This window comes from Campylobacter sp. MIT 12-5580, from assembly GCF_005406235.1.
GTDB lineage: Bacteria > Campylobacterota > Campylobacteria > Campylobacterales > Campylobacteraceae > Campylobacter_D.
This window is the reverse complement of sequence record NZ_NXLK01000003.1, coordinates 1-57,671: the sequence shown is the minus strand read 5'-3', so window position 1 is coordinate 57,671 and position 57,671 is coordinate 1. Positions and strand designations below refer to the sequence as shown.

Here is a 57,671-nt window from a genome sequence, read left to right as displayed (position 1 = left end):
CGCAGCTGAAATTTTAGCCTGATCAGCCTTGCCATCTGTTTGATACTCAGCCTTAGCACCTAAAAGCTCTCTAAGGTTTTTAATATCCATGATAAGACTTACTGTTGCATACTCAGCACTTCTTAAATCATACGCTACTGATTTTTGAATATCTAAAATTTGAGCTTTTAGATAATCCTCGCTTTGAGTATGGCAAGTCTTGCACGCTGCGTTGATATCTTGTAAAGGCGAAGTTACATTGTGTTGAGTAAGTTTTTTCGCACCTTTTCTGATATAAGGCATATGACAATCCGCGCATGAAACGCCATTTGCTGCATGCACGCCACCGCTGTAAAGCTCGCTTTCTGGGTGTTGAATTTTAATCATAGGCGCACCACTAAGTTTGTGAGCCCAATCTTTATCAAAGTTTGCACGCACTTTGTCATAATAATCATCAAACATTTCTATCCTAAATGGCTGTCCTTTTTTCCATTCACTCCAAGGAAATGCTAGTTCTATACCCGCAACTTCAATTTCTGTGAATTGATTGCCATCTCTTAAAGAATCAAACTCATCATAAGTTTTTTGAGTGCCATCAAACCATTTTTTGCTTGGATCTTGTGCTATGGTTTCGCCTATAGTTTTTACCTTTGTGCCGGTTGGTTTGAAGTAGTATTCAACATGGCATTGTGAACAAACAAGGGTTCTCATCTCTTCGCGAGTAGCCTTAATGCCAGCTACTGGGTCTTTTTCATAACCTCTTGAAACAAGAGCATTAATCGCTGCTGGACGAGTAAGTCTTAAGCTCATATCATTTGGATTGTGACAATCCGCACAAGTTACGCCCATTCTTTTGCCTCCATGTGGTCCTGAGTGCTCGGCTGAGTTTTCAGCATAGCCATTTACTGCTGGAACGGTTTTGATCATAGTCCAGTATTTTGCTGAGTTAAACGCTACCCAATCACCTTTTGCAGTATTGTTTAAGAGCCAAGGAGTCCAACCACTGTGACAATTCATACAGGCAGCTGGTTGTCCGCCAAAAGCTTTAAAGCCGTGAGCATTTAAGAAGTCTTTGTTGTTTCTTGCTGTATCCATTTGATCAACTTGTATCCAGAAGTGCCCTCTTTCTTCATTTGCATCAAGAGAGAAAGGATAACCTGCCCAAAGCACAGTAAGCTGTGGATAGCGGATAAGCTTTGAATACGCCAAATTTCCACCAAATTCAGTAGCTATAGGCTTTTCTGTCTCAACGGTAAGATACATATCCAAATAATCAGGGAAGTTTTTACCCCAATGATCAAAAGTTGGATTATCATCACTTAACTCGACTAAATCTTTAGAGAGTATCCCTCCAACCCCTTCGTTTTGTTTTTTGGTGATATCACTATTAAGATAAAGCACCCCAGCGATCAAAACGATAACAATTACAATCGCACTTAATAACTTTTTATTCATTCATTCCTCCTTGTAAGTTTAAAATCCTCTTTTGTGACCAACACCTGCGTGACAGGATACACATTTAAGAGTATTGTCTTTATGTGGATTGGTCGTAGCGTTAATCACAACGCCAACATAATCAGCATGACACCTTACGCAATTGTCCTGCACCATAGCCTTGCTCTTTTCATTTGCACTTAAATTTGTTGGCAAATCATTAAGCTTAAAGGTAAAAGCATAAGCATGTCCTACACCACTTTCAGCCTTAGCGATCCATTTATCAACAAAACTATGTGGCAAATGGCAATCATTACAGCTTGCTCTTGGCTCTCCTGCGATTTTCTTTGAGTGTGGAGCTTTTAAGTAATCAGCATACACATCATTCATAATGTGGCAGTTATTACAAGCTTCGCTTGCGTTTGAAAAATACGAGATTCCTTTTGCATTATAAAAGGTATAAAATCCCAACGCAAAAAGCACAAAAAGCAAAACAAGAAAAATGCTAAAAATGCTACTAGAGCTTTCATTTTTATCTAATTTTTCCAAGCACCCTCCTTTTTTGATAAGATTTTTGTTAATCATACATTAACTTTATTTAAAGTTTTCTTAAGGATTAATTTACTCTTGATTAGCTTTTTATTACATATAAAAATTGTTTTATTTTGATAATAAGCCTATTTTAAAAGGTTTTGAAGGAAAATATAAAAATTTAGATTTTGATAAAGTAAATACTTAAGTAAAAAAATCCAGCCTTTTCAAAGTCTTTCAATGCTTAAATTTCAAAACTTTTGCTGGATTTTAGGATAAAAATTAAAATTTATAAAAAACGCACCACTTCATCAAAATCAAAACGCGTTTTTTCTGGAATTTGTGTGCTGGCTTTTTTGCCAAGTGCGATCATAAGGCTAGCTTGTTCTTTATTTGTGTCAAGTTTAAGATAATCATTTAAAGCCTTTTTATCAAAACCGCCTATAGTGCAAGTGCCTATATCCAAAGCATTTGCCGCATAAAGTATGCTTGCAAGTGCGATGTGAGCTTGCTCTCTAGCATAAGCAAGCTTTTGATCCTCATTCATACCTTCTAAGAAAGGTTGATAGGTTTTTAAACGCATATTTAACTCAGCTTCACTCATCTTTCTTTTTCTTAATTTACTTTCAAAATACTGAGGAAAATCAAGCCTTGAAACGATGATGATAACAGCTGCTGCTTGGGCTACATGAATTTGCTTATTTGCAATTTGTGCAAGTTCTTGCAACTTTACTTTATCCTCAGTCAAGATAAATTTCCAAGGCTCAAGCCCAAGACTGCTAGGGCTTAACCTGGTGATCTCTAAAATTTGCCTTAAATCCTCACTTGAAAGCTTAGTATCTAAAAATTCGCGGCACGAATACCTTGTGCTTAAAATTTCAAGTTCTTTTTTCATACTTTCTCCTTTATTTGTTTGCATTTATTTTATGATACACAAAAATAGTAAAAATTTTTACTTTCATATTTGCTTAAAAAGATTTATAATTACACATATTTTTTTAAGGACGAGTTGTGAAAAAGACGATTTTGAATTTTTTCAAACAAAAAGAGCAAAACGATAAAATCACTATGGTAAGCGCGTATGATTACCCTAGTGCAAAGGCTTTAGATGAGGCTGGTGTTGATATTATCCTTGTTGGGGATTCTTTAGCGATGGTGATCTTAGGACATGAGAGCACCTTAAGTGTGGGTATGGAAGAAATGCTTCTTTTTACAAAAGCTGTAAGTAAGGGAGCAAAAGACGCTTTTATCTTAGCTGATATGCCTTTTATGTCTTATCAAAGCTCAAGTTATGATGCTTTAATCAACGCGGCAAGATTTATGAAAGAAGCAGGAGCAAACGGCGTAAAAATAGAAGGTGGAAGAGAAATTTCAAGCGTGATTAAGGCTTTAAGCGAAGCTGGGATTGTAACTTGCGTCCATCTTGGCTTAACCCCACAAGCCATTAATGCTTTGGGTGGATATAAGGTGCAAGGAAAAAGCTTGCAAAGTGCTCAAAAACTTCTTGATGATGCAAGATTGGCTCAAGAATTAGGAGCAAGTATGGTGCTTTTAGAGTGTGTGCCAAGCAAACTTGCAGCAAAAATCACGCAAAGTTTGAAAATTCCTGTCATTGGCATAGGAGCTGGGGCGCATTGTGATGGACAAGTTTTGGTTTATCATGATCTTTTAGGTATAAATACTGGCTTTAAGCCTAAATTTGTCAAACAATTTGCTAATTTAAATCCAAAAGAAGGCATACAAGCATATATCAAAGAAGTCAAGCAAGGCACCTTTCCAAGTGCTGAGTTTAGTTTTAGTGGCGATGATGATATGTTTGAAAAATTGTATTAAAAAGGAAAAATCATGCAAGTTATCACTTCCATAAAAGAGATGAAAGAACTTAGCAAAATGTGGCAAAAAGAGAACTTAAGCATAGGCTTTGTGCCAACAATGGGCTATTTGCATGAAGGGCATTTAAGCCTTGTAAAAGCTGCAAAAGCAAATGATAAAGTCGTGTTAAGTATCTTTGTCAATCCTATGCAATTTGGGGTAAATGAAGACTTAAGCACTTATCCAAGGGATTTGCAAAAAGATACAAAGCTTTGCGAGCAAAACGGCGTTGATGTACTTTTTTGCCCGAGCGTTGATGAAATGTATCCAAAAGGCTTTAGCACTTTTGTGGATATGAATTCCTTAAACGACAAGCTTTGCGGGGCAAAACGAGAGGGGCATTTTAGAGGGGTTTGCACGGTTTTGATGAAATTTTTTCATATTATTATGCCAAGTAAAGCGTATTTTGGACAAAAAGACGCCCAGCAATGCCTTATCGTAGCTCATATGATAGAGGATTTAAATATGAATGTTAAGCTTGAAATTTGTCCTATTATCAGAGAAAGCGATGGCTTAGCAAAAAGTTCAAGAAATGTGTATTTAAATGAGACTGAAAGAAAAGCTGCTCTTGTGCTTTCAAGGGCGATTTTCTTAGGTGAAAAGCTCATCTTGCAAGGAGAAAAAAATGCCCAAAAAGTGCAAAAAGCTATGCAAGAAGAGCTTGAAAAAGAAGCTTTGGCAAGGATTGATTATATTCATTTAGTAGATTGTAAAAGCTTGCAAGACTTAACGCAGATAAAAGATGGAGTTTTAGGAGCTATCGCTGTTTTTATAGGTAAAACTCGTTTGATCGATAATTTCTTATTAAAGGATTTAGCATGCAAATAACACTACTTAAGGCTAAAATTCATCGCGCAGTGGTTAGTGAAGCAAGACTTGATTATGTAGGAAGCATTAGCATAGATGAGACTTTGCTTAAAGCAAGCGGGATCGTTGAGTATGAAAAAGTGCAAGTTGTCAATATCAACAACGGCGAAAGGTTTGAAACTTACGCAATTGCAAGCAAAGAAAAAGGAGCAATTTGTCTTAATGGAGCAGCTGCTCGTTTGGTGCAACTTCACGATAAAATCATCATTATGGCGTATGCAAATCTTGATGAAAAAGAAGCGGCTGAATTTAAGCCAAAAGTCGTTTTTGTTGATGAGAATAATGAGCTTACAAAAGTTACACACTATGAAAAACACGGCGAGCTTTTCTAGTAGCTAATTTAAACGCTCAAGCAAGGCTTTAACAAAGCTTTTATATGAGTTTTCACAAAAATCAAAATACAAGCTTGGCTCTATAAGCTCAAGTTCATTAATAAGAAAGTTTTTGCCATCATAAAACAAATCAACCCTTGCATAAAGACTGCTTTTAGCAAGGCTTTGCACGGCTTTTAAAGCTAGATTTAAAGCTTCTTTTGGCACATTTTCACAAGGCTTGATGATGACCCTATAAGCTGAGTTTGCTCTAAACTCGCCCTTTGGCACCTCTCTTTTAATCGCGTAGCAAAACTCAGCCTTAAAAAAGATGAGGCACAATTCGCCAAATTCGCTGATACCAGAGATAAACTCTTGCACCAAAGCCCCATTTTCATACTCTTTATCAAGCTCTTTAAGCTCAGTTAAGCGTTTGACTTTATAGCCACTTTGTCCGATTAAAGGTTTGATGATGAGTTCTTTTAGTCCGGTGTTTTGCTTAAAGGCTTGAATTTGTTCTTGCCAAAAGAGCTTTTCATCTTCAAGTAAAAATAAGCTTTTTGGTAAAGACAAAGCATTATCTTGCAAGCTTTTAAGGTAAATTTTGTTTAAATTTGTCTTGATGAGTGAAAGTTCATTTTGCATATAAATTTTCTTTTGCTCGCAAGTCTTTAAAAAGCTTAAAAAAGCTTTAAAATCAAGACTATAATCCCACACCGCCAAAGGTAAAAGCACACTTTTTTCATCTAATCTTGCAAAGTCAAGCTTCTGCCAAGCTTCAAGCCTAGCCTTAAAGCCTAAATTTACAAGATAAGCTTGCAAGCCTTGCAAGGCAGCATTACCCTGCTCATAGGCTTTGCAAGTTAGTATTACAAAATCATTCTTTGATTTGCTTAGCATACTTTTCAAGTCTGCCTTTATTTTCGCTGGCTCTTTTTTCAAGTTTTGGGATAGCAAGTCTTACTTTTTCTAAATTTGTAGCTTTTCCAACTTGAATTATACCCATCATATTCATGATCTTGTGCGGTGGGCATTCATAGATATATACGCCTTCCTTGTCAAAGCTAAAAGTTGCTTTTTCATCAAGCTTACTTTCAAATTTGCTTGCTCCTTCAGGGATCACTACACTTTTTGCCCAATGGGTTTTATGTGTTGGCACGAAAGTTACACTATCGCCTGGCTCAATCTGTAAAAAACCAGGCTCAAAAACCATAGTTCCTTCACTATTAACATCAAGCATTTTTACCTCATGATTTTTAGCATTTGCACCAAGACAAAGCACCGCTACTGCTGATAAAGCAAGTAAGTATTTTTTCATTTTTTCTCCTTTTAAAATGTGTTTAAATCGCTGCTTTAGCAAGCACTATAGGCTTACCATCATCATCTTTAAAAATATCAGCTCTTACGCGATAAATAGGCTCTATAATATCGCGTTTAAGCACCTCTTTTGCCTCGCCTTTTGCCCTAATCTTTGCATCATGCAAGATTAAAATTTCATCAGCAAACTGCGCAGCTAGGGAAAGATCATGCAAAATCATAATAGTTAAAAGCCCCTTTTCATAAGTGCTTTTTCTCACACTTTCAAGCAAAACACATTGATGATGCATATCAAGCGCAGATACAGGCTCATCTAAAAGCAAAATTTCAGGACTTTTAATCAAAACAGAAGCAAACATCACCATTTGTCTTTGTCCCCCACTTAAATTTAAAATATCCTTATCAGCAAGGTGCAAAATCCCAAGACCATCCATGATCTCAAGAGCTTTTCTTATCTGCTCGTCACTCAAAACCATACCCAAACTATCAAGCAAGCCCAAAAGCACCACCTCTAAAGCACTCAAACTTGCATCAACACTACTATCTTGAGGCATATAAGCGATTTTTTTCTTCCAAGCAAAATGATTTGAAAAACTTAAAATTTCATCTTTAAATGAAATTTTACCCTTAAAAGAAAGCTCAGCAAAAAGTGTTGATAAAAGCGAGCTTTTACCAGCTCCATTTGGTCCAAGTATGGCATAAACCTTACCCCTTTGAAACTCAGCACAAAGCTTATCAGCTACGCATAGTGTTCCTCTGTGAATACTTAAATCTTCAAGCCTTAACATAAACCCTTCCTTTTTGAAAGTATGATCCAAAAGAAAAATGGCACGCCCACAAAAGAAGTAACTATACCCACAGGAAATAAAGCCCCCGGGATAATCACCTTAGAAAGCACCGAAGCTATACTTAAAAAAGCTGCCCCACAAAACATAGAAACAGGCAAGAAAAAGCGTTGATCTTCCCCAACTAAAGTGCGCGCTATATGAGGTGCAACAAGCCCTATAAAGCCAATAACCCCAACAAAAGAAATGGCAGTAGCTGTCATCACAGAGACAAAAAAGAGGGTGCGAAGTCTAAGAGTGTTTAAATTTACACCCATAGCCTTAGCCCTTTGCTCGCCTAGTCTAAGAGCAGTTAGCTTCCAGCTATCAAGAAGTAAAAAGCTTATGCAAAAAGCTGATATGATAGCTACCACAGGTAAATTTGTCCAATTTGACTTTTGCAAAGAGCCAAAGAGCCAAAAAAGTATGAGCTGAGAAATTTCAGGGCTTGAGAGAAACTGCACCAAAGAAAGCATGGATTGAAACAAAAACAAAAGTGCAATACCTACAAGCACAAGGGTTGATGAATCAAACCTTCTTAAACTTGCAAAACCAAAAAGCACACAAGCACTCAGCATAGTCATGATAAAAGCTCCCACAGGCACAGCCCAAAGCAAAGATATATCAGCTGTTCCAAAAGCGATCACCAAAGAAGCTCCAAAGCCAGCAGCTGCTGCTAGTCCTAAGGTATAAGGACTTGCCATGGGATTGTTAAGCAAGGTTTGAATTTCAGCCCCGCCAACCCCAAGTGCAGCTCCAACAACCAAAGCCATCAAAGCAATAGGAAGCCTTAAATCCCACACTATAGCCATAGTCGTGCTATCAATTTCTTCTTGAGTAAATTGAGCAAATATAGCCTCTACAACCTCGCCTGGCTTTAGCCAAGCTGGACCAGTAGCTATATCAAACACCATAGAAATAAAGGCTATGATTAAAAAGCCAAGTATAATATAAAATCTTTTAAGCTCTCTTTTTCGGTGAGCTTTTAGGCTTTTTGCTATGTGTTCATCTTTACTAGTTTTCATTTAGCAATGCCTCCTATATAATAAGTTCCTTCTGGCATAAAAGGCATAAAAAGTGTATGAAAGTCTTCATAAGTTTTGTTTGGATCTATATCCTTAAAAAGCTGTGGATAAAGCATTTTAGCGATAAACTCAACTGAGGCTATATCAGCCATAGTCGTTGAGGCTCTGTGATAAGCTGCAAACAATCTTTCATTTTTCACCGCCTTTAAATCCGCCCAGCCAATGCGCTCTTTAAAATGAAGCAAACGTCTTAAAGCCTCACTTTCTTCTATATGAACGCCCATAACCATAGCTTCTTTATTAGTGTGAAGCTCTCTTTCTCTTCCGGTAATGATGATTACATCAGGATTTGAAGCGATGATTTGCTCGTTATTAATCACTGCCCATTTTTGCACTAAATTACGAGCTATATTATCCCCTCCAGCTAAGTTTATCAAAGCACCCCACATATCATTTCCAAAAGTAAAGCTAAGCTCACTTGCTCCTTTGTTGCCAAATTCTATATAAATTTTAGGCTTTTTAAGTCCAGCTTTAGCAATGCGACTTTGCACCTCATCAAGCCTTGTTTTATAAAAGGCATTGATCTGCTTTGCTCTTTGTTCTTGATCTAAAATCAAGCCTAAAATTTCAGTGCTTTTAGCGTGCTGATCGTAACTTTCTTTATTATAAGAAAGCACGATTACAGGGATATTTTGCTTTTCAAGTAAGGGTAAATGCTCCTTGATAAGCTCATATTGCCAATCAGCTATGATAAAAAGATCAGGCTTTAAGGCTAGAAGCTTTTCTATGCTAAAAGTGCCAAATTGAGGATCGCCTACATCTGCAAGCTTTTCAAGGCGAGGGATAATGCTTTTATAAGCCTCATAATTTTCGCTCATATACACCGCCCAAGCATCTTTTACAAAGCCAACAACCCTATCAAAAGCTTCTTTTTTACCAACAGCTAAAAAATCAGTATAATAAAAGCCTAAAACCATGCGTTTAGCAGGCAAGTTAATACGCACTTGCCTGTCTAAAATATCCTCAATCACAAGCTCTTTAGCCTGCAAAGAAAAAGCTAAAGCTAAAAAGCAAAGAAAAAACTTCATTCTTACTCGCTTGCTTTAAGTATGAAAGTTCCTTCAGGTACTATAGGTAAGTATTTTTTATGAAAATCAACATAGGTTTTAAGTGGATCTATGTCTTTAAAAAGCTCTGGATACATAACCTTTGCAAGATATTGTATCATACTTGCATCAGCTAAGGTTCTGCTTGCTCCCATGTAAAGTCCATATAAGCGGTGATTTTTTATAGCTGGTAAAGCACTCCAACCTGGACGCTTTTTATACGCATCAAGTCTTTTTAAGGCTTCTTTTTCATCAATATGAATTCCCATAACCATAGCTTCTTTATTTTTCTTAAGCTCTGTTTCACGTCCTGCGATCATGATAACATCAGGTTTTGCAACTAAAATTTGTTCTGGATTGATAGGTGCCCACTGAGCCACAAAAGGTGCAGCTATGTTTTCTCCACCAGCTAAGTCAATGAGTGAGCCCCACATATCCTTACCATAAGTAATACCAGCCTCACCTGGTCCTTTGTTACCAAACTCAATATAAATCTTTTGTTTTTTTGGCTTTGCTTTAGCTATACGATCGCTTACATCTTTAGCTATACCTTCATACCATTTTACAAGCTCTTCAGCTCTTTTTTCCTCGCCTGTAATTTGTCCTAATATCCTTGTGCTTTGTGCGTGAAGCTCAACTTTTTCGCGGTTATAATCAAGCACAACGATAGGAATACCAGCTTCAATAACAGGCTCTAGATCAAATTCCAAAATCTGCCATTGCCACGCACCCAAGATAAGCAAGTCTGGCTTTAAAGAAAGCACCTTTTCAACGCTAAAAGTGCCAACCTCAGCTTCACCAAAATCCTCAAGTTTAGTAAGTTTTGGCACAGCCTTGCTATACACTTCCCAGCTTGACGGCGTCCAATCCGTCCAAACAGCTTTTGAAAAACCTACAACATTGTCAAGTGCCTTAACCCCACCAACGGCTAAAAAGTCAGTATAATAAAAGCCTAAAGCTATACGTTTTGCAGGTAAATTAACCTTCACTTCTCTGCCTAAAACATCTTTAATCACCACTTCTTTTGCATGTGCGCCTAAGGCAAAAATGCCTAGAAACACGAAAAGAAACGCTAAGAAAGATTTTTTCATTGTTGCTCCTTGTGAGAAAATTAAAATGGCGATTATAGTAAATTTTTCTTTAATGCAAGCTGAATAAGAATTATTATCAAAATATATAATTTTTGATAATCAAAAAATTAAGAAAAATAGGATTTGAAACTTGTATTAAATTCACCCTTAATTCACTTTTTAAGATTAAAATTATATTTTTGAATTTTGATAAAAGGTTTTTAGTTTGAATTTTTTGTTGCAATTGAAATCAAGATTATTTACCCATAAAATGCTTATTTTAGCAAGCGTTGCGTTGATATTTATCGTTTTGATTGTGTATTATTTCTTTTTCTATAATACAAATACAAACTCTTATATCACTCAAGCTGTGAGCAGAACCAACATAGAACAAAGCATAGAAGCAGTAGGCGAGGTATATGCTAAAGAACAAGTTGATGTGGGCGCTCAAGTAAGCGGGCAGATTATCAAACTTTATGTAGATATTGGCGATAGGGTTAAAGTTGGGGATTTGATCGCTCAAATTGATAAGGACAAGCAGCAAAATGAGCTTGATATTACTAAAGCTCAACTTGAAAGCGCAAAAGCAAATTTAGAAAGCAAAAAAGTTGCCCTTGAAATTGCTGATAATCAATACAAAAGAGAGCAAAAGCTTTATGAAAGCAAAGCAACCTCTCTTGAAAGCCTAGAAAGCCTAAAAAATAATTTTTATACTCTAAAAGCAAATGTTGCAGAGCTTGAGGCTCAAGTTGTCCAGCTTGAAATCAGCCTTAAAAACGCCCAAAAAGATTTAGGCTACACCACTATAACAGCCCCAATAAGTGGCATTATCATCAATGTTGCTGTTGATGAAGGACAAACGGTTAATGCTAATCAAAACACCCCAACCATAGTAAAAATCGCAAATTTAGATGAAATGGAAGTACGTATGGAAATCGCTGAAGCTGATGTAAGTAAGATCAAAGTCGGCACAGCTGTAAAATTTGCCACCCTAAACGATCCAGATACCAAATACGACGCAAAGATAGCCAGCATAGATCCAGCAAATACCACGCAAAGTGATGCTACAAGTGGGGCAAGCTCAAGTTCTAGCTCAACAAGCTCAAGTTCAGCAATTTATTATTATGCTCGTTTTTTTGTGAAAAATAAAGATAATTTTTTACGCATAGGGATGAGCTTAGAAAATGAAATCATCGTCGCAAGTGCTTCAAATGTCGTTGCCATACCAACTTATGCTATACAAAGCGATCAAAAGGGGTATTATGCCTTAGTGCTTGAAAATAAAAATCCTACAAAACGCTATATAAAACTTGGCATTAAAGATAGTTTAAATACCCAAATCACAGAAGGTTTAAGCGAAAATGATATCTTAATCGTAGGGGATTTAAATGCTAAAAGCAACTCAAGCATAAGAATGGGTCCTCGCTAAGATGATCAGTCTTGAAAATATCTATAAGCAAATCGGACAAACATCGATTTTACAAGGCATAAATCTACACATTGAAAAAGGCGAATTTGTCGCTATTATAGGACAAAGTGGAAGTGGTAAAACTTCGCTTTTAAATATCATTGGCACGCTTGATGAGCCAAGTTCTGGTTTTTATCGTTTTCAAGATTATGAAGTAACGATGATGAGTAAAGATGAAAAAGCAAGATTAAGACGCGAAAAGATAGGCTTTATCTTTCAACGTTACAATCTTTTAAGTCTGCTTAGCGCCAAAGAAAATGTTGCTTTACCGGCTGTATATGCAGGCAAAAGCACAGAATCAAGAAATACAAGAGCAAAAGAGCTTTTAAAAGAACTTGAGCTTGATCACAAACTTGATTCTAAGCCAAATGAACTAAGCGGCGGACAGCAACAAAGAGTAAGTATAGCAAGAGCGTTGATGAATGGAGGAGAACTTATCTTAGCTGATGAACCAACCGGGGCGCTAGATAGCAAAAGTGGCGTGATGGTGCTTGAAATTTTAAAAGAGCTTAATGCCAAAGGACACACCATAATCCTTGTAACACACGATCCAAGTATAGCCGCACAAGCAAAAAGAATCATAGAAATCAAAGATGGACAAATCATCAAAGACAGCCAAAATAGCGCTCAAATAGTCCAAAATAAAGATTTAAATTCATCAAAAACCATCTCAAAAGTAAGCATAAAAGCAATGCCTAGTGAAAGAAAAACTTATAATTTGCTTAAAAATCAGCTTTTTGAATGCTTTAAAATCGCTTATTCATCAATCATCGCTCACAAACTCCGCTCGCTTTTAACCATGCTTGGTATCATCATAGGTATAGCCTCAGTTGTTTGCGTTGTTGCACTTGGGCTTGGCTCTCAAGAGCAAGTTTTAGCTTCCATTTCAAGACTTGGGACAAATACTATAGAAATCAGAGCTGGTAGGGGTTTTGGCGATATTCGTTCGGGTAAAACAAGACTCAATTTAAGCGATGTAAGCACATTAAGAAGCCTTCCTTATCTTGAAGCTGTTGAGCCTCAAGATGATACGAGCGGAACTATAGTATATAAAAATATAATGCTTAATGCTAGAGCTGAGGGCGTGGGGATAAATGAATTTAGCATAAAAGGCTATGAGCTTGAGCTTGGGCGGATTTTAAATGAGCATGATATAGCCACAAGTGCGAATGTTGCTGTGATCGATCATAATGGACGCAATGCTTTGTTTAAGGATATGGCTGTAGATGAAATTCTAGGCAAGGTGTTTATCTTTGCTAATAAAGCTTTTAAGGTTATTGGGGTGTTGAAAAAGGACCCTAACCGAAGGGCTGAGGATACAACTATACGAATTTATATGCCTTTTTCAACGCTGATGAATAAGCTTACTGGAGATAAATTGCTTGATGAAATCGTGGCTAAAGTCAAAGATGATGCTTCCCCAAGCGTGGCTGAACAAGCTATCATCAGGGCTTTAGAGATTAAAAGAGGGCAAAAAGACTTTTTTACTATCAATTCAGATGCCATTCGTCAAAGCATAGAAGAAAATACAAGAACAATGACGATTTTAATCACTTCAATTGCTCTTATTGCTCTAATCGTTGGTGGCATAGGAGTGATGAATATCATGCTTGTTTCAGTAAGTGAGCGCACAAGAGAGATTGGTATAAGAATGGCAATAGGAGCTCGAAAAGAAGATATTTTGATGCAATTTTTAATCGAAGCGATTATGATATGCTGCTTAGGAGCTGTGCTTGGAATTTTACTTTCTTTTGCTGTGGTGCAAGCTTTTAATATACTAAGTCCTGATTTTAAGATGATTGTTTCAATTTCTTCAGTATTTTTAGGACTTTTAAGCTCGGTATTTATAGGCGTTGTTTTTGGCTTTTTTCCAGCTAAAAATGCAGCGAATTTAAATCCTATCAATGCCTTATCAAAGGAATAAAATGAAAATTTTATATGCTTTTATCTTAAGCTTTTTTTTCTTAGCCTGCTCTCACACAAAAGAGTTAAATCTCAAGCAACACGAGCTTAGCCAAAGCGAGCAAAGAACACTAAAAATCAATGAAAATTGGTGGCAAGAGTATGAAAATCAAAAGCTAAATGCTCTTATGCAAGCTATGCTTGAAAACAACAGCGAGCTTAATGTCGCAAGGATAAATCTACTCAGTGCTATTGCAAGATATGATTTGATTAATTTTGATCTTTATCCTACTTTAAGTGGAAATTTAGGAGCAAGCGTAGCAAGGGACTTAAACTTAGGCACAAATTCGCAAAATTTTTCAAATGCTTTGAATTTAAGTTATGAGCTTGATATTTATGGCAAAATTTATGATGAGCGAAAGTCAAGCGAGTTTAGTGTAAAAGCAAGCGAGTTTGATCTTGAAAGTTTAAAATTAAGCCTTATTAACTCAAGCATCGATAATATCTTTGATTTGGCATATTTTAACGATGTGGAAAGCCTTTTAAGCGAGCATTTAAGCAACCTAGAACAGATGAAAGAAATTTATACCTTAAAATACGAACTTGGAAAGATAGAAGAGCTTGACTTACTCAATATCGAGCAAAGCTTGCTTAATGCAAAGCAAAATTTACTTAGCAACGCCCAAAATAAAGAACTTACGATTAAAAATCTTAAAGACTTACTTGGGGCAAAGCAAAATTTTACGCTTATAAGTTCTTTTGATACGCTTAAATTGGCTGATTTTAAGGATTTGAGTTTAAATTTTGATCTGCCTTTAGCTCTTTTTGCACACAGACCGGATATAAAATCAAAAGCAAGCTCACTTCAAGGGGCTTTTTTAGACATTAGCGTGGCTGAAAAATCAATGTTTCCAAGCATAAACTTAGGCTCAAGTCTAAGTGGGGGCAATGAAAACTTAAGCCAAAGCTTTAAACTGCTTACTTTAGGTGGAAATTTACAGATTAGCTTACCTTTTTTAGACTACGGGCGAGTAAAGCAAAATATCAAAATTTCAAGCCTTGCGTATGAAGCTTTAAGACTTGAATACGAGCAAAGCTTACAAACTGCTATCAATGAGTTTTATTTATGTTATAAAGACTATGAATTTTATAACAAACTCTTAGCAAATATCAAACTCATCAATAAAAAACAAGAACAAATCACCCTTGCATACGCACAAAAATACGATCTTGGCAAAAGCGAACTTAAAGACTATCTTGATGCTAAAAATAGCCTTATCAGCTCGGCTCAAGAGCTTTTACGATCAAGGCTAAATGTCTTAAAAACAACAAATTTGTATTATAAAATCACCACTGCAAAGTTAGAAAATTAAAATTTTGCATTTATAAAAAACTTTAAAGAAAATATAAGAAAAAGAAGCTCTAAAATTACAAAATCCCATAAAACCTGCCTGTTTATCTTATAAGACAGTGCAAATAATAAAAAAATTGAAAAATTTATTCTAAAAAATAGTATAATCCTTTCTGTTTTAAAAGGATAAACTGTGCTAATTTTTAATCCATTATTTACTATACTTGCGTTACTTATGGGTGGCTATGTCGCTAAACGCTTGGGTGTGCTTAAAGCAAAGCAATCTCGGGCTTTTTTGGATTTTACCATTACTTTTGCTTTGCCTTGTTTAATATTTGATAGAGCTTACCATTTGAATTTCGTTCTTTCTTTGATCTTTTATATAGGCTTGGGACTTTTTTCTTGTATCTTAGCTGGTTTATTATGTGTTGTGCTAGGTTTTTGGTGCAAATTTTCAAAAGCAACTTTAGTAAGTATGTTTTTACTTGCTTCTTTTGGAAATACTTTATTTATAGGAATTCCTATCATTTCAACCTTTTATAAAGAAGAACAATTTATAGGCGAGATTATACTTTATGATGCCTTAGCTACTGCTTTACCTATGGCACTTTTTGCACCTTTTATCATTGCACTAGCAAGTGATGAAAAAGTGAGTTTTACACAAAATTTAAAAAAAGTCTTTCTTTTTCCGCCTTTTATCGCTTTAGCACTTGGCTTTTGCCTCAAAATTATGCCTTTGCCAAGTTTTATTTTTGAGCCTATTAGGGTTTTTGGTAATGCTGCTACGCCTGTAGCTTTATTTGCCATAGGTTTGGGGCTGGGTTTTAACTCGATTAAATCAAGTATCAAAAGCACACTTTTAGTTTTGAGCGCGAAAATGCTTTTTGCTCCATTGATTTTTATATGCTTAGCTCTTGTGTTTGATTTGGAATTTAAGCCTTCTTTAATCGTTGCGATCTTTGAATCAGCTATGCCGACAATGACTTTAGCTGGTATTTTGATCATTAAAGCCAAGCTTGATAGCAATCTAGCTATTAGCACGCTTGCTTTTGGTGTGATTTTTGCTTTTCTTTCTATGCCATTTTTACTTTTTATTTTTGCATATTTGGGTGTAAAAATATAGTTCGAAAACTAAATTGAAAGATTTTTATGAGCCTTTGTCCTATTTTATAAGACTTTGTTTGCGTTTCTTTTAAGCCTTGTTCAAAGTCTTCATATTCACTTAGTTTAGGCAGCTTTGCATTTGCATTTTGTTGAAGCTCTTGCTCGTAAATTTTTCGCTCTTTTTTATGTTGAAAAAGTATGTATAAAAGCACAAAAGACACAAAAGGCATTTGAAGCCAGCCAAAAAAGCTTCTGTGAAGCCTTATAACTGCGTAACCAAGCTTATAAGAAAGATGGAAACGAAATCTTTCTTTACTTTGGGTATTCAAAGCGACAATACCGCCAGTATAAGCACTTCCGCCAAGTTTAAGCCATTTCTCATAATACTGCCACCATAAAGTCCAAGTTTTTTTACATAAGGCATTATTCCAAAAGCGGTTTTTACTCCCATAAGCATGAATGATAGATGAGTTTCTGCTTGCTCTGTAAAAAATTTGCCCTGAATATTTGTTTTTATTTAGCATTTTAACCTTAAGCTTGTTTTTGTATATAAGCATAGAAAAGGCAACTTGATCGTTAAAATCCTCTGTTTCATGATGTTTGGCGATGATTTTATAAAAATGTTCGTAGAGTTTTTTAGGATTTTTAAGCCCATCATTAAAGCTTAAAATAGGGGTGCGAAAGATAAAATACTCTTTTAAATTTTCATCTTTAAAGGTATTTAATCCTCTATCTGCTGCAAGTGGCAATCTAAGCTTAAAAAGCTCACTAATATCTTTAAGTATTAAACAATCAAAGTCAAGATAGACTATGTTTTTACATTCATCAAGTAAATTTAAGGCTTCAAATCTAGCAAAAGCCATATGAGTCCAACGTTTGATAAAAAATTGTTTAAAGCTAAAAGAAAGTGTTGGGGTATAAAGACGAAGTTTTGCTAAAAAATCTTGTTGAGTAAATGATATAAACTTAACGCAAAGCCCCCCCCCCAGTAGCTAAATTTAGCATAATTTGCTTATCCTTAGGGCTTAAATCATCACAAAGTATATAAAAAATATCAATCTTTCTTGGCATAATTTCTAAAAGATTAATCATCATCGTTCCAAGCGTAAAAGCACTATTTGCAGTTGCAGCAAGCAAAATACCTCTTTTGAATTTCATCTTTTTTCCTCCTTTTTTATCTTTGTTTGATGAGCTGGTAAATCAAAGCCTTGTCATTAGCAAAATACACACGAAAACGCAAGGGGATAAATTTAAGATAAGTTGTGCTTTGTGCTTGCAAGAGTTGCGTTTTTGTGGTGTGGCTTACTCTTACTTCAGCTTTTGAAAAGCACTCAAAAAGTCTTTCTTTGTGATTGTTTAAGAAACGAAGTTTTAGAGCTTTTGGCATCTCATCATCAATGACACCTAATGCTGTTTTTTGTAAAAAACTCAAATCATCTTCACTATAGCTAAGCTCGCATGCAAAGTCTTCATCTACAGCCTCACTTTGAGTCATGGCTGAAGATATGCTTTGGCTTTGATGATACAAGATAAGATCTTTGTTGCTTAGCTCAGCCCAAAAGATAAACTCATCTTGGGCGCTAAGACTAAGCAAAGCAAAGATTAATACGCAAATAATTCTTTCCACTTATCAGCGTCTATTTTCAGTTCCATATTTACTCTGTAAAGCCCTTGATTAAAGCTTTCATCGATAATGCTTGCATTTTTAATCAAGCCATTTACTTGAGCTGTGATGGTTGAGCTTCCAAGCATAGCATCTTTTACGGTATCTTTGCCATTGATTTTCACACCATAAAGTTTGCTTGCAAGCTGACGATATGCATCAGTTACAGCTGCTCTTTTAGCCAGCGCAAGAGCTTGGGCTGATGAAACGGTATTTAAAGGAGCTATACCCTCACCTACCGAGCTAAAGCTAAGTTCATTTTCTGAGTTATCCAAAGCCAGCATTTTTTCTTGCTGAATAATAGATCTGACATCATCTTTATCAACTTTTTGCACGATAATATCTTTTGAGCTCGTGCTTGTTGTTTGATTTGTCGCAGGGCTTGATCCTATAGGATTTGCCAAATTTGCTGGAGCAAGTGGATTGCTACTATTGGTGGATCTAGGAGCCACAACACAAGCCGTAATCATTAAAGCTACAAAGAGCGTTAAAGCGGTATTCTTCATTTTTCAACCTTCAAAATATTTTTGCACTAAAGCTAAAGCAAAAAGCGTTCCAATTTTATTCAAGCAAGTCAGTATTTTCACTTTCACCCTCATCATTACCTTCTTCTTTAGGGCATTTAGCTATGCTTAAAACCTCATCATTTTCAACATTTACAACTATAACACCACTTGTATTGCGTCCAGCTTTGCGTATGCTTTGCATATCAACCCTTATCATCTTACCAGAGCTTGTAAGAGCCATTAAATCCATACTTTCATCAACGATAACAACGCTGATTAAATCCTTGGTTTTATCAGTAAGCTTCATACAAATCACGCCTTTTCCACCGCGATTTATAAGGCGGTATTCACCAGCATTAGTCCTTTTACCTATACCTTTAGCACTTAAGCTTAAAATTTCTTGCTCGTCATTTTCTATGAAAACAGCTCCGACAAGCTCATCATCTTTTTCTTTAAATTTAATCGCTGTTACGCCTCTAGCAACGCGTCCAATTTCACGCACCTTAGCAAGTTTAAATTTGATACACATACCCTTTTTAGTAACTGCAAAGAGCATTTTGCCCGGTTTTTCATCATTTGTTTCGCTTGTTTCTTCACTTAAGCTTTCATCTGTAATTTCAGCTAAATTTTCCTCACTTGTTTCGCCTAAATCAGTCTTGAAAAGTTCATTTTCATCGCGTTCTACGATGATAGCAGTTACTAATTCATCATTTTCATCAAGATTTATCGCTCTTACTCCAACACTTCTTATATTTTGATATTCGCTTAAGTTTGTGCGTTTAACAAGTCCGTTTTTAGTAAAGAAACATAAGGATTTATTCACATCAAAATCACTTGTTGGTATAATGGCTTTGATCTTCTCATCAGCTTGTAAGTTGATAAGATTTACCACAGCCTTACCTTTTGCAGTGCGGCTGCCTTCTGGAATTTTATACACTTTTAGCCAGTAAAGCTGTCCGCGATCTGTTACAAACATCAAGGTATCGTGAGTGTTTGCAGTAAAAAAGCTTTCTATAAAATCATCATCATAAGTTGTTACTGCGACTTTACCTTTGCCACCTCTTTTTTGCTTTTCATAAGCTTTGCTTGGCACGCGTTTGATATAACCTCTATGCGTGATGGTTACGACCATATTTTCATTTGGGATCAAATCCTCTATATCTATATCATCATAATCTTCTACAATTTCAGTTATACGAGGCACATTAAATTTAGCCTTGATCTCCTTAAGCTCTTCTTTGATAAGCTCTTCAAGCTTTTCTTCGCTCTTAAGCAAGCCTTCAAGCTTAGCGATCTCAGCCATAAGTTCTTTAAGCTCATTTTCAAGTTTTTCTCTTTCAAGCCCAGTTAAACGACCTAATTTCATATCTAAAATGGCATTAGCTTGCAATTCACTCAAGCCAAACTCATTCATAAGTCCTGCTTTAGCCACAGCATTATCAGCACTTGCTTTGATTAAAGCAATGACTCTATCTATATCATCAAGAGCGATTTTAAGCCCTTCTAAGATATGAGCCCTTGCTCTTGCTTTTTGAAGCTCAAAGATAGTTCTGCGTATGATAACTGTTTTTCGGTGATTTAAAAATAAATTCAAAAGCTCAATGAGTGAAAAAATCTTTGGTTCTTTATTGTGTATGGCAAGCATAATGATACCAAAAGTGCTTTCCATAGTGGTGGATTTAAAAAGATTATTGAGCACTATCTCACTCATCGCATCTCTTTTAAGCTCGATGACTACACGAATGCCTTCTCTATCGCTTTCATCTCTTACCTCAGCTATGCCCTCGATTTGCTTTTCTTTCACAAGTTCATCGATTTGTTCTATAAGGCGAGCTTTGTTCGTTTGATAAGGCAGTTCATCAATGACGATAACATCTTTATTTGCTTTTTTTTCTATATGCGTTTTTGCACGCACCTTTACCCTGCCCCGCCCTGTTTTATAAGCTTCTATAATGCCTTTTTTACCATAAATAATACCAGCAGTTGGAAAATCTGGTCCTTTGATAAAAGTCATGATTTCTTCAAGGCCTGCTTCTTTGTTTTCAATCAAATATAAAAGCCCATCGATAAGCTCATTTAAGCTGTGAGGTGGTATATTTGTTGCCATACCTACAGCTATACCGCTTGAACCATTTAAAAGTAAATTTGGCACACGAGAAGGTAGGACATCTGGTTCTTTTTCTGAATCATCATAATTTGGCACAAAATCAACCGTATCTTTATCAATATCTTGTAAAAGCTCGTGTGCAAGATTACTCATCTTTGCTTCTGTATAACGCATAGCCGCAGCCCCATCACCATCAATAGAGCCAAAATTACCCTGCCCTGTGATACTTGGATAACGCATAGAAAAGCTTTGAGCCATACGCACAAGCGCGTCATACACAGCCGTATCACCATGCGGATGATAGCGTCCTATAACAGCACCAACTATACGAGCAGATTTTACAAAGGTAGTGCGACTTTTGCTTTCATCATTATTCATCGCATATAATATACGTCTATGCACAGGCTTAAGTCCGTCCCTTGCATCTGGCAAAGCACGTCCTATAATAACGCTCATAGAATAATCTAAATAGCTCGATTTTATGGAGTTTTCAATATCCACAACCTGAATGTCATTGTCAAAAATGTTCTTCATCTTGTTTTTCCCTTGAAATAAAAGCTAAATTATAGCAAATTATTCTTTTGCATTAGCTAAAACTAAAGCAAAAAGCACTCGAATTTTATGATTTTGCAAAACTTTTTTAGCCTCAAGCAAGCTTGATCCTGAAGTAATAATATCATCGATTAAGATAACACTTGAATTTATAGGCTTTAAAAGCTTGTAATTTCTTTTATTTTTTTGACGAAAACTCAAACTTTTTCCTGAATATTTTAAAGTGTTTTGAGCGTGCAAGGTATGAAATTGAACGTTGATATTTTTACTTTTTACATATCTTGCAAGCAAAGCAGAATGCGAATATAAAGAGTTTTCAACCCTATCATCAAGAGGAATGGCTGTGATTTTTTCCCCACTTTGAAAGTTAAAAAAATCTTTAAATTTAGCAAAAGAAAGCTTAGCTAAAGTATTTAATATAAAATAACCATAAAATTTATGCTTGGAGTGCAAAAGATGCTTGATCTCGCTGTATTTGTAAAAATAATACACCTTAAAATCCTCATCAAGCTTTCTCACCCCAAGGCTAAGCTCACTTAGCTCTTCTAAGCAATGCTCACAAAAGCCAAGCAAGCAAAAACTGCCGCAGTTATAGCATTTCAAAATGCAGAGATAAGCTCGGCAGTTTTGTTTGCCATCTGCTTAATCAGCAAAAAGGTATAAAATGAAATTTCTCTTGCGTCGCTAAAGCCCATTACATCTTGCTTTGTGCGAACTACAAACTGCTTATTCATATTGATATTTTTTAAGGTTAGCCTTCCTGATATATTTGAGTGAAGCCCTGTAGCATCAAGCTTTGAATTAAAGTCGATAAAAGAAAGATCAAGCCTTAACACATAAGGCGAATTATTAATCCCCTCAACAACGATAATGCCTCTTGCTTCAAGCTCTTGCTTTAAGAAAACATAAAAAGCGACATTAAACTGCTCGTTGATAAAATATCTATCATTGCCAGCAAAAAAAAGCTTTTTTTCTTCACTTAGATCATCGATTCTATGAAAATATACCTTTTTTAAAGCTGAGCTTGGATCAAGGGTGCGTTTGTCCGCACAACACTGAAGCCCTATATCGCTGATATAAAGCAAACCTTTAATCTTTGCTTCAAAACCTTGAGCAGTATCACAACGATAGCAAGGCTGTTGTTTTGATAAATCACTTGCCTTTTGAAGCGTAGTTTGAGCTGGAGCACACGCTATGAAAAATAAGGCTAATGCTGAAAATACAAACACTTTAAACATTTATTCTCCTTTTTTTAAATCATTAAATAATTTGAGTATTTTATTCAAAATTGGGCTAAAATTCAAGCTTTTTTATCAAAGTTGTTTGCAAAAATGTGAAATTTACATTTTTTCTTACACTTTTTTAAGCCAAAAAGAACAACAAAGCTTATTCTTAAGCTATAATAAAAACAGAATTTAAAAATAGGAGAAAAAAATGTCTAAACAAATGAAAATTGCTATTTTTGTAATTGATGTTATTTTATTTGCATGTTTGCTCGCCTTTTTGCCCTTTGATGAAAAGGTAAATAAAGGCTTAGCCATACTTGTTTTTGTTGCTATTTTATGGCTTAGTGAGATTATCCATGTAACCGTAACAGCGATTTTAATCCCCATTTTAGCCGTTTTAACAGGACTTATGAGCGTGGAAAAGTCTTTAGTAAGCTTTGCTGATTCAAATATTTTTTTATTTTTTGGTGGCTTTGCTTTGGCTGCGACTATGCACTATCAAGAACTTGATAAGGTTATCGCTCAACGCGTTTTAAGACTTGCAAATGGCAAATTTGCACTTTCTATTTTTTATATATTTTCTACCACTGCCTTTTTATCAATGTGGATGAGTAATACCGCTACAGCAGCGATGATGCTTCCTCTTGCTATTGGTATGCTTTCACAAATTGACGCAACAAAAGAAAGAAATACTTATGTGTTTGTGCTTTTAGGAGTAGCGTATAGTGCAAGTATTGGTGGTATAGGCACGCTTGTTGGCACACCACCAAATGCGATAGTTGCTACTCAGCTTAATATTACTTTTGCCCAGTGGTTGCAATATGGTATTCCTATGGTTGTTATTTTAATGCCTTTGATGATTTTTGTGCTTTATATGACTTTTAAACCAAAGCTTGATCAACGTTTTAGCGTAGATGAAGAACTTATCCCTATGGATAAAAACAAATACATTACTCTAGCTATTTTTATCTTTATCGCTTTGTGCTGGGTATTTAGCTCATATATCTCGCCGCTTTTTGCTGCTCTTTTTGATGCAAAGAGTATTAAAAACTTTGATAGCATTATCGCTATACTTGCTGCTGTTTTAGTGTGTGCAAGTGGGGTGATTGATTGGAAGAGAGTGCAAAAAAACACTGATTGGGGTGTGCTTTTGCTCTTTGGAGGTGGTATAACTTTAAGCATTATCTTAAAAGATAGTGGAGCAAGTAAAGTAATGGCTGATGGCATAGTCTTGCTTATCAATGGGAAAAATATCTTTTTAATCGCCTTAATCGTTGGTGTATTTATCGTATTTTTAACCGAATTTACCTCAAACACAGCTTCAGCAGCCTTGCTTGTGCCGCTTTTCATCTCTATAGCTGATTCTTTGGGTGTGCCTGCACTTGGACTTGCGCTCATTATCGCCATAGGAGCAAGTTGTGCATTTATGCTTCCTGTTGCCACTCCGCCAAATGCCATAGTATATGGCACCGGACATATCAAACAACAAGAAATGGTAAAAGCTGGTATGCGCTTAAATGTGCTTTGCTCCATTATCATCGCCATAGCAGCATATTTGTTCTGGCTTTGAACTTTACTAACCTAGCTAAAGTAAAAACTTTGGCTAGGTAAAAACTTAAACCTTTAACTCCCTTTAAACAATGATTTAACAAAATAAAGTATCATTATAATAAAATTCAAACATAAGGAAAAAAGATGAAAAAATTCAAAGCTCTTTTACTTGTGGCATTTATGGCACTAAATGCTTTTGCTTTAAGTGAAGGTAAAGAATATGAAGTGTTAAAAACCCCCATTGCCAATGAACAAAACTCTGTCATAGAAGTGTTTAGCTTCTCTTGTATAGCCTGCTACACACACCACAAATTCAACACTCTAGCTAAGATAAAAGAAAAATTACCAAATTTAAACACCAAGCTTTATCCTGTAAAAGGCGGTCAGTTTAGCGAGGAATTTGCCCAACTTTACGCCTATGCACTTGCTAAAGATACTACAAATAAAAAAAATATTCTTGCTCATGACAGCCTCACCCACAAACTTAGCGATGCGTATTATACTGCTCTTTTTGAAAGAAAGCAAAACTACGCAAACTCAGCGAGTTTTAGCGAGCTTGGACTTAAAACACTTGGTATTTCAAAGGCTGAATTAGAGCGATTCTTAGCAAGCGCTGAAGGACAAAAAGTCTATAATGAATTTGATAAAAGTTATGGAGCATTAAGTCAATACGGCGGCACACCAACCTTTATCGTTGGTGGCAAGTATATCATCAAAATGGCGGAGATTAAAGGTTTAGATGAACTGATCAAGGTTGTTGATGAACTTATCAAACAAAAATAAATCAAGCCAAGCCTTATGGCTCTGGCTTTTTAGCATTAGTTTGCTTTCTTTGCTTTATTCTCACTTTTTTTTACAGCATTATCTTTTTATGCAACCTTGCGAGCAATGTGTGTATGTGCGTTTTGCTTTTAGCGTAATTTTATGCGCGAGTATTGTGGGGTATTTTAAGCTTGGCTGGCTTAAAAGCGTGGCGTATGCTTTTGTATTTTGGGCGATTTTTCTAGGATTTAAGGCATGCTTGATGCTTTTGCATAGCTATGAAGCCATAAAAGCGAATAATCCTTTTGGTATAAATGCTTGTTCTAATACACCTCATTTTCCCTTTAAGCTTGCCTTGCATGAGCTTTTGCCTAGTCTTTTTGCTATTAGTGGAAGTTGTGGTTTTGATGCTCCAAGAGTGAGTCAAGACGCTCAGCTTAGCTTGGTGCAAGAGTTTTTTATCGGCACTTTAGAACATGGTTTTAGTGATGGCTTATATAGCAAAGGCTGGTATTTATTGCCCTCATTTGAGTTTGTCAATATGGCTACAGCTTGCATGCTTATCTTTGGCTTTTTTTTACTTCTTAGTTTGTATAGTTTTGTGCGTTTTGCACTCAAAGAATACAAATTTGGCTTGCTTACATTTTGTTTGACTATAAGCTTGATCTTTTTAGCATAGGATTCTTGGGATTAAAGGAGAAAGTTTGACAAGAATTTCATACTCTATAGTATGAAAAAAACTCGCCCACACTCTAGCATCATTAAATACACAAACTTCATCGCCCAAATCTTTGCACGAGAAACTATCCATTGACATACGTCCTAAAAGCTTTTCTCCATTTGCTAACTTTAACTCTCCTGTGCCATCAAAGCGAAAAAGCCCATCTGCATACCCCAAATCATAGGTGCTTATAGCGATATCTTTACTCGCACTAAAACGTCCGCCATAACCTACACTCTGTCCTTTTTGAAGCACTCTTGAGCTAAGTTTTTGTGCGTAAAGGCTTAATACTTTTTGTAAATTTGCGTTGTATTCACTATAGCCAAACTGAGCCAAACCAACACGGCATAACTCATCTTCATCAAGACTTTTACAACGAAGCAAAGCAGCAGAATTATGCGAATGAAAAAGCAAATTTGGGTTAAGTTTTTGCGCCTTTTCTTTAGCGAGTTGAAATTTTTGTTTTTGCACAAAAAAGCTTGAATCATATTCATCAGCCCCTGCAAAATGTGTAAAAATGCCCTCTACTTTCAAGCCCAAATCACACGCATTTTGATACACTTCTTCAAGCTCATCAAGACTAATGCCGTTTCTATGCATACCCGTATCAATCACAAGATGTAAGCTCGTGCCTTTTTTAAATTTATGCAAATCTTCTTTATCATTCAAAGCATAGATAAAATCAGTTCTTTCATCGCCGTTTGGACGATGAGAAAGTATAAGTATATGAGGAAAAAGCCCTTGAAGCTCAAGAGCTTCTTGTTGATTTTTAAGAGCGATAAAATTCACTCCCAAAGACTTTGCAATAGGAGCTAAAAGCTTCACTCCATGCCCATAAGCATTATTTTTAAAGACACAAATCAACCTATGAAAGCCACCTGCCTTTTTAGCAAGCAAAGCAAGATTATGTTCGTAAGCTTTTTGATCAAGCCTAATAAAAGCCATTATTGCTCTGCGATGATTTGCATTTTTCCGTTTTTAAGCTTTACATATAAAAGCTTATTGCCACGAAATTGATAACTTGGAGCGTAATAATCCTCATAAAAAGATATCCTAAAAAGCTTTTCGTTTTTGATATTTGGATATGGACTTATGCTAATCTTTGAAAATTTAATCGTTTTTCTTTCATTTTTAGAAAAAATAGCCCTTTTCATCGCTGCAAATTCGTTGAATTTTTTCTTATCAAAACGTCTAAAATCTTCCTCGTCATAAAAGCTAAGATAAGTTTTTGTATCACTAATCGTCCAGCTGTGCTTCCAAGCAAAAAGCGAAGCAAGCAAAGCAGCGATTTCATCAGTATTTGCTCTTACAACCTCTTTTTCTTCTGTCATAGCAAATACTTCTTTACGATTTTCAATGAGCTTTGTAAATTCTTTTAAAACATCATTATATAAAGCTATACAACCTCTTGTTTTATACTCATCAAGCCTTGATCCATCAAGCGGATAGCCATGTATCCATATACCCCCGCCTGTTTTTCCTTGCACTCTATCAAGTAAATTTGGATAAGTTGTTGCAAAGGCATAATGTCCATAATAAGTCGTTGGTGGTGTAAATTTCTTACCAAGCTCATAAAATCCTATAGGAGTTTTTAAATCCCCTTCGATTTCTTTATCGCCCATCAATCCGGTTAGGGTGTTTTTTTGATCAAATTCTTGAGTGAGTTTGCCGTCTTGATAGCGAAACACTTTAAAAGTTTTTTCTGTTTTGTTTGTAACAATGATAGTTGATTCTTCATCATAATAACCCAAAGACACATCTTTACCTTTAAGCTCTTCAGCCCAAAAATCCTTATTTGCAAGCTCCTTTTCAAGCTCTCTTCCAACAGCTTCTAAGCCTTCATTAAGATAAATTTTAGCCAAATTTGACGCCTCGCTTAAAGAAAACAAGCACAACATTATAGTGATAAATCTCAGCTTTAACACAAATCACCCTTTCGATAAGTTTTTGATGAATTTTCTAAAAGCAAAATTATACTATAAAATACTTAATTTTACTTATATTTTTGTATTTATTGCATTTATTATGCTAGAATTAAGGCTTTAGGATATATTTTTAAAGGATTAATGATGAAAAGGATTATTTTGGCTTTTTTAAGCTGTGTTATTTTAGGTTTTGCACACGAGCATATACATAGTAAAGATCAGGGCTTGATAAGTGATTTTGCGCTTAATAATGGCTCTATAATCATTGAGAACGCCTATATCTTGCAAACTCCGCCAAATAGAAAAAATACAGCTATTTTTTTAAGCATTTACAACAATACAGATAAAGATATCGCTTTGATCAAAGCCACAAGCAATCTCACACAAAAAGTTGAACTTCATACGCACGCGCATTCACATATGCAAGCTGTGGATAAGATCGTTATCAAAGCACATTCAAAAGCCACACTTCAAAGTGGAGGCGATCATATCATGCTTTTTGATACAAATGTTAATGAAAACACACAAACACATCTTGAGCTATATTTTGACAATAAAGAAAAAATAATACTTGAAAACCTACCAAGCAAAAGCCTTGTAACAAAGTGATGTATAAAAAAATTTTCTTTTTTGCCCTTATTTTGCTTGGCATTTTGGCATTTTTTGTCGTTTTAAACACCACTAAAACACAAGGTAAAAGAGAGCTTATTAGCGAGCTAAAACCTTTGGAATGTGATCTTAATGTCAAAGATTGTATGTTTGATTTTAAAGGTAAAAAAGTGCTGGTAAAAACAAGTCTTAAACCTCTTGTTTCTTTGCAAGAATTTGAACTTATACTTGAAAACTTGGGCGATTATAAAAAGCTTAATGCCCGAATTTATGGGCTAAATATGTATATGGGTGACATAGTGCCAAGCTTTGAAAAAATACACTCAAATTCTTATAAAGCAAATATAGTCTTAAGTGCTTGTGTGATCGATATTATGCGTTTTAGAATGGAATTTTTTGAGGGTGAAGAAAAGCTTGATTTTTATTTTGATTTTGATGTAAAAAGATGAGTTATGTTATGAAAAAGATAGGTTTTTTGATACTTTGTGTTGTGATTGTAAGTATTATTGGGTGTTTTGAGACTGAAAAAAAATACGATTTTTTACTTAATTCAGAGCAAGGTAAGGTAAGCTTAAAGGATTTTGAAGGTAAAAAACTTATCGTGTATTTTGGCTTTAGTTATTGTCCTGATGTGTGTCCAGCGACTCTAGCCCTTATATCAAATGAACTTAAAAAATTTAAAAACAATGAAATTTTCTTGCTTTTTATCTCGCTTGATCCGCAAAGAGACAAGGATATAAAAGCGACAAATGAATGGCTAAGATATTTTTATACGAATTCAACCACCTTGCTTGCACAAGATGAAAATGAGCTTGCAACACTTGCTCAAAACTACGGCGTGATTTATAAAAAAGTGCCACTTAAAGACTCTGCTTTAGAGTATTCTATAGCACATAGCAACGAATTATTTTTATTTGATAGCAAGGGTAAGCTTTTTCAAAGAATTTCAGATCTTAGTCAAAAAAGCCTACACAATGCTTTTGAGCGTTTTCTTATGCTAGATCAGCAAACAAATCAGTAGAAAGATACCTTTCTGCTGTATCATTAAGCATAGTTACGATAATCTTATCTGGGTGTGCTTGAGCGATTTTGCTCGCCACAAATACATTTGCCCCACTTGAAATTCCAACCATTAAGCCATTTTTTCTAGCCAAAGCTTTAGCTGTATTAATCGCATCTTCATTGCTGATAGTTTGTATCTCATCAATGACTTTTTGATTTAAAATTTCTGGGATAAAATTTGCTCCTATACCTTGAATTTTATGTCCGCCAGCCTGTCCTTTACTTAGAAGTGGTGAACTTTGAGGCTCTATGGCTACAATTTTTACTTTATCACCAAGCTTTTCTTTAAGCACTTCGCCCACGCCACTAATCGTGCCTGCAGTGCCAAAACCAGCGACAAAAAAGTCGATTTTTCCATCAAGATCGTTTAAAATTTCAAGAGCCGTGTTTTCTCTATGTGTGTTTTTATTAGCCAAATTTTCAAATTGACTTGGTATAAAAGAGTTTTTTATTTGCTCTTTTAAAGCCAAAGCTTTATTATATGCTCCTTTCATACCTTCACTAGCTGGTGTTAGCTCAAGTTTTGCACCAAAGAAAAGCATCATTTTTCTTCGTTCTATACTCATGGATTCTGGCATAGCAATGATGATTTTAAGCCCCAAATCAGCACAAATCATCGCCAAAGAAATTCCCATATTTCCGCTCGTGCATTCAATGATAGTTGTGTCTTTGTTGATCTTCCCTGTATCAAGAGCATTTTTAATCATCGCAAACGCAGCTCTATCTTTGATTGAATGACTCGGGTTTAAAAACTCACATTTGCCATATAAGTTTTCTCCAAAGCCCTTTAAGGCTATGAGTGGCGTCCTACCGATAAGTTCGGTAACATTTTGATATACTTTCAATACCAACTCCTTTTAATAAGATAAAATACCTTTGCATTTTACATACTAAAAGTTTAAAAAGAAATAAAACGAGATAAAAAAAGAGTGAAAAAAAGAAAATCAATACAAAAGGCTAGAAAAGCTCTAGCCTTTTTGGGCTAAAATTAAAAATTATTTTTTCTTTTTAGCTTTACCGCCAGCAACAGCTTCTTTAAGGTTTTTACCTACTTTGAATTTAGCTACATTTGTTGCAGGAACTTGGATAGTTTTTCCTGTGCTTGGAACTCTAGCTGTTCTTGCAGCTCTTTTTGCAGTTGAGAAAGTTCCAAAGCCGATAAAGCTGATAGTATCACCTTTTGTTAAAAGTTCGGTAATAGTAGCGATAACTGCATCAGTAGCAGCTGTAGCGTCTTTTTTTGTAAGCCCAGAAGTTTGAGCAACTTTTGAAATGAAATCTGCTTTAGTCATAAAAGCTCCTTTGTTAAGATAAAAAGTGCCTAATTCTAGCATATTTTAAATGCTTTTGCAAGAGTTTTTATATAATTTTCATTATAATTTGTAAAATTTTAGGCTTTTAAAGTTTGTGTTTCAGGCTTTTTGCTTTATAATATTCAAATTCGCCACTTTTATCAAGCTCATTGCCTATTTCTTCATATCGTTTATAATAATATAGCACAAATTCCCTACACTCCTTATCTAAAGGCAAAAATACCTCATCTTTAAGCACGCAAAAACAAGATAAAAACTCACTTGCATCTTTTCTTTGCATATAATGTTTAGCTAGCATTGTATAAGTGTGTAAAAACTCTTCTTTAAAGCGCTCATAGCCTCCTAAAGTAAAGTCAATACTCAGCTTTTCTTCATTAAAATGCAATACTTTTGTTTTAAAAAGCAAGCTTAAATGGATCAAGCCTTCAGTGTAATAAGGCTTTACCTCCTCAACTTTTTGCCAAGCGATAAGTCCAACCGCTCTTTTGATGAGTTCGTGAAAAACAGGTAACTTTAAGCTCTCTTGTTCGTGCAAGAAAAAGCTTACTAATCCGCCAGCTGTAGCTTTAAACTCTTCTATGTTTTTAAATACGCCACTTTGATTCATCAAATTTTCGCTTTCCTTGCTAATGAAAAAAATATGCCCAAACTCATGCCCTATAGTTGAAATTTCATAGACTTTTTTCCATAATTTCTCATTAAAAAATAAAATTTCTCTACCATAACGCAAAAATTCTTTTTCAAAAATTTCACTTGCAAGTTTCATAAAAGGCTTACTTTTGGTATTTTCATACACAAAATTCAAAAAAGCAAAGATTTTTTTACCAGCCTTAGCGCTTACAAACTCATCATTTGGCACAACTTGAGCTGAAAACAAGCCATTAAGCTCCGCCCCATAAAAAAGCATAGGCATACAAATATAAAGCTGTGTTTTATCAAGATTATTTTGCACCTCATCAAATAAGGCTTGATCTTTTATATCAAGACTTTCATAAAGAGTTTTAAAACTTTGTTTTATATCTTTGATAAAGGCTTTAGCGTCAAATTCACTTTCATCATTTAAGCGAATATCCCATTCTAACGCTACTGCATGCGTGTAATTGTCCTCATAATACTCAAGCGGATGAGCCACTTGTAAAGAAGAGCCAACCTCAAGCCAAGCAAGTTCAGCTTCTTGCCAACGCCAAATCACTTTATCATTATCCTTTTCGCAAAACGCAAATTTGAGTTTTTCAAGATACTTTATATAAGCAAAATGTTCTTTTTCTTTAGCTTTTGATTGCAAATTTGCAAGGCATTCATCAAAAAGCCTTTCTAAAGCCAGCACTTCTTCTTTAAATACCACCGCATAAGGAGCAAATTTAAAGCCCTTGTCATCTTTCATCAAAGCCCCATAACTTCGCTCACAAGGCTGATCTTTTTCATCTTTTTGATACAGCTTGTTTGTTTTTAAAAAATGCAAAGCTTCTTTTAACTCCTTAAATTCTCGTGCCAAAAAAGCATTGTTTTCATCTAAGATGAGCTTACTCCATTTACTTTGCCACACATTTATCACTTGTCCTATTTGATGCACACTTTGAATAAGTGCTGTATAAAACCCATCTAAAATTTGAGCAGATTGTAGCTCTTTAATCAAATCCTCGTGTTCTTTTTCATAAAATTTCCTTACTTCATCATAAATTTGATACATTATATCTTTAATCTTTTCTTTTGAAAAATTCGCCTTTTCAAGCTCTTGCTTTAATGCTTCTTCTTTAAGATCAACAAAACGGCGTAAAATAGCAAGTCTGGTGTTTTCATTATCTTCAAGTTCGCAGAGTAAAAGGGCATTTTGAAATTCACTTGGTAAGTTCTTAAAAGAAGCAATATGATCATAATACGCATTGATTTTTTGTTTTCTTTTGTGAGTAAGTTTGGCTAGGCTTTTAAAATTATTCATCTTTTATCCTTTGTTGTTGTGAAAAATTGATTATAATTTAAATTTTAAAACAAGGAGTAAAAATGCCAAATTTAGATTCTATACAAAAAACAGCGATAAAAGATATGGGCGAAGCAAAACTAAAAATAGTCGCTATGCCAAGTGATACAAACCCAGCCGGCAATATCTTTGGGGGCTGGATCATGTCGCAAATCGACCTTGCTGGAACGGTTGCAGCAAGAGAACTTGCACCTGAGCGAACTGTAACTATATCTATGGATAGAGTTGTATTTAAGCAACCTGTGTATGTAGGCGATATAGTGTGTTGTTATGCAAAAGTGATTAAAGCTGGAAACACTTCTATCACTGTTGAAGTCGAAGTAATTGCTGATCGAGTAAGCGAAGAGGGCTTTACTATGTGTGTGCCAGTAACTTCAGCCATCGTTACTTATGTAAGCGTAACAAAAGATGGAAAGAAAAAGCCAATAGAACCCGAGCTTAAAAGACTTCACGGCTTTGCTTGAAAAGATAAATCATGCAAGAAGCTTTGATTAAAACTATAGCTATGCCAAGCGATATTGACAAAGAAGGCAAGATCAGCGCAGGTTGGGTAAGCAAACAACTTGATCTTGCTGCTGGCGTGGCTGTTAAAGAGCTTACCGGGCAAAGAAGTGTAACTATAGCGATGAATAACATTCATTTCAAAGAGCCGATTTTGGTAGGTGATTATGTTTTGTGCTTTGCAAGGATTACAAAACTTGGTAAAAGTTCGATCAAAATTCAGCTTCACATAGACTTAAAAAGGCTGGATACTCAAGGCTTTAGCCTCAAAAAAGAAGTTATAAGCGCTGAAGCGACTTTTGTAAGTCTTGATAAAAATGGAAAAAAAATCGATCTTAGCCTTTTAGATAAAGAAAAACAAGGCTGTTTTTAGCTCTTTTTTAAGAGCTAAATTTAAACTTAAATAAATAAAGAATTTACACTTTCATTATGATATACGCGACGAATTACCTCGCCAAAAATAGGAGCTACGCTTAAGACTTTGATTTTGGATAACTCCTCGCGTAAAGGTATAGTATCAGTTACAACAAGCTCATCAAGGCTATCTTTAGCTATCCTTTCATAAGCTAAGCCACTAAGCACAGCGTGAGTGCAACATGCCATCACAGATTTTGCTCCATTTTGTTTAAAGGCTTCAGCAGCTTTAGTGATAGATCCAGCTGTATCGATGATATCATCAACTAAAATGACTTCTTTATCCTTAACATCACCGATGATATTCATCACTTCGCTTTCATTTGCTTTTTCGCGACGTTTATCAACGATAACAAGATCAAGCCCCAAACTTTTAGCTACACTCCTAGCTCGTGCTACGCCACCAATATCTGGACTTGCGATGATAGGATTTTTAAAATGTTTTCCTTGTATGTATTGGCTAAACACTATACTTCCATATAAATTATCCACAGGAATATCAAAAAAGCCTTGAATTTGTCCTGCGTGAAGATCAATAGTAGCGACTCTGTTAATACCAGCCGTTTGCATTAAATTAGCAACAAGCTTAGCCGTGATAGGCACTCTAGGCATAGCTTTTCTATCTTGTCTTGCATAGCCAAAATAAGGAATAATAGCCGTGATAGAACTTGCGCTTGATCTTTTTAATGCATCTGTGAGTATAAGCATTTCCATGAGATTATCGTTTGTTGGTGCGCAAGTACTTTGTATGATAAAGACATCTTTACCACGCACACTTTCATCGATTTGTATGCTAATCTCGCCATCACTAAAGCGTTTTACGCCGGCATTGCTAATGGGTAAAGAAAGGTATTTTGAAATTTTTTTTGCAAATTCTATATTCGCTGAACCAGAAAAAATTTTATAACCACGCATGATAAGCCTTTTGTGTCAAATTCAAAAAATAATTATAACCAAAAATAACTAATACGCACAAAAAACAAAAATGCTAAAACGCATAAGCTGTTTTTTTCTCATAATACCTTACCAAGCTTGAAAGTGCAAAACAGATCACAAAATACACCCCAGCAACCAAAGCAATCATAGCTAGAATTTGATCAAAGCTTTTAAGCTGAGCAAGCAGTATTTTTGACTGGTAAGTAAGCTCTGCGATTTGAAGTCCAGCCAAAAAAGAAGTATCCTTAATCGTCGTTACAACTTGGGAAAGCATAGAAGGAATAACCTTGCGAAAGGTTTGAGGCAAGATGATATAAAAAAGCGTAAAAAAGGTGCTAAAGCCTTGAGAATACGCTGCCTCAAACTGCCCTTTTGGGATAGAGTTTAGCCCTCCACGAATGATTTCAGCCATAACCGAGCTTGTATAAAGTGAAAAGCCTATAGTCCCCCAAAAAGCACTTGCATAGCTTGCACTGATAAAGCTTGGCAAGCTAAAGAAATTTGGCAAAACAAAAACAGCAGCAAGCATCCACAAAAGCAAGGGTGAATTTCTAAATACTTCTATATAAAAAGTCGCAAGGCTTTTGGTGAAACGATCGCCATAATTGCGAATGATAGCCAAAAAAGTGCCAAGTGCTATAGAAATCACACAAGTTGCAAAAGCAATAATAAGTGTTAAAACAAGCCCATGTCCTAAAAAGGCAAAATTTTGTGCATTAAAAACATTTTCCATTTTTTTCCTTTATTTTAGCCTTGCTTTACCTTGCAAGATGAGCTTTTTTGAGCCTATCCTCATAAGCTTTGGCAAAATACGCCAAAGGATAGCACACTATAAAATACAAAAACGCCGCAAAAATATATGCTGGAGCATAGTTGAGATTTTCTCCTGCATAAATATCAGCTTGATACATAAGCTCTCCACCTGCTACGATAAGTAAAACTGAGGTATTTTTAATCAAATTTACCATTTGATTGGTCAGTGGAGGCAGGATAATCTTAATGGTTTGAGGCACGATGATATAACGCATTTGCTGTATATAAGTAAAACCTTGAGAGCTCGCTGCTTCAAATTGTCCTTTTGGCACAGCTTGTATGCCACTTCGCACCACTTCACTCACATAAGCACCATGATACGCACCCACGCCTAAAACACCGACTAAAAAGATATCTAAATGAATGCCAAGTGGAGGCAAGGCAAAATATAAGAAAAAAATTTGTATCACAAGGGGTGTGTTTTGAAAAATCTCCACATACACTCTTGTATAGGCTTTAAGGAATTTATTTTTACTTGTAGCCATAACTCCGCCTATAGTGCCAAAAATAAGGGCTATAGCAAGAGCTAAAACACTCACTGAAAGCGTATAAGCAAAACCACTTAAAAAGCGATCGCTATGATTTAAAGCGTCAATAAATTTCCATAATGCAAGCGGATTTGAACTATTTTCATCATAAATATTTAAAGAGATGAAAAGGTTCTCAAGCCACTTGACAAAGCCTATATTTTCACTCATTCAGCAAGTTTCCATTTCTTTGCGAGCTCTTCAAAAAGGGCTGTATTTTTACCTACAAATTCATCAACAAAACCTGCAAGATCGCTATTGCTTTTTTTGCTCACTATGCCGTATTCTTGAGGAGCAAAATTATCTGGTAAAATTTCACTTTTTTCATCAACATAACCAAGCAAGATTGATTTATCAACACTAAAAGCATCAACTCTTTTTGCATCAAGGGCTGCTTTTATGCTTGGATAATCAGGAAATTCGCTAAAACTCACACTTACTCCAGCTGCTTTTGCACCCTCATCAAGTGCTTTTCTTGAAGTAGCAGCTTGAGCAACGCCTATATTTGCACCATTCATATCAGCTATGCTTTTATAGCCTTTTTCTTTAAGCACTAAAAGTCCTACAGAGTCCTTATAATAAGGTGTAGAGAAGTTAAATGCCTTTTTTCTTTCCTCAGTTATAGTAAAGGTAGCAATGACAAGATCAACAGAGCCATTATCAAGAGCTGGACCTCTAGTTTTTGCATTTACTGGAATGAGTTTGATTTTATTTTCATCGCCTAAAAGCTCTTTGGCTAAAGCTTTTGCAACATCAACTTCAAAGCCTTCTATCTGCCCTGTGGCTTGATTTAAAAGGGCAAAATGAGGCACATCATTTTTCACACCAACTATAAGCTCTCCCCTACTCTTTATAGCTTCAAGAGCCCCAGAACCTTTGCTTTCTTGTGAATTATTTGATCCACAAGCTATGAATGCAAGGGCAAGGCTTGCAACTGCTACAATTTTCTTTAAATTCATTCTTTCTCCTTTGTTTGAATTTTAATGATTAAGAATTTTTCCTAAAAATTCTTTAGCTCTTTGAGTTTTTGGGTTTTCAAAAAAGCTAGATGGGATATTTTCTTCAACTATGGCTCCATCTTCCATAAAGATTATCCTATCAGCTACTTCTTTTGCAAAGCCCATTTCATGGGTAACTACTACCATAGTAGTATTGCTTTGATGAGAAATTTCACGCATAACATCTAAAACTTCTTGTATAGTTTCTGGATCAAGAGCTGAAGTTGGCTCATCAAAAAGTATGTAAGGCTTTTGCGTGCAAAGGCTTCTTGCTATAGCAACGCGCTGTTGTTGTCCGCCTGAAAGTGTAGCTGGATAGACTTTTGCCTTATCCACTAAACCTACGACTTTAAGGTATTTATAGGCTATTTCTTCGGCTTCTTTTCTACTCTTTTTTTGAAGTTTTATAGGGGCTAAGGTTAAGTTTTCAAGCACGCTCATATGAGGGTAGAGATTAAAATGCTGAAACACCATAGCACAATACTTTCTACAAATTTGAGTTTTTGTTTTAGGGGTAAGTTTAATCCCACCTACAAAAACTTCCCCAGAACTTACTTCCTCAAGTCCATTCATACAGCGAATAGTTGTTGATTTACCAGAGCCAGAAGGTCCTATGATAACGAGTTTTTCGCCATCTTTTATACTTAAATTGATATCTTTTAAGACTTGATGGGAGCCGTAAAATTTATTGACATGTTTAAGTTCGATCAAAATAAAGCCTTTATTGTTAAAATCTTAAATTTAATAAATAAAAAATTATATGATATTTTTTTTAAAAAAAACTGAATTCATAAAAAAATTCAGCCAATCTAAAAATTTTACTCAATTTCTTACATAATAAGTCCCACCTCGCGGAGCAAAAACCTTAGTAAAATACTCACTTTCTGGTATAAGATCAGAATTTCCTACATATAACCTAGCATTTGCATTACTAATCTTATAAAAGCGGTGCATAAGATTAAGTCTTGATTCATAATCAAAATAAATCATCATATTTCTTGAAAGTATCACATCAAATTTACCAAGCTTTAAAAATGTATCCTCAAAAACGTTACAAAGCTCGAAACGGCACCGACAAAGTTCGCTTTTTTTAATCGAATAAATACCATTTTCTGCAGTAAAAAAACGCTTTTTCTCACTCTCGCCCAAACGATCAAGACTTCTTCCTCTATACTGCCCAAGCTTTGCTTTTACAATCATCTTATCACTTAAATCTATACCTGTAATATGCACATCTTTAACCGAATTTAAAGCCGCAAGTATAGCCAAAGAATATACCTCCTCGCCACTTGAGCAAGGTGCGCTTAAAACGCTAGTTGGCTTATCAAGACTTTTTAGATAATACACCACTTCCTTAAGCTGGGTAAGTTCTCTATAAAAATAAGTCTCATTGACTGAGATAAAATCAAGCGTTTTTTGCTTTAAGCTTTTATCATAATGCAAGCGCAATAAAAAGTCCTTAAAACTAGTTATTTTTAACTCTTTTAAAAAACTATTAAGTTTGATATTCAAGCTACTTTTTTTCTCACTTAGGTCTATACCACTCATTTCGTTGATAATCTTGATAAAATTAAAAAGTTCAGCTTCGCTTATGCTGATAATTTCATTTTTCATATAATGAATGCCCCCCCCCCATGACGACATATGTTATTCTTGGTTTTTAACGAATTTAGTCAATTCGTTTTTAATCTCAAGCAAACTCATTTGCTTAAGCTCTGGGTTAAGTTGCTTTGCTTTTTTTGGCATGCCATATACTACACTATCTTTTTCATTTTCACACAGACATTTTACACCGACTTGATATAAGTCAAACAAGCCCTTAGCTCCATCATCTCCCATGCCTGTTAAAAGAACTGCTATGATTTTATTTGTTTTTGATAAATCTAAAGCTGATTTGAAAAGCAAATCAACATTAGGCTTGAAATTCGTGCATTCTTCACTAAAATTTAAAAAGATATTCAAAGCTCCACTTAAGATAGTATTTTGCTGACAAATATAAATTTTGCCATTTTGCAAAGCTTCTTTATCATTTGCCATAACGACTTCAGCAAGAGCTTCTTTGTTAAACTGCTTCACAAAAGAAGGGATAAAATTTACACTCATATGCTGAGCGATTACGACGCAAGTATCTTTAAGTTCCATATCTTTAAGTAAAAATTTAAGTTGATTTGGACCACCTGTTGAAGAGCCTATAAGTATAATTTTCATAAGTTTAAGCTTCCTTCACAATCAATATTGATTTTAAAAGTTTAAAAAATTAAAAGTGATATTGTAGCATAAAAGCCATAATTTCAACCAAAAAATATAATTTTTCATCAAAACTGCGAAAAATAATCCCAAGTAACCTTAAGTATAGTTGCACCAACGACGATTAAGAAGAGCTTTTTGATAAAAGCGCCTTGCGTTTTAAGCACTAATTTAGAGCCTAAAAATGCCCCCACAATCTGAGCAAAACCCATTAAAAATCCTACAAGCCAAAGCACCTCATAATGCCACAAAAAAATCGCCAAAGCAACGATATTGCTTGAGAAATTAAGAATTTTTGTATTAATGCTTGCATTTTTCATATCATAGCCTAAAAAAGCCACACAAGCAAAGATCCAAAACGAACCTGTGCCAGGTCCTAAAAATCCATCATAAAAACCTAAAGTAAGTCCACAAAGCACATGAAAAATTTTGATATTTTTGATCTTAGCCTTGCTTTTGTGCTTGCCTAAATTTGGGCGTAAAAGAGTGTAAAGAAAAGTAAGGCTTAAAAAGATAAGAATGATGAGTTTAAGGTGCTTGTCATTTACCAGCAAGACTATATACGCTCCAAGTCCTGCTCCAAGTCCGGTAAAAACAACGCCCCAAGCCAAATGCTTCATCGTCCTTGCCTTAAAATAAGTCAGCGTCGCCGTAAAAGAGCCAAAAACACTTTGAAGCTTATTTGTAGCCAAAGATAAATGCGCTGGTATGCCACTTGCAAGCAAAGCTGGCAAAGTAATAAGCCCACCACCACCAACTATAGCATCGATAAAACCAGCAAACAAAGCGATAAAAAACAAAATCACATAATACACGCCCGCAAGCTCGAACACATTTTCCACACTCTATCCTTTTTAGACGCATTATAACTAAAAATACCAATATAGATATAAAATAAACAACTAAAATGATTCACTGCTTATTTTATAAAGAAGTTTTGCAATGCTTGGCTTCCTTTTATGATAATAAACTAGCTTATGCTAAACTGAGCAATCAAGGTATCTGTTGCTCCTAAGCTTGCTAGAGTGTCCTCATAGGCTCTTTGTAAAAGCTCGTTATCCAAAAAATGCCCCCATTTTTTCTGACCAGCTGGCAAATTATTACCAAGCCAATATAAAGTGTTTGAAAGAGGATATCTTTGTATGCATTTGATAAAATCAATCCTTAAATTTGCTTTTTGTGCAAGTTTTTTCAAGGTATGTGGGTTATAAAGATAAAGATGAGGACTCCAGTAAGTAAATTCACTAAAAGCCTTATTTTTATAGATGGTAAGCAAAGCATCATCAGCATTTGGAACTTCTATGATCAATTTGCCATTATCATGAAGTAAAGAAACAAGTTGTTTTAAAATATCAATAGGTTCTTTTAAATGTTCTATAACATGAAAGGCAGTTATAATATCATAATGCCCCCCCCCCTTACATTCGTCTAGGCTTCTTAATAAAGGGATATTGTGTTTTTCATAGATAGGCTTCACTTGCTCTTCAAGCTCCACACCTGTAATTGATTTTGCAAATTTTTGAGCTTGAAGCAAAAAACCAGCATAGCCACTACCAAAATCAAGAACATTTTTACCTATAATTTTATCAAGCAAAAAATCAAGTCTTGCCTTATTAAACAGATACATATCATTGACAAAATCCGTTCTTTCTGTAAGTTTATAAATCTCAGCCTGATTATGCATATTGCCCTCAGCATAGAATTTCTCATCAGTATTTTGAGTATCTAAAAAAACTAAACCGCATTCATTGCATTCTAAAATTTCAATGTTTGGGTTATCCCTTACCTTTCCTTCTCTTTTGTGGTGATTTGCGCTCCCACATAAATAACATTTCATTGTTTCTCCTTATGTATATTTTTTTTGTATAAAAACTCGGCCATTTCAAAATCTATAGGTTCATCTATATCAATGCCTTCTATTTTGTCAATTGTCAATAAATATAGATGAAATCCAACTATCCTCCTTTCTTGTTCCATAAATTTTCTTGGAAATATATGAACAGCATAATTAAGTGCAAGTATATTTGGCAAATCCTGACTTCTTAGCTTATGATTTTCATCATAATTTGTACTTTTACCCTTGTAATATATAAAAAGTTTTGCATTACTTGTGTAGCTAAACTATCGTAATTTGAACCTAAAGAGTGATAAGTATCAATAGCTCTTATAATAGTTTCATCTTTAATAAGAGGATTAGTGCAATCTGCAAAAACTATTGTGTCGCAATCAATATTTTGTGCATAGTTTTCATAAATTTCTTCATTTGGCGTCAATGAAAGAGCAAAATACTCATCTCGCTTTACAGTTTCTACGCCTAGTTTGTGAGCGATCTCTAGCATTTCATCGCAATTTGAATTTACGACTATACCATCAAGAGCTTTAATTCTTAACATTTGTTTGATTTTTATTTCAAGTAAAGAGCTACCTGCAAAAGGTTTTATATTTTTATTTTTAACTCTTTCAGAGCCTGAACGAACAGGTATTAATGCCTTTATTATCATCTTAAGCACCCCTTTGAATGCTTGATGAAAGTTCAAATATAAAGAAGGCATTAGTTAAAAGCCCCCCCCCCAATCAAGTTTTTATTGCTTAAAAGCATATATTCAGCCATGGTAAAATCCTCCTTGTAGTCTATATCCATACCTTTTATTTTGTCTATTTCATAAAAATAAGGTCTATCGCCTATGCGATCATTTTTATTTTTATAAATTTCAGCATTTGCGATAAAAATAGCACTATTGATTTCATAAATAATCTCAGTATCTTGTGTAGATGGCCATTTTTTAATACTTCTATCATAATTTATAGGATTATGTTTATTCCAAAAAAACCCATGTAAAGCAGTTACGCTCATCAAAGAATCACAACCCTTGTCCTTATTTGCAAAATAAGCAGCAATAGCTTCATCATAATCTTTAGCTGTAAAAAATGGAGAAGTTGTATGTGTCCATAAAATTTCTCCTTCTTGTATGAGTTCATAAGCATGATTTATGAGTTCATCTAAAATTATTTCATTTGATGATAGATATTCACTTCTTTTGTGGATAAATATCTTTTTATTTTTTAGACTTTTTGCAAAATCTAAAACAACTTCATCATTTGAACTAAGATAAATTGTATCTACACTTTGAGCATTTAAAAGCTGGTGTAATTTTATTTGCAAAAGTCCAAAATCAAAATTTCCAAAAGTTCGTGTATTTTTGTTTAAAATTCTTTGTGAGCCTTTTCGGCAAGGCAAGAATACACTTATTTTTTCTTTATTATTCATTTTCATACAAGTGGCTCCTTATTTTCAATTATATCTTCAAACATACTTGGAGTAACAAATGAAATTTTAATTTTTTCCTTAAGCAAACTCAGTGCATTTTGCATAAGCGTATTTTGCTCCTTAATATTTTCAAGTGTTACTTGAACATCATATTCATCATAACTATAATTTTCTTCTACAAATTTATATCCATCAAGTCCAGCAAACTCGGTACTTTTAAAACCTTGTGAAATGAGCAAATTTAATATTATTACACTTACATTTGAGAAAAACTCAGCTCCAATAAATGCAAGCTTTGCAAAATCTATAATACCTCCTAATTCCTCATTAGGAGTGTGTGTTTTGAGATTATTAGTGATGAGTGTTTTATGGGGTTTTAAGAAAGTACTAAATGCATCATAACGTTTTTGATTGCTAAAAAAATAGTAATCACAAGGAAAGTTTGAAAGATGATTAAGAGCTATTACGCAATATTCTTTGCTTTGTATTTTTTTATATATAAGTTCTTTGTATTCTTCAGTGCTTTTGCCTGGAGCAATAAGTAAAATTTTCTTATCTTGTGGTAAATAAAAAGGTTGCTTAATAGGCGCGGCAGATTCTAGCAAAAAATCTATATAAAGTTTTTGGATTAAATTCTTATCAAAACTTGATTTTTTGGATTCTGGAATTTTTTCTAAAATTTGTTTTAAAATACTTACATTATTTGTATTTTTCCTTGTAAGATAACTTGCATAATTTGGATGTAAATTTAATGAAGCAGAAAGGTATTGCGAGGGAGAAAATCCCCAAGAATGCTTTGACATAAGAGTTTGTAAAAGGTTATCAATAATTTCTAAAAGTGGCATTATGTTATAATGTCTTTCTAATTCTTTATTGCAAAAATCAGCGATAAGTTCAGTATTTAGATTACCAGCACCACGTCCTATACCATAAATACTAGAATCTATAATAAGTTCCCTTTTAAGATTTTGCGAGCAAAGAAAAATCGCATTTGAAAAAGCAAGTTGCATATTATTATGAGAATGATAACCTAGGGAAATGTTTTTATCAAGATTATTATCAGCAAGGATAAAATAACGCATAAATTCTTTCAAATTCATTGATCCAAAACTATCAACGAGGTAAAAAGCGTATGGATTTAGCTTATTAACCTCCTCAATCATATGTAAAAATTCTAAATCACTATAGCGTTTTGTTATCATTGGTTGAAAAAATACTTTATAATTAAGTTTTTTTAGACTTTTTGCTTGAATAAGAGCAGTTTGCAAGTTTTCTTTGTGAAAGGCTAGTCTTATACCATCAATTATAGACTTATCTCTTTTAGGAAGGGAGCTTATATCAAAGTCTCCTAAATTTATCATTACAACTTTTTGAATTTTTGGCGAAAGTTCTTGAGTAAAATATTTTAATGTTTGCAAATTTTGAAAAAGTGTGCAATCATGTGTTTTTGTAGTTTTGTTGCTAAGATAGCCACATTCAATAATGTCAATTTTTGCAAGATTTAGAGCATTGAGAATTTTGACAATATGAGAATCTTTAAATTCCCAATTATTAATATAGCCACCATCACGCAAGGTACAATCTAGAATTTTTACACTTGGTCTCATTTCTTATTTATCATCCTTTTCTATACTTCTTTTTATTTGTCGTATATTTAACTTAAAAAAATCACTTACTTTATTTAACTAATACTCAAATTTCTTATTTATAAACTCAGCCTTTAGTCTTTTTGCCTCAAAATAAAACCAGATATAGCCTCCCTTATACCAAGTCTTATCAGCATACATGAGTGCTGATCCTAGCTTATAAGTAAAGCATTCTTTTTCTTTTAAAGCTTCTTTGTAATCTGGATAAGTTTCAAGAGCAGGAAGTTTTAAGCTTGGATCGTTTATGATGACTTTTTGATATTTTTCATTATGAAATTTATGTTGTGTTTTGATATAGCTTAATACAAAAGGTATTTTTACATAACCAAAGAAAGACTTTGAACAAGTAATTAAAGCTTGTCCTAGCTTGTAAGCTAAGTGATTGCGAATTCTATCTTTTGCTTTTCCTCTTTGAACTTGATGGTTTAGGATATGAAGTTGATCTTGGGTATTTTGATCTTGCATAGTAGTGTTTAAAGCACTGATCTTTTTTTCGAGTTCAGTATAAAGAGCTACATTTTCAAGTGAAATATCTATCTTTGTTTTTTGTTCAAGTTCATATTGTTTAGCTGTAAGTTCAACTGGAGGAACTTTAAGTCTATGCATAATGAGTTTATTGCCTTTGCCATCAACTCCATTTTTATAGCCTTTAAGCTTATCATCTTTGGCTAGCTCTTCTAAGACTTCAGCTGTGAGATTGTAGAGGTGTTGGGGTGGGATGTGGAAACTATTCCAGTGAAAAAAGGGGCTAGACTCTACAATCAAAACATATTTTTCGCTGACACTTTTTGAATTTTGCGACCATAACATTCTTTTATCACCATAATAATATACGCTTGGTTTATTGCATAAAAAAGTTGGCACAATTGTAGCTGTTCCACCTTCACATACTACCATATCACAATCATCGCAAAAACAAATCTTACTTCTGTAATCATATCCTACTAGGGATTTAAAGACTATGAGTGTTGAGTTTTTATTGCTATTTGAGTTTAAAGCATTGCTTGAAGTATCATTATTTGAGTTAATAGTATTTGGATTAAAAAACAAACTAAGCTTTTTAAATTCTTCACTTTGTTCTTGCTCTAAGTTTTGTAATTCATCAACATCATAAATGAAAGATTCACAATGCCCCCCCCCCGTGCATAAATTTACTTTATTGTCTTTGGCATAATAAAACTCATTTGAGTTATTGTTTAAATTTGTATGTTGTTTTATCACATCATTATTAAGCTCATCTAAACTTAGATCATATTTCAAGTTAGCAAAAGCTTCTTTAGTGGCTTTTATTACTTGATGAAATAAAACTTTATTTTCTGGAAAATCCACTCTTTGTCCATCATAAGCCGTCATACCATCTACATAGACTTTGATTGTTTTAAAATATTTACTGAGGTTTTTAAGAATCAAAGCTACACCTTTGATTTGTTCTAACCATGCTCTTTTTTCTCCGGGTAAGCCTAACCAGAGAATCAAATCATAGTTAAAACTATCTTTTTTGACTATTTTTTCACGATCTTGAATAGACTCTGCATATACTTCTTTTAAACATAGACCCATAAACATAGGTATAGCCGATGGATAGAAGAGAACAAAGTCTTTTATTTTAGATTTTGCGATAGATTTGAGTTGTTTGGGAGTAAAAAAAGAATGCGTAGATTCTACTAATTTATTGTTTGGATCCAAATGCTGTATAACATACATTTTCTCAGAAAAAAAATGCCATGGACGAGTATTTTTTAAAGTAAATGCAAAAGCAATATCGTGATGATATAAATTTATAATATTTTCCTTAGCAAAGCGTATCATCATTAACTTAGCCCAGGTTAGTGCAGTGTTATCATTCCATGGTTCTTTTATCACAAATATTCTTTTTTCTACTACAATAGCATTTATACAATGAGTAGCCTGTAGCCATAAGCATGGATATTTATTCTCTTTGTCAATTAAAAATACATAATTTTCTAACAAGGGTTCTTTACTAGAAAAAACCGCTCTTAAAACCACATCATTATACAAAGGATGTTTGATTTCAAAATATTCTTGCTTTACCTTTTCATTCCAAAAATTCACAAGCCCATCTATATCATTATTATTCTGCATTCTTGTTATTTGTGCTATTTCACAATCATATTTTTCAAATTCATATTCTTGTATTGTGAAATTTGCTTGCCAATCTTTAAGTTCATTTAAAAAATCTTGTATTGCTTCACTCATTATTTGCCCTTTTTATTGTGCTAATATTTGATATCCTAGTATTTTTGCCCATTGCAAATCCTTACCGCATTCAACAACATTAGCATTACCCACTAAAGAAAGAAGTGGAATATCACTTACACAATCACTATAAGCATATGAATTTTTTAAATCATATTTTTTTAAATCAAGCATTTGATCAAGCTTGTAAAGTTTTCTTTCTTGCATAGTATGAATCCCATCTATATTTCCTGTTAGTTTTTCATCTATAGTTTCCAAAGCTACTGCTACAACATGCTCGATATTATAAATTTTGGCAAATTCTTTAATATATATCTCAAGCCCTCCAGAGACTATTGCTATGGTGTGTCCATTATCTTGATGATAGAAAAGTTTTTGTAAGATATTTCGATTTAACTTGGGCAAAACTTCTTCATAAATAAAATGTCTAGCAAGCTTTTTAGCCTCACTAATAGGAAAATCTATCAAATGCTCATATCGCGGGTATATCATTCCTTTTTCTTGATATTCTTTTCTTCTTTTCATATTTTTTTCTTCCGTATAGTTTGGATTTAAAGCACCTGCCATAGGAAGATAGCTATCAAGTGTTTGAAAATTTGGTAAAGTTTCACAAAAATCAAATAAAGCTAAAATCTTTTTATCCATAATATACACCTTTTAGTTTTTATAAAAACAAATCTTTCATTGCATTTGATATAATTTCATTTTCTTCATATGTTCTACTTGCAATTCTTACGAATTCGCCATCTAAACCTATTTTGTCATTACAAGTTCGAGTATATATGCCGTATTTAACAAGCATTTTTGTAACAAAATCAGCACTCGTACTTTTATCAAGCAATTCAACTAAAGCAAAATTACTCATGCTTGGATATACTTTTATAGCTTGAATTTTCGAAAGATTGTTGTAAAACACTTGGGTTTGGCTAATGTATTTTTTTCTTATTTTTTCATATTCTTGTAAAAAATATTTTTGGACATAAAGCCTAAAAAAATACTCGCTCAATCCAGAAGAGTTCCATAAATAGCCATTATGAAGCAATGAAGCAACTTTATCCTTGCTCATTATGCCATAGCCTGATCTAATCCCTGCTATACCAAAATCTTTTGACATACTTTTTATAATGATGAGATTTGGAAATTCTTTAAAAAGTTGCTCGGTTTGAACAAGATCATATTGCTTGTTTTCATAAGCAAAGTGTATAAAGGATTCATCAAGTATAATATTTGATAAGTGCTTGAGTTCTGTAAGTATATATCTTAAATTTTCATAATTAATATATCCACCATCTGGGTTGTTTGGATTAATGATTACAATACTATCAGCCTTGCTATCTTTAACAAATTTTATATATCGCTCAATATCTAAGGCATATTGTTTTTCCTTTAAGAGTTGGAAGTAAAGCACTTGCGTATCAGCTCTTACAAATTCGTAATATGATGAAAATGTAGGGATATTTACGATTAATTTTTTCCCAACAAAATTATGCAAAACAGCTTGAATGATTTCTATAGCGCCATTACCTATAAAAATATTTTCAGCATCTATGTTTAGATATTGGGCAATAACATCTGCAATAACACTATTTTGAGAAGGATAAAACTCCAAAACATCTCTTAATTTGCCACTATCAATCAAATCCTTTTTGAGATAATTTAAAAAAAGTTCTGTTGCATAAGGATTAGATAAAAAACAAGCATCAACTTTGATTTGCAATTCTGGTAGTTTTTGGGCTATAGTAAAAATGCTTGGACTATGACTTCCAGAAGATTCTTTTAGTCTTTTAATCTTTGCAGCAAGTCTTTTTTCTTGCTCGTTAAGCTCTATCATTACAATTTCTTTCAATAATAAAAGCGTGAAAATAATTGATTTTTTCACGAAAAATATAGCTAACAAGGTAAGTTTCCTCCTTGTTGAGTTATAAATTCTTGTATCTTTTGAGCAACTAATCCCATCTGCTTTCTTGTTCCTATACTAATACGGCAATGATTTGCAATGATGTGAGAATAATTGCGTATAAAAATACCATCTCGTTCCAAGTAATTCACGAAAAGAGTCGTATTCTCATTTCTCATCAAAACAAAATTAGTTACGGATCCATGGGCAAGCCCCCCCCCCATAACTAAGTCCATACTAGTTATAAATTCCTTTCTTGCTAGTTTTACTTCATTAATATAATTTTGAGTGTATTCTAAGTCATTTAAAGCTGCTATAGCTGCTACTTGTGCTAAGGCATTAACATTTTTTGGGTTTCTTAATTTATTTAAAGCTAAAATATTTTCACTATGAGAAATAACATAGCCTATTCTAAGTCCAGCTAAAGCAAAGGCTTTAGAAAAAGTTCTTGTTATAATGATGTTTTTATATTGTTGAACCAAATCCTGCATACTAGTGCCATAAAATTCATAATAAGCTTCATCAATAATAAAAAGCACTTGTTCAAAATCTTGTAGTAATTTTGTTAATTTTTCTTTATCATAAGCTTTTCCAGTAGGATTATTAGGATTGCAAATATAAACACACTTTATATTGTTTGTGATTATGAATTTATTAAGAAGTTCAAAATTAAGTTCAAAATCTGCATCTAGCATAAAGGGTAAAGTTTTTATTCCTATACCCTGCGCTCTGGCTCTAAAATTATCATAAGTTGGGCTTATTATGGCTATTTTATCACTATTTTCTAAAAAAACAGAAAGAATAAACTCATGAGCCGCATCAGAACTTGCAAAAGTTTGTATATTTTCAATGCTTACTCTGCAGTATTTTGCCAAAGATTCTAGCAATGAAATATTGTTGGTATTTGGATACCAATTTAAAAAATTATCTTTTAAAAAAGATTGAATTGCTTGAAAAACTTTTGGCGATGGTGGTATTGTGGCTTCGTTCCAATCAAGCTTTAAAACACCTTTTTTGTTTTCTATATCCCATACTTTATGAGGGATTGAAACATAAGGTGAAAGTTCTTGAATATTTTTATTTGCTTTCATCAATTAGCCTTTTAAATTTCCATAAATCTCCAAGTTTTTTATCCCATTCATTTGGGATAATTCTTTCGCCTGCTGCACCCGGAGTAAAAGTAAGCTCTCCTATATAAATTTTATTTGCATTTTGATACAGATCAACCCTTACATAATCAAATGGTTTAGCAAGTTTTAAAGAAAGATTTAGCATTGTTTCAAGAGCTTGTGGTTTATTGGGGATTTTTGTGATTTTGGAATTATCATAAGTTATGCCAAATGGAGCCAAATTCCAAGCACTATCAAGCATTGCTCTTTGATAATTATCAAATCGATCTGTTGTAACTTGAAAAAAATTATTTTTCATATCATCCTGATCGAAAATATGAATTTTATAAGTATCTGCTGGCTTATCATTATTTAACAATAATTCTTCAGCTAAAATTCTTGGCTCTATATCTTTATATTGCCATTCCCTTGCAAAATCATAATAATTTCTATTTAAATGCCATTGAAGTTTTTTTAGAGACTGAGTAAGTTTTTCTACATCTCTTAAGAATTCTTTTTTATTTTCTACTATCACCACTCCACCGCTATCATGATTGGTTTTTAAAACAAAGCTGTTTGGAAGTTGTTCAAAGTCTATATCATAAGCATTTTTATAAATTCCATATAGCTTTGGCAAATATTTACACTCATTGGTTCTAAATAGCAAGGTTTCTAAAGAATCAATGGGTTCAAAAAGAGGGGAATTTGATGAAAAAATATGAACATCACTAGCCAAAAATGTCTTTTGTTCTTGCTCTAAAGTAGCTGCTATATAAATCCTTGCTTTTATTTTATCAGCCAAAGCTATATATACTGGACTTCTATCATAAAGCATCCTTGAGATAATTTTTTCATTAAAGGTTTGAGGCAATTTAAAATTAGGAATATAGCCAAAAATTTGCTTATGTCTTTGAGTAAGAAAAAGCTCATCATCTTTTAAACTAAACTCTTTTTGTGTCCTGATATTGTTTTCAACAAAACTATGTTTAGATAAGGAGGCATTTTTATGTTCTTTGCTAGACTGAATAAGGGCAAAAGGTAAAGATATATAACCGATAATACCTTTCTTATGGGCATTTAAAATCAAAGAGCCTATTTTATAAGAAAGATGATTTTTAACCTTCAAAGCTTCTTCATAATCTGCATATACTTCTAATGGTGGTAAAGGTATTGCATGATTTTGCTTTTTATATCTTTGGTATTCCTTTATCGTTTTAATAAGAGAATATGGAAGAATTATACATTTCATAGGGCTTTTAACACCTTTAATAAGCGTAGAGCCAAGTCTATATGAAAGCTGATCTTTTATCCTTTGAACTGCACCTTCATGTACTTTGTATTCAAAAGAATAATGTTCAAGAACAGAATCTTTTACGGCATTAACTAAAATATCTGTATAAAATGGCAATTTTCTCGCACATTCCCACCATTTAAAAAAGAAAGGATTTAAGCATGCATTAAGTTGCCAAGCTTTTCCTAGATTAAAATGAATGATAACTGGATTTTCTTTTGCTATTTTAAGTTCGTTTAAATCATCAAACTCAACTCTTTCTCCAATTTCAATTCTAGAAAGCTGAAGATTGTATTTAAAATGAATAAAACGGATATTTTTATTTAAAACGGCATTTATTAAAAATTGATCAGCTAGAACAAAAACATCTTTGTGAAGTAAGGAAAATTCTTTTAGTCTTTCATCTATTTTTTCATCACGCCATTTTTTTGCATTAAATAAAAGCATTCCTGAATTATAGTGTCTTGATTCGGGTTGCAGGTGCATCATCTCTTTATACCTAAAATACTTCCAAGCATCATCAACAACACCAAGATAATACTGCGAAATATCCAAATTATAAAGTTCCCACAAACTATCAAGCACTACAGAATCATAATCCAAATAAATAACTCGATCCAAATGCGGTAAAAGCCAAGGTATAGCCAAACGATAATACGCATTAATAGGCATATTTTTTCTTTGAGTAGTACTTTTATACAATTCAAAATCACTAGAATTTACCTTTAAAAAAGTTAAGGTAGAATGCTTTGTGTTTAAAAAATCCAAACAAGCCGTATTTGTCTCCTTAAAACCTTCATCTATAATAAAATAAAAATGAATAAAATCTTTTTCATTTTTATTCTCTAAAACAGAAAGCATAGAAACAGCACATTTTTTTATAGAGCTTTGTTTTTTGTCACACATATAAACAATATGCACTTCACGTCTTTGATCTTGTGCTAAATCTTCAAAATCAAAATAAAAATTGTCAAAATGAGCTAGATAAGAAAAGCTATCATGAGATGAAAGTAAGAATTTAGAAATATCTAAATTCTTATCTGCAATATATAAATTAAACATAAATTTAAAAAGACAGAGCTCGTAAAATGGTGTTTTTTTGGCGTATTGCCACCATGATGAATCAAGATTGTTATCATTTATATTGTAATCTAAATTTGAAAGTTTTGTTTGTATTGCAAAATTTGTCGTGTTAGTAATATGTTTTTGATAAATTGAAAATACATCCTCTTCTAATATAAAATTATGGCTTAGATACATAAAATCTTTATATTCTGTGTTTAAATATGATAAAAAATTCTTCTTCAAACTTATATTGTGACTTATAAACACTCTTAGTGAAAGATTATTTTTACCATTTTGCATATTTAAAAACATTTGCCAATATCTCAATGGAAAGCAATTTGAAAATACTATTATGTCAAGAATTTTTTCTTTATCGCCAAAATTTTCAACAATACTTTGAATTGTTACCGCCAACTCAAGTATTTCATCATTATTAACAAAAAAGACTAAAGTTATAGAATCAGAAGCAATTTTTCTTACAAAAAAATTATTTTTTAAATCATCGATATACCTAATATTTACATTTTGCATTTTTATTTTTTTCTCCACTTATTTTTGTGATTTTTTATAACTACTAGCAACTCAAATGGCATTTTGATAAGCCCCCCCCCCCAGCGATTATTATAAGCCTTAATTAAGGTTTGTCCTAATTTGTAGGAAAGATGTTCTTTTACTTCTTTTTTTATGGATTCTACACTACGCTCATAATTGTTCGTTTCAAATGCGACAATACGATTTTCAAGTTGCTGTATTTTATTTCCTATTGTCTTGCTATAAATTTCTAATGCATTGTTTGTAATCTCGTTATATATTTTTTGCAATTCTTTATTAAATATAGGGGTTTCAAGTGCTTCAAACCACCATTTATCATAATATTCATAATGTAAAGGTTGGCAATTTACAACTAAGCTGGCATAAAACGATACCCATGGTTTTACTATAAGCCCCATACCTGTAAGATGAGCTATTTTAATATTTTTATAAGCTTGCTTTGCTCTATCTACACTTATTGTAGTAAAAGCAATACTGCCAATATAGTTAAACATGATAGCAAAATTATATTCCAAAGGCATTTCCATAAAATTTTCATGATTGATTGCCACATTAAGAACAAATTCATCTGGCGATGTTGATAAATAATAGTTTTTTATAAAGTTAAAACATACTTCTTCAATTTGTTTTTTTCTCCATCGTTCTAAGTTCATAAGCATAAAACCGGAATTAAAATATTTTCCCATATAAACTAATCTTTCTTTATCTTTTTTTATAGGATCAAAATGTATGGTAATGTCATTCGTATAATAGACAACTCCGCCAATCTTTTCTTGCAAATCAATTGTAAATAGCTCTCTAATATCACAAGAAACTAGCATATCCACATCTAAATAAAGGCAAGTCTTTATTTCAGATAAAATAGATGCAATTCTTAAGCGATAATAAGTTGCAAGGTTATTAATCGCTGGACCAGTTCTAGAACAATCTTTAAAAAATCTATCATCAATTAAATGAATAACAAACTTACAAGGATATGAATAGCAATCATTAAGTGATTGTTCTAGTTGTTCTATTTTTTTTTGATTTTCTTGACTTATATTGTCAATTAAAATATGAAATACATATCCTTCTTCTTTATCTTCTTCATTTAAAGAGTTATAATGCAATTTAGTATATTTTTCTATTTCGCAACTACATCCATTTTGCTTAAAAAATTCTTCAAATTTTTTATTTGAATTAGTATTTTTTACTATGCTTGTTGCTAAAACAGCTGCATACTTAAGATAACCTTCGTCTGTATTAAATACTATGTGAAACATTTTTTCTCCTATATTTTTTCTTTATGCTATAAATATCCCAGAATAAAAATTTGATAAGCCCCCCCCCCCATCGGTTATTGTAAGCTTTAATTAAAGCTTGCCCTAATTGATAGGAGAGCTGCTCTTTAATTTTTAAAGATTCGTTATAATCAGCATAATCTTCTAATTTTGGTAATTTTAAATTTGAATTTAAATCTAAGTCTTGTTTGTGTCTTTCTTTTATATAACTTAGTACATAAAGCATTCTTATATAACCCAATATACTTTTTGAATTGAAAATCATAGCAGCACCTAATTTATAAGCCAAATGGCTTTTAACACGATCCTTAGCCCCTAATATTTTTTCATTACTTGTCATTACTTGTTGGGAATTAATAGGCACCAATCGCAACATTTTGCAATACTCTGCTATTATTCCTTCATATTTTTTAATAGGAGGTATAATCCAGTTAAAATTGTATTCATTGAGAATTTCAATATTTTCATTTCTTAGTTCATCTAAACTCGGACACTGAGTATAAAAATTTCCATTATTCTTTGCGACAAAGACTGCAATCAAATTGAGATATGAAAGTTTATTTGAATTAGGATGATAACTCCATGCCGAGATAAAATATTCTGTGGTTTCTTCTTTTTGATTATAATAAAGTAATGTATTTTCGTCGATTTGAAAATTACTTTTGTGAATTTCTAAAACATTATTTAAAAAATTACTTTCTTTGACAATAAGACTGTCTTTATTGCACAAAGTCATACTAGAATAATTTAATCCTCCTTCTACTCCATGTGCATTTTTTATTCCGCCATTCCATGTATGTATAGCAATTGGATAATAATTTTTGAATTTTAAAGGAAATTTTAATTTTACAGTTTCGTCTATTTTGCAAACCCTTTCTTCATACATTGAATTTTTAAGAGTATCTATAGTTAAGCTCCCTTCCACAACAATCATATCCTGCGCACTAACAATATCAAATTGAGGATTATCATTATATAAATTTTTATCTTTTCTAGGATATTTAAAATCCTTTATATGCTTAACTATGTTTTCGCCAAGCTCCCTTGTAATAAAATTAAATTGATGGATATTATCCATAGTTTCTATAGTAATTTGATTATTATCGTAGTAAAATTGTAAATCAATGATATTAAATCCATATTGTTTACATAGCTTTCTATGAATATTGTTTATAGCTTGCTCATTGAGTGGAAAAAGTATAACTAATACTTTTTTATTTAAAAAATAAAGTTCTTTATAAAACCAGTTTAAATTTCTAAAAATAATATTAAAAGGAATTGCTTCACGAGAATTATGAAAAGAACCAATTTCATTTTGATTGCTCTCGGTAATAATTAAATCTGCATTATTTATAATATCCTTGTTTTTAAGTCTCTTTAATTCGTAAAAATTTTGAATAGAAGTTGTCGAGCCAACAGCCAAATTGCTCAATTTAATATTGTTTTGTTTAAGTCCTTTTTGTAGTCCATCAACAATGATAGAATTACTCCCACCCAACAATACAATATTTTTTATACCACTCATTATCTATTTTTTCCCTGCTTATTTTTGTGATTTTTTATAATTGTTAGCAACTCAAATGGCATTTTGATAAGCCCCCCCCCAGCGGTTATTGTAAGCTTTGATTAAAGCTTGTCCTAATTTGTAAGAAAGATGTTCTTTAATTTTTAAACTATTGCTAAATTCTATTTGTTGTTTTAAATATTCTTGTCTTTGGTTTTCACTTTCTCTAAACCACTTTTCTTGTATTTTCACAATTTCTTCAAAAGCTTCAACATATTTCATTCCGTAGTGCCTTAAAATATGTTGCTTAAATATCTCTAAATCATCGATATTTGGCATATATACCCAAGGTATTGTTAAAGCCTTAAAAAAAGTTAATAAATTTATATGCTCTAGCTGACCATCAGCTAGCATACAAGATCCAACATTTTGAAAAAAAGGTCTATTAAAGGAATCACAAGGAAGGGTTTTTTCTCCTTTAAATAAAAGATAGAGCAAATTACATACAATTCCTTGCTTGTTATACCACACATGAAACATTAAATCATCCATGCAAATTACTGCATTTTTAGATAGATATGGTAATATCATTAAAAAATCAAGCAATTCTCCAGGAAGACTATGCGCAGTATCTAAAATCACAAAATCAATATCTTTGCCAATTTCATCAAGATGTTTAGCAACTAATCCAGGAGTATATAAATTCCAGTATTTTCTTAAATGAGGAACTAATTCATCAACCAAAAAACCAGATAATCTAGGATTTTTCATCATATTTAAATCATTTAAATCTCTATAATAAAATGTGCTAAAATCTACAGAGTGTAATCTTACTTCATCTAAGAGTTCATTTTCTTCTAGATACTTCAACACCAAAACACTATTTGCTCCAGCAGCAATACCAAGTTCTAAAATTTTTTTAGGTTTATACCTTTGAATCTCTTTAATAATAAATTCTCTTTGACTAATATGCATTTCAGAATACTGTGATAAAATTGTTTCACTCATCTACTGCCTCCTTGTTTTTATTAAAATCATTGATTATTCTACGAATCTTAAATAAGAAAGTAAAAGGATTTTTAATGAGGGCATTTCCCAACATATAAGATAAATGTTTTTTTACTTTTAAGCTCTCTTTGTAATCCTTATAATCATCAAGTTTTGGAAGTTTTAGATTGTGATTTACTCTTATTAGCGATTCGTAACGGGCTCTATCTTTCTTATATTGGAAAGCTAATCCAATTAGAACAAAAGGAAGCAATATAATCTTTATTATATTTTTAGAATTTATCATAGCATACCCCAATTTGTATGATAATTGAGATTTTACTCTTTCTACGGCTCCACAAGGTTTGCCCCCTCGCACATTATAAAACAATATCTCCTCATAAAAAGGAGTTTGTCTTGCATAATGCCACCAAATATCAGCTTTTAACAAATGAGGATGAGACCACGGCTTTACACTATCGCAGTAGTGTATAATATATGGATCATTTAAGGCTTCATTGTATTCAAGAAGCGTATTATGAGGCAAGACATTGTCACAATTTTCTCGAAGTACTTTTACATGCCATGCACAATTCCACTTAAGAGATAGAAATTTAACTTTACCTTCAAATACAGCATTAAAAACATCTTGATCAACAGTTGGGGGATTTTTGAGTCTTTTTAAGCATTCAAGACATTTTTGAACAAAATTTTGTTTTATGCACTCTGGTATATTATAAAGCAACAATCCAGCCTGAAAATAATTAAGAGGGTTTTTCATTTGCATTTTTGTTTGAACAAAATTTAAGTAAAAATCATCTTTTTTATTTTTGTAAAGATTTAAATAATAAGACATGCCAATTTCTTTAGTCGCTGCAAAAACATAATTTGTTATATCAGTTTCATAAAGTTTGCTAATATCTTTTAAAACTATCATATCGCAGTCAAGATAAATAAGTTTTTCATAAGCACTAAAAAGAGAAGGAACAAAAAACCTATAATAAGTAGCTTCGCTAAAATGCGAATCACCTGTATAAAATTGTTGATTGTGAGCAAATTCGGAAATGTCAATAAAACGAATACTGACATTATCTTGTTTTAGAAATGAAATTTTACTTCTTGTATCTTTATTTAAATTTGAGTGCAATATGCATATATCATAACAGTAACTTGGAGAAGAATTTTTGATTATTGAATATATGCAAACTCCTAAATAGTTTATATAATTTGAATCAATAGAAAATACTATAGGTATATTATTTTTTTGAAAAGCTGGAGTAACTTGTCTGTAAATATTTGTATTATGAATTTGAGATAATGGATATTTTTTTATTTTTAACTCATTTTTATGTTTTGTCACAAAAACTCCAAAAAAACGCTCCGCAATGAAAGCTAAAATTCTTTGGGATTGAAAAGACATTAATTGATTATCTAGATTAATTTGTTGATAAATTTTAAAAATTATTTTAAAAATAAACTCACAATATTCAAAGAACAGCTGTCGTGTCATAATAAAACTATTAAACCAAATATGATAATTAGATTTTAAATATTCATTTAAAGCATCACTATAATCCGGATACTCTTGATGAAGAATTTGAATAGATTTATCCCAAATTGAAAAATCCATACAATAATGGGAATCCTCTAAATCTTTAAATTGCTCATAAACACTTTTTTCATATTTATAAAGAGTTGGATGAACCAAATCACAACCTGCTATAACTCCATGAATTATACTTGGTTTCAGTCCTATTGCACTTATATAATCTTTATCTGGAAAATCAAAATTTAAGCTATACTCAGAAGAAAATTCTTTTTCTCCTTCAGCAAAAATAAAATGCCTCCTATAGTGCATAAACCCAATATAACCAGGATTACCCAACTTATCATAGTTTTTCCAAGCCCAGTAAATTCCAGTAAGTTCGCAAAAATATCTATTAAGATGAGAAATATTTTCTCCTGTATCATCTCCTATCATATTTTCACACATCCACTCATAATCTTCTTTAGACATTTCTCCATCTTTAGAAGACTGCGTAGCTAAAGCTCTACCTAAGTGTATAGGAGTAAGAATTTCATCTTTAAGCAAAACGGCTGGTTTGTGATAGCCTACTAGGATTTTTATTTTTGTATTGGGGTTTGAATGGCTAAAACTAGCTTTATCTTCAATATCTTGAAGTGAATTTTCCCTTTTGTATTGAAAATCAGCATTTTCAAACTACAAAATGGCTTGTAAATGATAATGGAAGTTGTTCAGTGGCTATTTTATTGACTTTTTGT

General features: G+C 33.3%; 58 protein-coding genes (1 of these 58 running past the window's edge). 15 read left to right on the top strand and 43 right to left on the bottom strand.

What is annotated here, in order from left to right; all coding sequences use genetic code 11:
• The 3 genes from CQA38_RS03895 to CQA38_RS03885 all read right to left on the bottom strand — a co-directional run.
• Window positions 1-1,434, bottom strand: the 5' portion of a protein-coding gene (locus CQA38_RS03895; protein WP_137632685.1) for an ammonia-forming cytochrome c nitrite reductase subunit c552. The gene continues 384 nt to the left of window position 1, outside the view; only the first 1,434 of its 1,818 coding nucleotides appear in the window; its start codon is at window positions 1,432-1,434; its stop codon lies off the left edge, out of view.
• Between the two features lie 18 nt (window positions 1,435-1,452).
• Window positions 1,453-1,962, bottom strand: a complete 510-nt coding sequence (nrfH, locus tag CQA38_RS03890; RefSeq protein WP_238386818.1) for a cytochrome c nitrite reductase small subunit — start codon at window positions 1,960-1,962, stop codon at window positions 1,453-1,455.
• Between the two features lie 271 nt (window positions 1,963-2,233).
• The gene (locus tag CQA38_RS03885) at window positions 2,234-2,839 is read right to left on the bottom strand and encodes a nitroreductase family protein (RefSeq protein ID WP_137632683.1); all 606 of its coding nucleotides are present in this window, start codon (window positions 2,837-2,839) and stop codon (window positions 2,234-2,236) included.
• A 116-nt stretch (window positions 2,840-2,955) separates the two neighbouring features.
• Between CQA38_RS03885 and panB the strand changes: the two genes are divergently transcribed.
• Genes panB through panD form a run of 3 tightly spaced genes read left to right on the top strand, consistent with a single transcriptional unit; the run spans window position 2,956 to window position 5,015 of the window.
• Window positions 2,956-3,777, top strand: coding sequence for a 3-methyl-2-oxobutanoate hydroxymethyltransferase (gene panB, locus CQA38_RS03880; protein ID WP_137632682.1), 822 nt, complete (start codon window positions 2,956-2,958; stop codon window positions 3,775-3,777).
• A gap of 12 nt (window positions 3,778-3,789) precedes the next feature.
• Window positions 3,790-4,644 (top strand): pantoate--beta-alanine ligase, encoded by an 855-nt coding sequence (panC, locus tag CQA38_RS03875; RefSeq protein ID WP_137632681.1) that lies wholly within the window; start codon window positions 3,790-3,792, stop codon window positions 4,642-4,644.
• A complete protein-coding gene (panD, locus tag CQA38_RS03870) occupies window positions 4,635-5,015 on the top strand; it encodes an aspartate 1-decarboxylase (RefSeq protein WP_137632680.1) in 381 nt (126 codons plus the stop codon). The genes panC and panD overlap by 10 nt, the downstream gene beginning before the upstream one ends.
• 3 nt (window positions 5,016-5,018) lie before the next feature.
• On the opposite strand, the gene CQA38_RS03865 is transcribed toward panD, so the two are convergent.
• The 6 genes from CQA38_RS03865 to CQA38_RS03840 are packed head-to-tail and all read right to left on the bottom strand — an operon-like array spanning window position 5,019 to window position 10,357.
• Entirely contained in the window at window positions 5,019-5,894 is an 876-nt protein-coding gene (locus tag CQA38_RS03865) for a hypothetical protein (RefSeq protein WP_137632679.1), read from the bottom strand.
• The gene (locus CQA38_RS03860; RefSeq protein WP_137632678.1) at window positions 5,872-6,312 is read right to left on the bottom strand and encodes a pseudoazurin; all 441 of its coding nucleotides are present in this window, start codon (window positions 6,310-6,312) and stop codon (window positions 5,872-5,874) included. Before CQA38_RS03860 ends, CQA38_RS03865 begins: the two co-directional genes overlap by 23 nt.
• Window positions 6,313-6,334: 22 nt before the next feature.
• The gene (locus tag CQA38_RS03855; RefSeq protein WP_137632677.1) at window positions 6,335-7,099 is read right to left on the bottom strand and encodes an ABC transporter ATP-binding protein; all 765 of its coding nucleotides are present in this window, start codon (window positions 7,097-7,099) and stop codon (window positions 6,335-6,337) included.
• A complete protein-coding gene (locus CQA38_RS03850) occupies window positions 7,093-8,160 on the bottom strand; it encodes an iron ABC transporter permease (protein WP_137632676.1) in 1,068 nt (355 codons plus the stop codon). Before CQA38_RS03850 ends, CQA38_RS03855 begins: the two co-directional genes overlap by 7 nt.
• Window positions 8,157-9,248 carry an ABC transporter substrate-binding protein gene (locus tag CQA38_RS03845; RefSeq protein ID WP_137632675.1) on the bottom strand — a complete coding sequence of 364 codons (1,092 nt, stop codon included), beginning with the start codon at window positions 9,246-9,248 and terminating at the stop codon, window positions 8,157-8,159. Before CQA38_RS03845 ends, CQA38_RS03850 begins: the two co-directional genes overlap by 4 nt.
• Before the next feature lie 2 nt (window positions 9,249-9,250).
• Window positions 9,251-10,357 carry an ABC transporter substrate-binding protein gene (locus tag CQA38_RS03840; RefSeq protein WP_137632674.1) on the bottom strand — a complete coding sequence of 369 codons (1,107 nt, stop codon included), beginning with the start codon at window positions 10,355-10,357 and terminating at the stop codon, window positions 9,251-9,253.
• 256 nt (window positions 10,358-10,613) lie between these two features.
• Between CQA38_RS03840 and CQA38_RS03835 the strand changes: the two genes are divergently transcribed.
• From CQA38_RS03835 to CQA38_RS03820, 4 genes are all read left to right on the top strand, one after another.
• Window positions 10,614-11,765, top strand: coding sequence for an efflux RND transporter periplasmic adaptor subunit (locus CQA38_RS03835; protein WP_249355186.1), 1,152 nt, complete (start codon window positions 10,614-10,616; stop codon window positions 11,763-11,765).
• A gap of 1 nt (window position 11,766) precedes the next feature.
• Window positions 11,767-13,728 carry an ABC transporter permease gene (locus CQA38_RS03830; protein ID WP_137632672.1) on the top strand — a complete coding sequence of 654 codons (1,962 nt, stop codon included), beginning with the start codon at window positions 11,767-11,769 and terminating at the stop codon, window positions 13,726-13,728.
• A 1-nt stretch (window position 13,729) separates the two neighbouring features.
• Window positions 13,730-15,079, top strand: coding sequence for a TolC family protein (locus tag CQA38_RS03825; RefSeq protein WP_137632671.1), 1,350 nt, complete (start codon window positions 13,730-13,732; stop codon window positions 15,077-15,079).
• Between the two features lie 171 nt (window positions 15,080-15,250).
• On the top strand, window positions 15,251-16,180 hold the full coding sequence (locus CQA38_RS03820) for an AEC family transporter (RefSeq protein ID WP_137632670.1): 930 nt from the start codon (window positions 15,251-15,253) through the stop codon (window positions 16,178-16,180).
• On the opposite strand, the gene CQA38_RS03815 is transcribed toward CQA38_RS03820, so the two are convergent.
• From CQA38_RS03815 to mapA, 7 genes are all read right to left on the bottom strand, one after another.
• Entirely contained in the window at window positions 16,149-17,042 is an 894-nt protein-coding gene (locus CQA38_RS03815; protein WP_349290124.1) for a glycosyltransferase, read from the bottom strand. The genes CQA38_RS03820 and CQA38_RS03815 overlap by 32 nt on opposite strands.
• Before the next feature lie 85 nt (window positions 17,043-17,127).
• Window positions 17,128-17,319 carry a hypothetical protein gene (locus CQA38_RS03810; RefSeq protein ID WP_137632668.1) on the bottom strand — a complete coding sequence of 64 codons (192 nt, stop codon included), beginning with the start codon at window positions 17,317-17,319 and terminating at the stop codon, window positions 17,128-17,130.
• 16 nt (window positions 17,320-17,335) lie between these two features.
• On the bottom strand, window positions 17,336-17,788 hold the full coding sequence (locus tag CQA38_RS03805; protein ID WP_137632667.1) for a hypothetical protein: 453 nt from the start codon (window positions 17,786-17,788) through the stop codon (window positions 17,336-17,338).
• Window positions 17,764-18,330 carry a lipoprotein required for motility gene (locus CQA38_RS03800; protein ID WP_335890269.1) on the bottom strand — a complete coding sequence of 189 codons (567 nt, stop codon included), beginning with the start codon at window positions 18,328-18,330 and terminating at the stop codon, window positions 17,764-17,766. Before CQA38_RS03800 ends, CQA38_RS03805 begins: the two co-directional genes overlap by 25 nt.
• A 55-nt stretch (window positions 18,331-18,385) precedes the next feature.
• The gene (gene gyrA, locus CQA38_RS03795) at window positions 18,386-20,971 is read right to left on the bottom strand and encodes a DNA gyrase subunit A (RefSeq protein WP_137632666.1); all 2,586 of its coding nucleotides are present in this window, start codon (window positions 20,969-20,971) and stop codon (window positions 18,386-18,388) included.
• Between the two features lie 39 nt (window positions 20,972-21,010).
• Window positions 21,011-21,592, bottom strand: a complete 582-nt coding sequence (locus CQA38_RS03790; RefSeq protein WP_137632665.1) for a phosphoribosyltransferase family protein — start codon at window positions 21,590-21,592, stop codon at window positions 21,011-21,013.
• Window positions 21,589-22,227, bottom strand: a complete 639-nt coding sequence (gene mapA, locus CQA38_RS03785) for an outer membrane lipoprotein MapA (RefSeq protein WP_137632664.1) — start codon at window positions 22,225-22,227, stop codon at window positions 21,589-21,591. Before mapA ends, CQA38_RS03790 begins: the two co-directional genes overlap by 4 nt.
• 196 nt (window positions 22,228-22,423) lie before the next feature.
• On the opposite strand from mapA, the gene CQA38_RS03780 reads away from it, so the two are divergent.
• The 3 genes from CQA38_RS03780 (at window position 22,424) to CQA38_RS03770 (ending at window position 25,207) form a co-directional block, all read left to right on the top strand.
• Window positions 22,424-23,785 (top strand): DASS family sodium-coupled anion symporter, encoded by a 1,362-nt coding sequence (locus tag CQA38_RS03780; RefSeq protein ID WP_137632663.1) that lies wholly within the window; start codon window positions 22,424-22,426, stop codon window positions 23,783-23,785.
• A 125-nt stretch (window positions 23,786-23,910) separates the two neighbouring features.
• Entirely contained in the window at window positions 23,911-24,549 is a 639-nt protein-coding gene (locus CQA38_RS03775; protein ID WP_137632662.1) for a thiol:disulfide interchange protein DsbA/DsbL, read from the top strand.
• Complete coding sequence (locus CQA38_RS03770) at window positions 24,527-25,207, top strand: disulfide bond formation protein B (protein ID WP_137632661.1); 681 nt, start codon at window positions 24,527-24,529, stop codon at window positions 25,205-25,207. The genes CQA38_RS03775 and CQA38_RS03770 overlap by 23 nt, the downstream gene beginning before the upstream one ends.
• Here the strand turns inward: CQA38_RS03770 and CQA38_RS03765 are convergent.
• Both CQA38_RS03765 and CQA38_RS03760 read right to left on the bottom strand, forming a co-directional pair.
• Window positions 25,199-26,194 (bottom strand): alanine racemase, encoded by a 996-nt coding sequence (locus CQA38_RS03765; protein WP_137632660.1) that lies wholly within the window; start codon window positions 26,192-26,194, stop codon window positions 25,199-25,201. The two genes, CQA38_RS03770 and CQA38_RS03765, sit on opposite strands and share 9 nt — an antisense overlap.
• A complete protein-coding gene (locus tag CQA38_RS03760) occupies window positions 26,194-27,147 on the bottom strand; it encodes a murein L,D-transpeptidase family protein (protein ID WP_137632895.1) in 954 nt (317 codons plus the stop codon). Before CQA38_RS03760 ends, CQA38_RS03765 begins: the two co-directional genes overlap by 1 nt.
• A gap of 171 nt (window positions 27,148-27,318) precedes the next feature.
• On the opposite strand from CQA38_RS03760, the gene CQA38_RS03755 reads away from it, so the two are divergent.
• The 3 genes from CQA38_RS03755 to CQA38_RS03745 are packed head-to-tail and all read left to right on the top strand — an operon-like array spanning window position 27,319 to window position 28,804.
• Window positions 27,319-27,783: a copper chaperone PCu(A)C gene (locus tag CQA38_RS03755; protein WP_137632659.1), complete on the top strand. Its 465-nt coding sequence runs from the start codon at window positions 27,319-27,321 to the stop codon at window positions 27,781-27,783.
• The gene (locus tag CQA38_RS03750) at window positions 27,783-28,232 is read left to right on the top strand and encodes a hypothetical protein (RefSeq protein ID WP_137632658.1); all 450 of its coding nucleotides are present in this window, start codon (window positions 27,783-27,785) and stop codon (window positions 28,230-28,232) included. Before CQA38_RS03755 ends, CQA38_RS03750 begins: the two co-directional genes overlap by 1 nt.
• Window positions 28,229-28,804 carry an SCO family protein gene (locus CQA38_RS03745; RefSeq protein ID WP_249355175.1) on the top strand — a complete coding sequence of 192 codons (576 nt, stop codon included), beginning with the start codon at window positions 28,229-28,231 and terminating at the stop codon, window positions 28,802-28,804. Before CQA38_RS03750 ends, CQA38_RS03745 begins: the two co-directional genes overlap by 4 nt.
• Here the strand turns inward: CQA38_RS03745 and cysK are convergent.
• The 3 genes from cysK to ciaB all read right to left on the bottom strand — a co-directional run bounded on the left by cysK (window position 28,776) and on the right by ciaB (window position 32,097).
• On the bottom strand, window positions 28,776-29,690 hold the full coding sequence (gene cysK / locus CQA38_RS03740; RefSeq protein WP_137632657.1) for a cysteine synthase A: 915 nt from the start codon (window positions 29,688-29,690) through the stop codon (window positions 28,776-28,778). The genes CQA38_RS03745 and cysK overlap by 29 nt on opposite strands.
• Before the next feature lie 150 nt (window positions 29,691-29,840).
• Window positions 29,841-30,137, bottom strand: a complete 297-nt coding sequence (locus CQA38_RS03735; protein WP_034902415.1) for an HU family DNA-binding protein — start codon at window positions 30,135-30,137, stop codon at window positions 29,841-29,843.
• Window positions 30,138-30,243: 106 nt separating this feature from the next.
• Window positions 30,244-32,097 carry an invasion protein CiaB gene (gene ciaB / locus CQA38_RS03730; protein ID WP_137632656.1) on the bottom strand — a complete coding sequence of 618 codons (1,854 nt, stop codon included), beginning with the start codon at window positions 32,095-32,097 and terminating at the stop codon, window positions 30,244-30,246.
• Between the two features lie 95 nt (window positions 32,098-32,192).
• Between ciaB and CQA38_RS03725 the strand changes: the two genes are divergently transcribed.
• Window positions 32,193-32,600, top strand: a complete 408-nt coding sequence (locus CQA38_RS03725; protein ID WP_137632893.1) for an acyl-CoA thioesterase — start codon at window positions 32,193-32,195, stop codon at window positions 32,598-32,600.
• Between the two features lie 11 nt (window positions 32,601-32,611).
• Complete coding sequence (locus tag CQA38_RS03720) at window positions 32,612-33,010, top strand: hotdog domain-containing protein (protein ID WP_137632655.1); 399 nt, start codon at window positions 32,612-32,614, stop codon at window positions 33,008-33,010.
• A gap of 26 nt (window positions 33,011-33,036) precedes the next feature.
• On the opposite strand, the gene CQA38_RS03715 is transcribed toward CQA38_RS03720, so the two are convergent.
• The 22 genes from CQA38_RS03715 to CQA38_RS03610 form a co-directional block, all read right to left on the bottom strand.
• On the bottom strand, window positions 33,037-33,966 hold the full coding sequence (locus CQA38_RS03715) for a ribose-phosphate pyrophosphokinase (protein ID WP_137632654.1): 930 nt from the start codon (window positions 33,964-33,966) through the stop codon (window positions 33,037-33,039).
• Window positions 33,967-34,039: 73 nt separating this feature from the next.
• The gene (locus tag CQA38_RS03710; protein ID WP_137632653.1) at window positions 34,040-34,720 is read right to left on the bottom strand and encodes an amino acid ABC transporter permease; all 681 of its coding nucleotides are present in this window, start codon (window positions 34,718-34,720) and stop codon (window positions 34,040-34,042) included.
• Window positions 34,721-34,745: 25 nt separating this feature from the next.
• A complete protein-coding gene (locus tag CQA38_RS03705) occupies window positions 34,746-35,498 on the bottom strand; it encodes an amino acid ABC transporter permease (protein WP_137632652.1) in 753 nt (250 codons plus the stop codon).
• The gene (locus CQA38_RS03700) at window positions 35,495-36,286 is read right to left on the bottom strand and encodes a transporter substrate-binding domain-containing protein (RefSeq protein WP_137632651.1); all 792 of its coding nucleotides are present in this window, start codon (window positions 36,284-36,286) and stop codon (window positions 35,495-35,497) included. Before CQA38_RS03700 ends, CQA38_RS03705 begins: the two co-directional genes overlap by 4 nt.
• A 21-nt stretch (window positions 36,287-36,307) precedes the next feature.
• Complete coding sequence (locus CQA38_RS03695; RefSeq protein ID WP_137632650.1) at window positions 36,308-37,036, bottom strand: amino acid ABC transporter ATP-binding protein; 729 nt, start codon at window positions 37,034-37,036, stop codon at window positions 36,308-36,310.
• A gap of 111 nt (window positions 37,037-37,147) precedes the next feature.
• Window positions 37,148-37,939 carry a CheR family methyltransferase gene (locus tag CQA38_RS03690; RefSeq protein ID WP_137632892.1) on the bottom strand — a complete coding sequence of 264 codons (792 nt, stop codon included), beginning with the start codon at window positions 37,937-37,939 and terminating at the stop codon, window positions 37,148-37,150.
• Between the two features lie 33 nt (window positions 37,940-37,972).
• Complete coding sequence (locus CQA38_RS03685) at window positions 37,973-38,533, bottom strand: chemotaxis protein CheB (RefSeq protein WP_137632649.1); 561 nt, start codon at window positions 38,531-38,533, stop codon at window positions 37,973-37,975.
• Between the two features lie 107 nt (window positions 38,534-38,640).
• On the bottom strand, window positions 38,641-39,405 hold the full coding sequence (locus tag CQA38_RS03680) for a TSUP family transporter (protein WP_137632891.1): 765 nt from the start codon (window positions 39,403-39,405) through the stop codon (window positions 38,641-38,643).
• Between the two features lie 137 nt (window positions 39,406-39,542).
• On the bottom strand, window positions 39,543-40,409 hold the full coding sequence (locus CQA38_RS03675) for a class I SAM-dependent methyltransferase (protein ID WP_137632648.1): 867 nt from the start codon (window positions 40,407-40,409) through the stop codon (window positions 39,543-39,545).
• Window positions 40,406-40,603, bottom strand: a complete 198-nt coding sequence (locus CQA38_RS03670; RefSeq protein WP_137632647.1) for a hypothetical protein — start codon at window positions 40,601-40,603, stop codon at window positions 40,406-40,408. The genes CQA38_RS03675 and CQA38_RS03670 overlap by 4 nt, the downstream gene beginning before the upstream one ends.
• Window positions 40,604-40,614: 11 nt before the next feature.
• Window positions 40,615-41,073 (bottom strand): hypothetical protein, encoded by a 459-nt coding sequence (locus tag CQA38_RS03665; RefSeq protein WP_170999465.1) that lies wholly within the window; start codon window positions 41,071-41,073, stop codon window positions 40,615-40,617.
• Between the two features lie 50 nt (window positions 41,074-41,123).
• Window positions 41,124-41,846, bottom strand: coding sequence for an acylneuraminate cytidylyltransferase family protein (locus CQA38_RS03660; RefSeq protein WP_212741814.1), 723 nt, complete (start codon window positions 41,844-41,846; stop codon window positions 41,124-41,126).
• On the bottom strand, window positions 41,843-43,447 hold the full coding sequence (locus CQA38_RS03655; RefSeq protein ID WP_137632645.1) for an aldolase catalytic domain-containing protein: 1,605 nt from the start codon (window positions 43,445-43,447) through the stop codon (window positions 41,843-41,845). Before CQA38_RS03655 ends, CQA38_RS03660 begins: the two co-directional genes overlap by 4 nt.
• Before the next feature lie 78 nt (window positions 43,448-43,525).
• On the bottom strand, window positions 43,526-45,703 hold the full coding sequence (locus CQA38_RS03650) for an alpha-2,3-sialyltransferase (RefSeq protein ID WP_137632644.1): 2,178 nt from the start codon (window positions 45,701-45,703) through the stop codon (window positions 43,526-43,528).
• Window positions 45,704-45,715: 12 nt separating this feature from the next.
• Window positions 45,716-46,348, bottom strand: a complete 633-nt coding sequence (locus CQA38_RS03645) for an HAD-IB family hydrolase (RefSeq protein WP_137632643.1) — start codon at window positions 46,346-46,348, stop codon at window positions 45,716-45,718.
• A gap of 19 nt (window positions 46,349-46,367) precedes the next feature.
• Window positions 46,368-47,534, bottom strand: a complete 1,167-nt coding sequence (locus tag CQA38_RS03640; RefSeq protein WP_137632889.1) for a histidinol-phosphate transaminase — start codon at window positions 47,532-47,534, stop codon at window positions 46,368-46,370.
• A 59-nt stretch (window positions 47,535-47,593) separates the two neighbouring features.
• Complete coding sequence (locus CQA38_RS03635; RefSeq protein WP_137632642.1) at window positions 47,594-48,691, bottom strand: histidinol-phosphate transaminase; 1,098 nt, start codon at window positions 48,689-48,691, stop codon at window positions 47,594-47,596.
• Window positions 48,678-51,596 carry an ATP-grasp fold amidoligase family protein gene (locus CQA38_RS03630; RefSeq protein ID WP_137632641.1) on the bottom strand — a complete coding sequence of 973 codons (2,919 nt, stop codon included), beginning with the start codon at window positions 51,594-51,596 and terminating at the stop codon, window positions 48,678-48,680. The genes CQA38_RS03635 and CQA38_RS03630 overlap by 14 nt, the downstream gene beginning before the upstream one ends.
• A 2-nt stretch (window positions 51,597-51,598) precedes the next feature.
• Window positions 51,599-52,879, bottom strand: a complete 1,281-nt coding sequence (locus CQA38_RS03625; RefSeq protein ID WP_137632640.1) for a glycosyltransferase family 8 protein — start codon at window positions 52,877-52,879, stop codon at window positions 51,599-51,601.
• The gene (locus tag CQA38_RS09315) at window positions 52,860-54,422 is read right to left on the bottom strand and encodes a hypothetical protein (RefSeq protein WP_212741813.1); all 1,563 of its coding nucleotides are present in this window, start codon (window positions 54,420-54,422) and stop codon (window positions 52,860-52,862) included. Before CQA38_RS09315 ends, CQA38_RS03625 begins: the two co-directional genes overlap by 20 nt.
• A 51-nt stretch (window positions 54,423-54,473) precedes the next feature.
• A complete protein-coding gene (locus CQA38_RS03615) occupies window positions 54,474-55,409 on the bottom strand; it encodes a class I SAM-dependent methyltransferase (RefSeq protein ID WP_137632639.1) in 936 nt (311 codons plus the stop codon).
• Complete coding sequence (locus CQA38_RS03610) at window positions 55,402-57,510, bottom strand: DUF4422 domain-containing protein (RefSeq protein WP_283202091.1); 2,109 nt, start codon at window positions 57,508-57,510, stop codon at window positions 55,402-55,404. Before CQA38_RS03610 ends, CQA38_RS03615 begins: the two co-directional genes overlap by 8 nt.
• Between the last annotated feature and the right edge of the window lie 161 nt (window positions 57,511-57,671).

Excerpts from the sequence above, each read along its gene's own strand:
- CQA38_RS03885 (WP_137632683.1), bottom strand. The coding sequence starts at position 2,839 with ATGAAAAAAGAACTTGAAATTTTAAGCACAAGGTATTCGTGCCGCGAA.
- panC (WP_137632681.1), top strand. The coding sequence starts at position 3,790 with ATGCAAGTTATCACTTCCATAAAAGAGATGAAAGAACTTAGCAAAATG.
- panD (WP_137632680.1), top strand. The coding sequence starts at position 4,635 with ATGCAAATAACACTACTTAAGGCTAAAATTCATCGCGCAGTGGTTAGT.
- CQA38_RS03865 (WP_137632679.1), bottom strand. The coding sequence starts at position 5,894 with ATGCTAAGCAAATCAAAGAATGATTTTGTAATACTAACTTGCAAAGCC.
- CQA38_RS03860 (WP_137632678.1), bottom strand. The coding sequence starts at position 6,312 with ATGAAAAAATACTTACTTGCTTTATCAGCAGTAGCGGTGCTTTGTCTT.
- CQA38_RS03855 (WP_137632677.1), bottom strand. The coding sequence starts at position 7,099 with ATGTTAAGGCTTGAAGATTTAAGTATTCACAGAGGAACACTATGCGTA.
- CQA38_RS03850 (WP_137632676.1), bottom strand. The coding sequence starts at position 8,160 with ATGAAAACTAGTAAAGATGAACACATAGCAAAAAGCCTAAAAGCTCAC.
- CQA38_RS03845 (WP_137632675.1), bottom strand. The coding sequence starts at position 9,248 with ATGAAGTTTTTTCTTTGCTTTTTAGCTTTAGCTTTTTCTTTGCAGGCT.
- CQA38_RS03840 (WP_137632674.1), bottom strand. The coding sequence starts at position 10,357 with ATGAAAAAATCTTTCTTAGCGTTTCTTTTCGTGTTTCTAGGCATTTTT.
- CQA38_RS03830 (WP_137632672.1), top strand. The coding sequence starts at position 11,767 with ATGATCAGTCTTGAAAATATCTATAAGCAAATCGGACAAACATCGATT.
- CQA38_RS03825 (WP_137632671.1), top strand. The coding sequence starts at position 13,730 with ATGAAAATTTTATATGCTTTTATCTTAAGCTTTTTTTTCTTAGCCTGC.
- CQA38_RS03810 (WP_137632668.1), bottom strand. The coding sequence starts at position 17,319 with ATGAAATTCAAAAGAGGTATTTTGCTTGCTGCAACTGCAAATAGTGCT.
- CQA38_RS03800 (WP_335890269.1), bottom strand. The coding sequence starts at position 18,330 with ATGAAGAATACCGCTTTAACGCTCTTTGTAGCTTTAATGATTACGGCT.
- gyrA (WP_137632666.1), bottom strand. The coding sequence starts at position 20,971 with ATGAAGAACATTTTTGACAATGACATTCAGGTTGTGGATATTGAAAAC.
- mapA (WP_137632664.1), bottom strand. The coding sequence starts at position 22,227 with ATGTTTAAAGTGTTTGTATTTTCAGCATTAGCCTTATTTTTCATAGCG.
- CQA38_RS03780 (WP_137632663.1), top strand. The coding sequence starts at position 22,424 with ATGTCTAAACAAATGAAAATTGCTATTTTTGTAATTGATGTTATTTTA.
- CQA38_RS03775 (WP_137632662.1), top strand. The coding sequence starts at position 23,911 with ATGAAAAAATTCAAAGCTCTTTTACTTGTGGCATTTATGGCACTAAAT.
- CQA38_RS03770 (WP_137632661.1), top strand. The coding sequence starts at position 24,527 with ATGAACTTATCAAACAAAAATAAATCAAGCCAAGCCTTATGGCTCTGG.
- CQA38_RS03765 (WP_137632660.1), bottom strand. The coding sequence starts at position 26,194 with ATGGCTTTTATTAGGCTTGATCAAAAAGCTTACGAACATAATCTTGCT.
- CQA38_RS03760 (WP_137632895.1), bottom strand. The coding sequence starts at position 27,147 with ATGTTGTGCTTGTTTTCTTTAAGCGAGGCGTCAAATTTGGCTAAAATT.
- CQA38_RS03755 (WP_137632659.1), top strand. The coding sequence starts at position 27,319 with ATGAAAAGGATTATTTTGGCTTTTTTAAGCTGTGTTATTTTAGGTTTT.
- CQA38_RS03750 (WP_137632658.1), top strand. The coding sequence starts at position 27,783 with ATGTATAAAAAAATTTTCTTTTTTGCCCTTATTTTGCTTGGCATTTTG.
- CQA38_RS03745 (WP_249355175.1), top strand. The coding sequence starts at position 28,229 with ATGAGTTATGTTATGAAAAAGATAGGTTTTTTGATACTTTGTGTTGTG.
- CQA38_RS03735 (WP_034902415.1), bottom strand. The coding sequence starts at position 30,137 with ATGACTAAAGCAGATTTCATTTCAAAAGTTGCTCAAACTTCTGGGCTT.
- ciaB (WP_137632656.1), bottom strand. The coding sequence starts at position 32,097 with ATGAATAATTTTAAAAGCCTAGCCAAACTTACTCACAAAAGAAAACAA.
- CQA38_RS03720 (WP_137632655.1), top strand. The coding sequence starts at position 32,612 with ATGCAAGAAGCTTTGATTAAAACTATAGCTATGCCAAGCGATATTGAC.
- CQA38_RS03715 (WP_137632654.1), bottom strand. The coding sequence starts at position 33,966 with ATGCGTGGTTATAAAATTTTTTCTGGTTCAGCGAATATAGAATTTGCA.
- CQA38_RS03710 (WP_137632653.1), bottom strand. The coding sequence starts at position 34,720 with ATGGAAAATGTTTTTAATGCACAAAATTTTGCCTTTTTAGGACATGGG.
- CQA38_RS03705 (WP_137632652.1), bottom strand. The coding sequence starts at position 35,498 with ATGAGTGAAAATATAGGCTTTGTCAAGTGGCTTGAGAACCTTTTCATC.
- CQA38_RS03700 (WP_137632651.1), bottom strand. The coding sequence starts at position 36,286 with ATGAATTTAAAGAAAATTGTAGCAGTTGCAAGCCTTGCCCTTGCATTC.
- CQA38_RS03690 (WP_137632892.1), bottom strand. The coding sequence starts at position 37,939 with ATGAAAAATGAAATTATCAGCATAAGCGAAGCTGAACTTTTTAATTTT.
- CQA38_RS03685 (WP_137632649.1), bottom strand. The coding sequence starts at position 38,533 with ATGAAAATTATACTTATAGGCTCTTCAACAGGTGGTCCAAATCAACTT.
- CQA38_RS03675 (WP_137632648.1), bottom strand. The coding sequence starts at position 40,409 with ATGAAATGTTATTTATGTGGGAGCGCAAATCACCACAAAAGAGAAGGA.
- CQA38_RS03665 (WP_170999465.1), bottom strand. The coding sequence starts at position 41,073 with ATGATAATAAAGGCATTAATACCTGTTCGTTCAGGCTCTGAAAGAGTT.
- CQA38_RS03660 (WP_212741814.1), bottom strand. The coding sequence starts at position 41,846 with ATGAAAATGAATAATAAAGAAAAAATAAGTGTATTCTTGCCTTGCCGA.
- CQA38_RS03655 (WP_137632645.1), bottom strand. The coding sequence starts at position 43,447 with ATGAGACCAAGTGTAAAAATTCTAGATTGTACCTTGCGTGATGGTGGC.
- CQA38_RS03650 (WP_137632644.1), bottom strand. The coding sequence starts at position 45,703 with ATGAGTGAAGCAATACAAGATTTTTTAAATGAACTTAAAGATTGGCAA.
- CQA38_RS03645 (WP_137632643.1), bottom strand. The coding sequence starts at position 46,348 with ATGGATAAAAAGATTTTAGCTTTATTTGATTTTTGTGAAACTTTACCA.
- CQA38_RS03640 (WP_137632889.1), bottom strand. The coding sequence starts at position 47,534 with ATGATAGAGCTTAACGAGCAAGAAAAAAGACTTGCTGCAAAGATTAAA.
- CQA38_RS03635 (WP_137632642.1), bottom strand. The coding sequence starts at position 48,691 with ATGAAAGCAAATAAAAATATTCAAGAACTTTCACCTTATGTTTCAATC.
- CQA38_RS03630 (WP_137632641.1), bottom strand. The coding sequence starts at position 51,596 with ATGCAAAATGTAAATATTAGGTATATCGATGATTTAAAAAATAATTTT.
- CQA38_RS03625 (WP_137632640.1), bottom strand. The coding sequence starts at position 52,879 with ATGTTTCACATAGTATTTAATACAGACGAAGGTTATCTTAAGTATGCA.
- CQA38_RS09315 (WP_212741813.1), bottom strand. The coding sequence starts at position 54,422 with ATGAGTGGTATAAAAAATATTGTATTGTTGGGTGGGAGTAATTCTATC.
- CQA38_RS03615 (WP_137632639.1), bottom strand. The coding sequence starts at position 55,409 with ATGAGTGAAACAATTTTATCACAGTATTCTGAAATGCATATTAGTCAA.